This is a genomic window from Serratia sp. AKBS12, assembly GCF_024793895.1.
Taxonomy (GTDB): Bacteria; Pseudomonadota; Gammaproteobacteria; order Enterobacterales; family Enterobacteriaceae; genus Serratia_F.
Window position 1 is genome coordinate 57,672 of record NZ_JANUSB010000009.1, and the last position, 57,671, is coordinate 115,342.

At 56.9% G+C, this 57,671-nt stretch carries 53 protein-coding genes (1 of these 53 only partly in view); 31 read left to right on the top strand and 22 right to left on the bottom strand.

The window, feature by feature from the left end:
* On the top strand, positions 1–58 hold the 3' portion of the coding sequence (gene pspG / locus NYE85_RS06620) for an envelope stress response protein PspG (protein ID WP_004957989.1). Its footprint begins 161 nt before the window's first position; 58 of the gene's 219 nt are visible here — the last part of the coding sequence; its start codon lies beyond the left edge, outside the window; it ends in the stop codon at positions 56–58.
* Between the two features lie 298 nt (positions 59–356).
* Here the strand turns inward: pspG and NYE85_RS06625 are convergent, their stop codons facing one another.
* The gene (locus NYE85_RS06625) at positions 357–1,346 is read right to left on the bottom strand and encodes a quinone oxidoreductase (protein WP_259003884.1); all 990 of its coding nucleotides are present in this window, start codon (positions 1,344–1,346) and stop codon (positions 357–359) included.
* 111 nt (positions 1,347–1,457) lie between these two features.
* Between NYE85_RS06625 and dnaB the strand changes: the two genes are divergently transcribed.
* Both dnaB and alr read left to right on the top strand, forming a co-directional pair.
* Positions 1,458–2,873: a replicative DNA helicase gene (gene dnaB / locus NYE85_RS06630; protein ID WP_004957993.1), complete on the top strand. Its 1,416-nt coding sequence runs from the start codon at positions 1,458–1,460 to the stop codon at positions 2,871–2,873.
* Between the two features lie 140 nt (positions 2,874–3,013).
* On the top strand, positions 3,014–4,093 hold the full coding sequence (gene alr / locus NYE85_RS06635; RefSeq protein WP_259003885.1) for an alanine racemase: 1,080 nt from the start codon (positions 3,014–3,016) through the stop codon (positions 4,091–4,093).
* A gap of 50 nt (positions 4,094–4,143) precedes the next feature.
* Here alr and NYE85_RS06640 read toward each other — a convergent pair whose 3' ends face one another.
* On the bottom strand, positions 4,144–4,911 hold the full coding sequence (locus tag NYE85_RS06640) for a transporter substrate-binding domain-containing protein (RefSeq protein WP_259003886.1): 768 nt from the start codon (positions 4,909–4,911) through the stop codon (positions 4,144–4,146).
* 277 nt (positions 4,912–5,188) lie between these two features.
* A complete protein-coding gene (gene nudI / locus NYE85_RS06645) occupies positions 5,189–5,614 on the bottom strand; it encodes a nucleoside triphosphatase NudI (protein WP_259003887.1) in 426 nt (141 codons plus the stop codon).
* Positions 5,615–5,742: 128 nt separating this feature from the next.
* Between nudI and NYE85_RS06650 the strand changes: the two genes are divergently transcribed.
* The 5 genes from NYE85_RS06650 (at position 5,743) to maa (ending at position 9,142) form a co-directional block, all read left to right on the top strand.
* Positions 5,743–6,210 carry an Lrp/AsnC family transcriptional regulator gene (locus tag NYE85_RS06650; RefSeq protein ID WP_004958001.1) on the top strand — a complete coding sequence of 156 codons (468 nt, stop codon included), beginning with the start codon at positions 5,743–5,745 and terminating at the stop codon, positions 6,208–6,210.
* A gap of 121 nt (positions 6,211–6,331) precedes the next feature.
* Positions 6,332–7,525 (top strand): amino acid aminotransferase, encoded by a 1,194-nt coding sequence (locus NYE85_RS06655; RefSeq protein WP_259003889.1) that lies wholly within the window; start codon positions 6,332–6,334, stop codon positions 7,523–7,525.
* A 128-nt stretch (positions 7,526–7,653) separates the two neighbouring features.
* Entirely contained in the window at positions 7,654–8,070 is a 417-nt protein-coding gene (locus NYE85_RS06660; RefSeq protein WP_259003891.1) for a secondary thiamine-phosphate synthase enzyme YjbQ, read from the top strand.
* A gap of 4 nt (positions 8,071–8,074) precedes the next feature.
* Positions 8,075–8,428 carry an MmcQ/YjbR family DNA-binding protein gene (locus NYE85_RS06665; protein WP_259003892.1) on the top strand — a complete coding sequence of 118 codons (354 nt, stop codon included), beginning with the start codon at positions 8,075–8,077 and terminating at the stop codon, positions 8,426–8,428.
* A 156-nt stretch (positions 8,429–8,584) separates the two neighbouring features.
* The gene (maa, locus tag NYE85_RS06670; protein WP_309600855.1) at positions 8,585–9,142 is read left to right on the top strand and encodes a maltose O-acetyltransferase; all 558 of its coding nucleotides are present in this window, start codon (positions 8,585–8,587) and stop codon (positions 9,140–9,142) included.
* A gap of 38 nt (positions 9,143–9,180) precedes the next feature.
* Here the strand turns inward: maa and uvrA are convergent, their stop codons facing one another.
* Positions 9,181–12,012 (bottom strand): excinuclease ABC subunit UvrA, encoded by a 2,832-nt coding sequence (uvrA, locus tag NYE85_RS06675; protein WP_259003893.1) that lies wholly within the window; start codon positions 12,010–12,012, stop codon positions 9,181–9,183.
* Between the two features lie 276 nt (positions 12,013–12,288).
* Between uvrA and ssb1 the strand changes: the two genes are divergently transcribed.
* Entirely contained in the window at positions 12,289–12,828 is a 540-nt protein-coding gene (ssb1, locus tag NYE85_RS06680) for a single-stranded DNA-binding protein SSB1 (RefSeq protein ID WP_259003894.1), read from the top strand.
* Positions 12,829–13,538: 710 nt separating this feature from the next.
* Positions 13,539–14,519: a porphobilinogen synthase gene (gene hemB / locus NYE85_RS06685; protein ID WP_259003895.1), complete on the top strand. Its 981-nt coding sequence runs from the start codon at positions 13,539–13,541 to the stop codon at positions 14,517–14,519.
* Positions 14,520–14,580: 61 nt separating this feature from the next.
* On the opposite strand, the gene NYE85_RS06690 is transcribed toward hemB, so the two are convergent.
* Both NYE85_RS06690 and NYE85_RS06695 read right to left on the bottom strand, forming a co-directional pair.
* The gene (locus NYE85_RS06690) at positions 14,581–15,636 is read right to left on the bottom strand and encodes a glycoside hydrolase family 26 protein (protein ID WP_259003896.1); all 1,056 of its coding nucleotides are present in this window, start codon (positions 15,634–15,636) and stop codon (positions 14,581–14,583) included.
* A 175-nt stretch (positions 15,637–15,811) separates the two neighbouring features.
* Entirely contained in the window at positions 15,812–16,561 is a 750-nt protein-coding gene (locus tag NYE85_RS06695) for a 3-oxoacyl-ACP reductase family protein (RefSeq protein WP_259003897.1), read from the bottom strand.
* A 129-nt stretch (positions 16,562–16,690) separates the two neighbouring features.
* Here NYE85_RS06695 and NYE85_RS06700 point away from each other — a divergent pair, with 129 nt between their 5' ends.
* The 6 genes from NYE85_RS06700 (at position 16,691) to NYE85_RS06725 (ending at position 22,796) form a co-directional block, all read left to right on the top strand.
* Positions 16,691–17,614, top strand: coding sequence for a LysR family transcriptional regulator (locus tag NYE85_RS06700; RefSeq protein WP_259003898.1), 924 nt, complete (start codon positions 16,691–16,693; stop codon positions 17,612–17,614).
* An 80-nt stretch (positions 17,615–17,694) separates the two neighbouring features.
* Entirely contained in the window at positions 17,695–18,138 is a 444-nt protein-coding gene (locus NYE85_RS06705) for a lipocalin-like domain-containing protein (RefSeq protein ID WP_259003899.1), read from the top strand.
* Positions 18,135–18,803, top strand: coding sequence for a glutathione S-transferase family protein (locus NYE85_RS06710; protein ID WP_259003900.1), 669 nt, complete (start codon positions 18,135–18,137; stop codon positions 18,801–18,803). The genes NYE85_RS06705 and NYE85_RS06710 overlap by 4 nt, the downstream gene beginning before the upstream one ends.
* 45 nt (positions 18,804–18,848) lie before the next feature.
* A complete protein-coding gene (locus tag NYE85_RS06715; protein ID WP_259003901.1) occupies positions 18,849–19,265 on the top strand; it encodes a VOC family protein in 417 nt (138 codons plus the stop codon).
* Positions 19,266–19,595: 330 nt separating this feature from the next.
* Entirely contained in the window at positions 19,596–20,957 is a 1,362-nt protein-coding gene (locus NYE85_RS06720) for an NCS2 family permease (RefSeq protein WP_259003903.1), read from the top strand.
* Positions 20,958–21,146: 189 nt separating this feature from the next.
* On the top strand, positions 21,147–22,796 hold the full coding sequence (locus NYE85_RS06725; RefSeq protein WP_259003904.1) for a Na+/H+ antiporter: 1,650 nt from the start codon (positions 21,147–21,149) through the stop codon (positions 22,794–22,796).
* Positions 22,797–22,824: 28 nt separating this feature from the next.
* Here the strand turns inward: NYE85_RS06725 and NYE85_RS06730 are convergent, their stop codons facing one another.
* Positions 22,825–23,712 carry a LysR family transcriptional regulator gene (locus NYE85_RS06730; protein WP_259003905.1) on the bottom strand — a complete coding sequence of 296 codons (888 nt, stop codon included), beginning with the start codon at positions 23,710–23,712 and terminating at the stop codon, positions 22,825–22,827.
* A gap of 137 nt (positions 23,713–23,849) precedes the next feature.
* Between NYE85_RS06730 and NYE85_RS06735 the strand changes: the two genes are divergently transcribed.
* Entirely contained in the window at positions 23,850–24,266 is a 417-nt protein-coding gene (locus NYE85_RS06735) for a CidA/LrgA family protein (RefSeq protein ID WP_259003906.1), read from the top strand.
* The gene (locus tag NYE85_RS06740) at positions 24,263–24,952 is read left to right on the top strand and encodes an LrgB family protein (protein ID WP_259003908.1); all 690 of its coding nucleotides are present in this window, start codon (positions 24,263–24,265) and stop codon (positions 24,950–24,952) included. Before NYE85_RS06735 ends, NYE85_RS06740 begins: the two co-directional genes overlap by 4 nt.
* 40 nt (positions 24,953–24,992) lie before the next feature.
* Here NYE85_RS06740 and NYE85_RS06745 read toward each other — a convergent pair whose 3' ends face one another.
* The 13 genes from NYE85_RS06745 to NYE85_RS06805 form a co-directional block, all read right to left on the bottom strand.
* Complete coding sequence (locus NYE85_RS06745; RefSeq protein WP_259003909.1) at positions 24,993–25,685, bottom strand: CTP synthase; 693 nt, start codon at positions 25,683–25,685, stop codon at positions 24,993–24,995.
* Positions 25,686–25,826: 141 nt separating this feature from the next.
* Complete coding sequence (lpxP, locus tag NYE85_RS06750; protein ID WP_259003910.1) at positions 25,827–26,747, bottom strand: kdo(2)-lipid IV(A) palmitoleoyltransferase; 921 nt, start codon at positions 26,745–26,747, stop codon at positions 25,827–25,829.
* A gap of 458 nt (positions 26,748–27,205) precedes the next feature.
* The gene (gene fis, locus NYE85_RS06755) at positions 27,206–27,502 is read right to left on the bottom strand and encodes a DNA-binding transcriptional regulator Fis (RefSeq protein WP_000462905.1); all 297 of its coding nucleotides are present in this window, start codon (positions 27,500–27,502) and stop codon (positions 27,206–27,208) included.
* Between the two features lie 21 nt (positions 27,503–27,523).
* Complete coding sequence (gene dusB, locus NYE85_RS06760; RefSeq protein WP_259003911.1) at positions 27,524–28,489, bottom strand: tRNA dihydrouridine synthase DusB; 966 nt, start codon at positions 28,487–28,489, stop codon at positions 27,524–27,526.
* 552 nt (positions 28,490–29,041) lie between these two features.
* The gene (gene prmA / locus NYE85_RS06765) at positions 29,042–29,923 is read right to left on the bottom strand and encodes a 50S ribosomal protein L11 methyltransferase (protein ID WP_259003912.1); all 882 of its coding nucleotides are present in this window, start codon (positions 29,921–29,923) and stop codon (positions 29,042–29,044) included.
* An 11-nt stretch (positions 29,924–29,934) separates the two neighbouring features.
* Positions 29,935–31,380, bottom strand: coding sequence for a sodium/pantothenate symporter (panF, locus tag NYE85_RS06770; protein ID WP_259003913.1), 1,446 nt, complete (start codon positions 31,378–31,380; stop codon positions 29,935–29,937).
* Positions 31,370–31,612 carry a YhdT family protein gene (locus NYE85_RS06775; protein ID WP_259003914.1) on the bottom strand — a complete coding sequence of 81 codons (243 nt, stop codon included), beginning with the start codon at positions 31,610–31,612 and terminating at the stop codon, positions 31,370–31,372. The genes panF and NYE85_RS06775 overlap by 11 nt, the downstream gene beginning before the upstream one ends.
* Positions 31,613–31,804: 192 nt before the next feature.
* Positions 31,805–33,154, bottom strand: a complete 1,350-nt coding sequence (gene accC, locus NYE85_RS06780; RefSeq protein ID WP_004958046.1) for an acetyl-CoA carboxylase biotin carboxylase subunit — start codon at positions 33,152–33,154, stop codon at positions 31,805–31,807.
* Between the two features lie 13 nt (positions 33,155–33,167).
* Positions 33,168–33,635, bottom strand: a complete 468-nt coding sequence (accB, locus tag NYE85_RS06785) for an acetyl-CoA carboxylase biotin carboxyl carrier protein (RefSeq protein WP_004958048.1) — start codon at positions 33,633–33,635, stop codon at positions 33,168–33,170.
* 91 nt (positions 33,636–33,726) lie between these two features.
* Complete coding sequence (gene aroQ, locus NYE85_RS06790; protein WP_259003915.1) at positions 33,727–34,179, bottom strand: type II 3-dehydroquinate dehydratase; 453 nt, start codon at positions 34,177–34,179, stop codon at positions 33,727–33,729.
* A gap of 308 nt (positions 34,180–34,487) precedes the next feature.
* Positions 34,488–35,087, bottom strand: a complete 600-nt coding sequence (gene msrQ, locus NYE85_RS06795; protein ID WP_259003916.1) for a protein-methionine-sulfoxide reductase heme-binding subunit MsrQ — start codon at positions 35,085–35,087, stop codon at positions 34,488–34,490.
* Positions 35,088–36,089 carry a protein-methionine-sulfoxide reductase catalytic subunit MsrP gene (msrP, locus tag NYE85_RS06800; RefSeq protein ID WP_259003918.1) on the bottom strand — a complete coding sequence of 334 codons (1,002 nt, stop codon included), beginning with the start codon at positions 36,087–36,089 and terminating at the stop codon, positions 35,088–35,090.
* Between the two features lie 152 nt (positions 36,090–36,241).
* Positions 36,242–37,219: an MDR family oxidoreductase gene (locus NYE85_RS06805; protein WP_259003919.1), complete on the bottom strand. Its 978-nt coding sequence runs from the start codon at positions 37,217–37,219 to the stop codon at positions 36,242–36,244.
* A gap of 305 nt (positions 37,220–37,524) precedes the next feature.
* Between NYE85_RS06805 and csrD the strand changes: the two genes are divergently transcribed.
* From csrD to tldD, 9 genes are all read left to right on the top strand, one after another.
* Complete coding sequence (gene csrD / locus NYE85_RS06810; RefSeq protein WP_259003920.1) at positions 37,525–39,459, top strand: RNase E specificity factor CsrD; 1,935 nt, start codon at positions 37,525–37,527, stop codon at positions 39,457–39,459.
* A 324-nt stretch (positions 39,460–39,783) separates the two neighbouring features.
* On the top strand, positions 39,784–40,827 hold the full coding sequence (gene mreB / locus NYE85_RS06815) for a rod shape-determining protein MreB (RefSeq protein ID WP_003855260.1): 1,044 nt from the start codon (positions 39,784–39,786) through the stop codon (positions 40,825–40,827).
* A gap of 93 nt (positions 40,828–40,920) precedes the next feature.
* Entirely contained in the window at positions 40,921–41,937 is a 1,017-nt protein-coding gene (gene mreC, locus NYE85_RS06820) for a rod shape-determining protein MreC (RefSeq protein WP_259003926.1), read from the top strand.
* A complete protein-coding gene (gene mreD / locus NYE85_RS06825; RefSeq protein ID WP_004958060.1) occupies positions 41,934–42,422 on the top strand; it encodes a rod shape-determining protein MreD in 489 nt (162 codons plus the stop codon). Before mreC ends, mreD begins: the two co-directional genes overlap by 4 nt.
* 9 nt (positions 42,423–42,431) lie before the next feature.
* Positions 42,432–43,016, top strand: a complete 585-nt coding sequence (locus NYE85_RS06830) for a nucleoside triphosphate pyrophosphatase (protein WP_259003927.1) — start codon at positions 42,432–42,434, stop codon at positions 43,014–43,016.
* A gap of 42 nt (positions 43,017–43,058) precedes the next feature.
* The gene (rng, locus tag NYE85_RS06835) at positions 43,059–44,528 is read left to right on the top strand and encodes a ribonuclease G (protein WP_004958064.1); all 1,470 of its coding nucleotides are present in this window, start codon (positions 43,059–43,061) and stop codon (positions 44,526–44,528) included.
* A 75-nt stretch (positions 44,529–44,603) separates the two neighbouring features.
* A complete protein-coding gene (gene yhdP / locus NYE85_RS06840) occupies positions 44,604–48,413 on the top strand; it encodes an AsmA2 domain-containing protein YhdP (RefSeq protein ID WP_259003928.1) in 3,810 nt (1,269 codons plus the stop codon).
* Positions 48,410–49,270 carry a deaminated glutathione amidase gene (gene nit1, locus NYE85_RS06845; RefSeq protein ID WP_259003929.1) on the top strand — a complete coding sequence of 287 codons (861 nt, stop codon included), beginning with the start codon at positions 48,410–48,412 and terminating at the stop codon, positions 49,268–49,270. Before yhdP ends, nit1 begins: the two co-directional genes overlap by 4 nt.
* A 7-nt stretch (positions 49,271–49,277) precedes the next feature.
* The gene (gene tldD / locus NYE85_RS06850; RefSeq protein ID WP_259003930.1) at positions 49,278–50,723 is read left to right on the top strand and encodes a metalloprotease TldD; all 1,446 of its coding nucleotides are present in this window, start codon (positions 49,278–49,280) and stop codon (positions 50,721–50,723) included.
* Positions 50,724–50,783: 60 nt separating this feature from the next.
* Here tldD and NYE85_RS06855 read toward each other — a convergent pair whose 3' ends face one another.
* Positions 50,784–51,716, bottom strand: coding sequence for a nucleoside hydrolase (locus NYE85_RS06855; RefSeq protein WP_259003932.1), 933 nt, complete (start codon positions 51,714–51,716; stop codon positions 50,784–50,786).
* 38 nt (positions 51,717–51,754) lie between these two features.
* A complete protein-coding gene (gene aaeR / locus NYE85_RS06860) occupies positions 51,755–52,666 on the bottom strand; it encodes an HTH-type transcriptional activator AaeR (protein WP_004958075.1) in 912 nt (303 codons plus the stop codon).
* 294 nt (positions 52,667–52,960) lie between these two features.
* Here aaeR and aaeX point away from each other — a divergent pair, with 294 nt between their 5' ends.
* From aaeX to NYE85_RS06880, 4 genes are all read left to right on the top strand, one after another.
* Positions 52,961–53,164, top strand: coding sequence for a p-hydroxybenzoic acid efflux pump operon protein AaeX (gene aaeX, locus NYE85_RS06865; protein WP_259003934.1), 204 nt, complete (start codon positions 52,961–52,963; stop codon positions 53,162–53,164).
* Between the two features lie 7 nt (positions 53,165–53,171).
* Positions 53,172–54,107 carry a p-hydroxybenzoic acid efflux pump subunit AaeA gene (aaeA, locus tag NYE85_RS06870; protein ID WP_259003937.1) on the top strand — a complete coding sequence of 312 codons (936 nt, stop codon included), beginning with the start codon at positions 53,172–53,174 and terminating at the stop codon, positions 54,105–54,107.
* Positions 54,107–56,074, top strand: a complete 1,968-nt coding sequence (gene aaeB / locus NYE85_RS06875) for a p-hydroxybenzoic acid efflux pump subunit AaeB (RefSeq protein WP_259003939.1) — start codon at positions 54,107–54,109, stop codon at positions 56,072–56,074. The genes aaeA and aaeB overlap by 1 nt, the downstream gene beginning before the upstream one ends.
* Before the next feature lie 109 nt (positions 56,075–56,183).
* Complete coding sequence (locus NYE85_RS06880; protein WP_259003941.1) at positions 56,184–57,638, top strand: NAD-dependent succinate-semialdehyde dehydrogenase; 1,455 nt, start codon at positions 56,184–56,186, stop codon at positions 57,636–57,638.
* The last annotated feature ends 33 nt before the right edge of the window (positions 57,639–57,671 follow it).

Genomic DNA, 57,671 nt, shown 5'->3' on the forward strand with positions numbered 1-57,671 from the left:
GGTGGTGGGGGTGTGGATCTACCGTTCACTACAGAAGCCGCAAATTCGCCGCTATTGATTTTTTGCTGATTAATCAAACTGTCGGCATGAAAATTGAGTAACGACTTGGCGTTTGAATGCGGCAGCGATCACAGCTTGAAGCATTAATCGCAATTAGGGGCTGTTTCGCATTTTTTTTGCTTTTAGGGGCTGTTAGGATGTCCGCCCAAGCAGTGATTACCAGGTTTCATCACCGCACGAGGCCAGTCATAAAATAACAGTGTTGCATCAGCGACCAACTGTCTCGGGCGGACTCTGCTCTACCCCTACAAAACGCAGTACCTGAAAGGGCTCCTTACGGAGCCCTTTTCTGTTGCCTAACGGCCGGGGATCAGCAGGCTTGAGCCGCTGGTCTTGCGGCTCTCGAGGACCTGATGCGCGCGCTGCGCGTCGCCCAGGGCAAAGATCTGTTCATCATGCACCTCAACCTTGATCGCGCCGCTGCCAATCAGCGAAAACAGCTCATTGCTGGCGTACTGCAATTCTTCGCGATTGGTGATGTAGCCGTTGAGCGAAGGGCGCGTGACGTACAGCGAGCCTTTCTGGTTAAGTACCGCCAGATCGATACCGGTTACCGGGCCGGAGGCGTTGCCGAAGCTGACCATCAGGCCTCGTCGTTTCAGGCTGTTAAGCGAATCCAGCCAGGTATTCTTGCCGACCGAATCATACACCACGCCCACTTTTTTACCGTCGGTCAGTTCTGCCACGCGTTCGGCGATGTTTTCCTTGCGGTAGTTAATGGTGGCCCAGGCGCCGGCCTGTTTTGCTCGTTCGGCCTTTTCGTCGGAGCCGACGCTGCCAATCAGCCGGGCTCCCAGCGCCTTGGCCCATTGGCAAGCGATCAGCCCTACGCCGCCGGCCGCGGCGTGGAACAGAAAGATTTCCCCCGGCTGTACGTCATAGGTCTGACGCAGCAGGTAATGTACCGTCAGCCCTTTGAGGAAGGAGGCCGCTCCCTGCTCGAAACTGAGATTGGGCGGCAGCAGCGCCACCTTTGCCAACGGCACGTTATGCACTTCGCTGTAGGCACCGAGCGCTGCTTGCGCATACACCACGCGGTCGCCCGGTTTCACCGCATCGACGCCGGCGCCGACCTTGGTGACCACGCCCGCCGCTTCGGTTCCCAGCCCGCTCGGCAGCGAGGCCGGTGCGTATAACCCGCTGCGTACGTAGGTATCAATATAGTTGATGCCAATGGCCCGGTTTTCGATCTGCACCTCGCCGGCGGCTGGATCGAGCGGTGTGAAATCAACGTATTGCAGCACTTCTGGCCCGCCGGTGGCGGAAAATTGAATGCGTTTGGCCATGACTCCTCCTCGTTTACGGTGTTCCGCGCTTGCCCTAATTTTAGGACATTGGTATTTATCATTATGTATACTGATGCGTCGTCACTTCATAACAGGTATTGCATCCCCACTATGGCAGGAAAGAAACCCACCAACAAATCTAACGAAGCTCAGGCACCGCGCGATCGCCAGATGGAAGGGCTGAAAATGCCGCCGCATTCGCTGGAGGCGGAGCAGTCCGTGTTGGGCGGTTTAATGCTGGATAACGAGCGCTGGGACAACGTGGCGGAACGCGTGGTCGCCAATGATTTCTTCAGTCGTCCGCACCGCCTGATCTTTACCGAGATGCAGCGCCTGCTGGAAATGAGCAAACCGATCGATCTGATCACCCTGTCCGAATCTCTGGAGCAGAAGGGTGAATTGGACTCCGTCGGCGGTTTTGCCTATCTGGCCGAGCTTTCCAAAAATACCCCTAGCGCCGCCAATATCAGCGCCTATGCCGATATCGTGCGTGAGCGCGCGGTGGTGCGTGAAATGATCTCGGTAGCGAACGAGATAGCCGACGCCGGTTACGATCCGCAAGGGCGCAGCAGCGAGGATCTGCTCGATCTGGCGGAATCACGGGTTTTCCAGATCGCCGAAAACCGAGCCAATAAAGACGAAGGGCCAAAAAGCATCGATCAGATCCTTGAAGCTACCGTTTCGCGCATCGAATCGCTGTATCAAACGCCGCATGATGGCGTGACCGGCGTGGACACCGGCTATCAGGATTTGAACAAAAAGACCGCGGGTCTGCAAAAGTCGGATTTGATCATCGTGGCGGCGCGTCCGTCGATGGGTAAAACCACCTTTGCCATGAATCTGTGTGAAAACGCCGCGATGCTGCAAGAAAAACCGGTGTTGATCTTCAGCCTTGAAATGCCCGGCGAACAGATCATGATGCGTATGCTGGCCTCGCTGTCGCGCGTTGACCAGACCCGCATTCGTACCGGTCAGCTCGATGACGAGGATTGGGCACGTATTTCCAGCACCATGGGCATTCTGCTGGAAAAGCGCAACATGTACATCGACGACTCCTCGGGTCTGACGCCAACCGAAGTGCGTTCGCGCGCACGCCGTATTTTCCGCGAGCATAACGGCCTTAGCCTGATCATGATCGACTATCTGCAATTGATGCGCGTGCCTGCGCTATCGGATAACCGTACGCTGGAAATTGCCGAAATTTCACGCTCGCTGAAGGCATTGGCGAAAGAACTGCAGGTGCCGGTAGTGGCACTATCGCAGTTGAACCGCTCGCTGGAACAGCGCGCCGACAAGCGCCCGGTCAACTCCGATCTGCGTGAGTCAGGCTCGATTGAGCAGGATGCCGACTTGATCATGTTTATCTATCGTGACGAGGTCTATCACGAGAACAGCGACTTGAAGGGCGTGGCGGAAATCATTCTCGGCAAGCAGCGTAACGGCCCGATCGGTACGGTACGCTTGACCTTCAACGGCCAATGGTCGCGTTTCGACAATTACGCCGGCCCGCAATATGATGACGAATAACCCGATTTGAGCGACTGGCGGTGTTATTCCCGGTCAGCGTGCCTGCGTCGCTCAGCCTAACTGTAGAACCGGTGGGGACTGCCGAGTTCACACCACGCAACAACCGCGTTTCTTGGCATTGGTCTTATTAAGGAATTGAAATGAAAGCGGCAACCGCTGTAATCGACCGCCGCGCTCTGCGACACAACCTGCAACAGGTACGCCGTCAGGCGCCGCAAAGCCGCCTGATCGCGGTAGTGAAAGCAAACGCTTATGGGCATGGCCTGCTGGAAACGGCTCACACCTTGCAAGATGCCGACTGCTACGGCGTGGCGCGCATCGGCGAGGCGCTGATGCTGCGTTCCGGCGGTATCGTCAAACCGATTTTGCTGCTGGAAGGCTTCTTTGCCGCCGAGGATCTGCCGGTTTTGGTCGCCAATAACATTGAAACCGCAGTACACAGCATTGAACAGCTCGAGGCGCTGGAGCAGGCCGAACTGGCGCGGCCGGTGCCGGTATGGATGAAGATCGACACCGGCATGCACCGTCTGGGGGTGCGGCCTGAACAGGCAGAGGCGTTTTATCAGCGCCTGTGTGCCTGTCGCAACGTGGTACAGCCGGTGAATATCATGAGCCACTTCAGCCGTGCCGACGAGCCGAACAGTGACGTGACGCAGCAGCAAATCGCCTGTTTTAGCGCCTTCGCCCGCGGCAAGCCAGGGCAGCGCTCGATTGCCGCTTCCGGCGGTACGTTGTTGTGGCCGGATGCGCACAACGAGTGGGTGCGGCCGGGCATCATTCTCTATGGCGTTTCACCGATTGAACAGCGCCACGGTGGGCAGTTTGATCTGCAGCCGGCGATGACATTGAAGTCCTGCCTGATCGCGGTGCGCGAACATAAGGCGGGTGAAGCGGTGGGCTATGGCGCCACCTGGATTAGCCCGCGGGATACGCGGCTGGGGGTGGTGGCGATGGGCTACGGCGACGGCTATCCGCGCAGTGCGCCAACCGGTACGCCGATATGGCTTAACGGGCGCGAGGTGCCGATCGTCGGTCGGGTTTCCATGGACATGATTTCGGTCGATCTCGGGCCGGACGCCAGCGACCGGGTGGGGGATGAGGTGGTGCTATGGGGCGCGCCGCTGCCGGTAGAACGCATTGCCGAGGTGACCGGCATCAGCGCCTACGAGCTGATAACCAAACTGACCCAGCGGGTGGCAATGGAATATATTGGCGAATGATGGCTCCGTTCCCCGGCCCGGCAGTTCATGACCGGGCCGGGGAGTGTCGATCACTTCTTCACAGCCAGCCAGCTGTCGATAATCTTCTGGTATTCGCCGGTGGCCTTCGCCAGATGCAGCCATTGGTCGACGTACAGTTTCCAGCTCAGATCGTCACGCGGCAGCATGTAGGCCTTTTCGCCGTACTGCATGGGTTTTTTCGGGTTCACCGCGCACAGCTTTGGATAACGTTTTTGCTGATACAGCGCTTCTGACGCGTCGGTAATCATCACGTCCGCCTTGCGATCGACCAACTGCTGGAAAATCGCCATATTGTCATGCGACAGGGTCAGGTTGACCTTCGGCAGGTGGGCGCGAACAAAGGCTTCATTGGTGCCACCGGCCGGTTCAATCACGCGTACCGACGGTTTGTTTATCTGTGCGATAGTGCGGTATTTCTTTACGTCGGTGCAGCGCACCAGCGGGATCTTGCCGTCGGTATCCAGCCTGTCAGCGAAGAACGCCTGTTTTTGCCGCTCCAGGGTGACGGAAATACCGCCCATGGCGATGTCGCATTTACCGGCGTTGAAATCCTGCATCAGGGTTTTCCAACTGGTTTTCACCCATTTTACTTCTGCTCCCAGGCTTTTCGCCAGCGACTGCGCCATGGCGATATCGATCCCCTGGTAATTGCCTTCCTGCGTCAGGAAGGTGTACGGCTTGTAGTCGCCGGTGGTGCACACTTCGAGTTTTTTCTGTTGGGTAACCTTATCCAGGTGGGACTGGGCGCTGGCGCTGCCGGCAGCGATCAGCAGGGCAAGAGGCAGTAATTTCTTCATCGTTTCCCTTGGTATCAATAGAGGTTTGCATACGCCGGATGGCAATTTTTTGTCGTTGGCCTGGTTAAATTACCCGTTTTTTATGCCGTAAATAAATGCTTATGTATCAATTTGCTGGCGTAGGCACCGGATCGATGCGTCAAGACGGTTACTGTAGCGGCAGTAGCCACATGTAGCCCTCACGAGGGGCTTTGCGCCTGGCGCAGCGGCGACAGATTGGGGGCAGCGAAACCTGAGCGGCAGGCCGGTTGCGTAGCCGATACCCGCAGGAGCAGCGTTAAATCACCCCTTTCTGGCTAAAGGTAACCCGCGTCGCCTCATTTAAGTCGAGATTCTTTATAGCCGCCGGCGGTAGCCAGATGATTTCCTGAAACTCTTCGTTGAAGGTGATGGTACGATTGGCACTGATACAGTCAAAGATAAGATAAATCATGTAAATTTCTTCGCTAGTGCCATCCGGATAGGTTTTCGTGCGAATATCATCACGAAACGCCCACGGCTTAACCTCAGCGATCAGCAGTTCCTCGCCTAGTTCCTCCCTGATCTCGCGCCTTAGCGCGCCCTCCATCGTTTCGCCGGGTTCTATTCCGCCACCAGGTAGCGCCCATTGCCCCGGGAAAACCCCGCGATCGGCAGCCATTTTACACAGCAGAAACTCACCGTCATTCTGTATAACAGGACATACGATTGTTCTCTGGCGCATTTCATCTCCTAGAAATCATTTGCAGTGAATCGCAAATTTCGGTGCTTTCGGTATAGATCACCATAACAACGATTAAAAAGCTGATAGTCTGTAGCGTCAACATTTCTTAACACAGTTTACAGGTGGCTATGTACAACATTGACGATTTTGATATGAAAATCCTGACGCTGTTACAGGCCAACGGCCGCTTGACCAACCAGGAGCTGAGCGACCTGGTAGGGCTTTCCGCCTCCCAGTGTTCACGGCGGCGCATCAGCCTGGAACAGGCTCAGCTGATCCGTGGCTACCACGCGCGGTTGGCGCCGGAGGCGGTGGGCCTCGGGCTGGTGGGGCTGATCGAAGTCAGCCTGGTGACCCATGCCCAGCAGCATATCGACAGTTTCCACCAGATGCTGGAGGAGGTGGACGCGATCATTGACGCTTATAAAACCACCGGTGACGCGGATTACCTGCTGAAAGTCGCGGTGGCGGATCTGCCGGCGCTTAGCGACTTTATCAGTCAGACGCTGTCGAGCCACCAAAGCGTGGCGCATATCAAAACCGCCGTGGTGCTGAACCGCATCAAGGAAAACGGTCTGCTGCCGGTTGCACGTTAAGAAAAGTTGCCAGACTGACACGGTGAGCAGCAGAGCGTATGAGACGGGCATTTCCCCGTTGAATGCGTCTATAGTAGATAGGCTTGCCGTACCCCAAATAACAAAATCAAGGAGAACACCTGTGTTCCAGAATGTTGATGCCTATGCCGGTGACCCGATCCTGTCGCTGATGGAAAAATTCAAAAAAGATCCGCGTGCGCACAAGGTCAACCTGAGCATCGGCCTTTATTACAACGAGCAGGGCATTATTCCACAGCTGCGGGCGGTTAGCGCCGCAGAGGCGCAGTTGAACAGCCTTGAGCAGAGCGCCTCGGTCTACCTGCCGATGGAAGGGCTGCAACCTTATCGTCATGCCATCCAGCAGTTGCTGTTCGGTGCCGAGCACCCAATGCTGCAACAGCAGCGCATCGCTACGGTACAAACCGTTGGTGGCTCTGGCGCCTTGAAGGTTGGCGCCGACTTCCTGCACTACTACTTCCCTGATTCCCAGGTCTGGGTCAGCGATCCGACCTGGGAAAACCACGTCGCCATCTTTAGCGGCGCCGGCTTCAAGGTAAATACCTATCCGTACTTTGACGGCGATAGCCTGGGCGTGAAGTTCGACGCCATGCTGACGACGCTGCAACGGTTGCCGGCCAGGAGTATCGTGCTGCTGCATCCCTGCTGCCATAACCCGACCGGTTCCGATCTGGGCAACGCACAGTGGGACGAGGTGGTGAAGGTGCTGGCCGAACGTGAGTTGATCCCGTTCCTCGATATTGCCTATCAGGGCTTTGGCGACGGTATGGAGCAGGACGCTTACGCCATTCGTGCGATTGCCGCCGCCGGTCTGCCGTGTCTGGTCAGCAATTCATTCTCGAAAATTTTCTCGTTGTACGGTGAACGGGTGGGCGGGCTTTCCGTGGTGTGCGAAAGCAGCGAAGCGGCCGAGCGGGTATTGGGGCAGTTGAAAGCAACGGTACGCCGCAACTACTCCAGCCCGCCGAACTTCGGGGCGCAGGTGGTGGCCAAAGTGCTGAACGATGCGCAACTGAAGCAACAATGGTTGGACGAGGTAGAAACCATGCGCACCCGCATCCTCGAGATGCGCCATACGCTGGTGGCTGCGCTGAAAAGCGCGTTGCCGCAACGTAATTTCGACTACCTGCTCAAGCAGCGCGGCATGTTCAGCTACACCGGCTTCAGCGCGGCGCAGGTTGATCGGCTGCGCGAGGAGTTTGGCGTATACCTGATTCACAGCGGCCGTATGTGCGTAGCCGGTTTGAACCACCGCAATGTACAGCAGGTCGCCGAGGCATTTGCGGCGGTGCAGTAATTGCTGTTAGGGTAAAACCACGTTCAGGTATCAGGGGCGATGCGGTTATCGCCCCTTTTTGTTGCCGGTTTGCCGCTTGAGTTGCTGCCAACCGGATAAAGAATATACTCAATGAGGGGCGCTCACGTATGTGGCATCAGCAAACGCTTATCCTCAGCGCAAAAGCGCGTGGTTTCCACCTGGTCACTGAAGAAATTACCGATCAGCTAACCGATTTGCACCGTCTGCAAACTGGCCTGCTGCACCTGCTGTTGCAGCATACCTCTGCCTCGCTGACGCTTAACGAGAATTGCGATCCCACGGTGCGATCCGATATGGAGCAGCATTTTCTGCGGCAGGTACCGGAAAGTGCGCCTTATCAGCATGACTATGAAGGGCCGGACGATATGCCGGCGCACATCAAATCCTCGTTGCTGGGCGTGTCGTTGTCGCTTCCGGTCAGCCACGGGCGGCTGGTGTTGGGCACATGGCAGGGAATTTGGCTGGGAGAGCACCGCATTCACGGCGGTTCACGCCGTATTGTGGCCACCTTACAGGGGGAGTAACTCAATGAATCAGTCGGCATTATTGCAATATTGCATGGCCAAGCCGGGCGCGGAACAGAGCGATCAGAATCAGTGGCAGGCCAGTCAGGTCAAAGTGGGTGAGGTGATGTTCGCCATGGTGCTGGATCTCGATGGCCGCCCGGCGCTGGCGGTCAAGTCCAGCCCCGAGCAGGCCGAAAGTCTGCGTGAAAAACACCCTGAAATTGTTCCCTGCGAGCATTTGAACAAAGCGCATTGGAATGCGGTGTTCCTTGACGGCGAGCTGCCGGATTCCCAGTTCTACACGCTGATCGACGGTTCTTACCAGTTGGTGCTGGAGGGGCTGCCCGACCAGGTTCGACAGGAACTGCGTGCCTGACTGTTACGGCAGGCGTTCGCGTTCTGCCTCTCACTAGATAACTCACGCTTGAATGTTGTGATCGCCGTCGCAAGATGGGAACGTTCCCTTTTTATGGCGTGGCGGCAATCGCTAGGCTTTCTACCCGATACGTGCTTGCCAAAAAGGATGCAGCCCATGGCCATGAGTGAAGAGAAACGCAAGATGATCGCCGGCGAGTTGTATGACGCCGGGGACGAACTGCTACGCAGTGAGCGTAAACGTGCGCGCCAGTTGATCCACCATTATAACCATTCGTCACCTGACGAAGGTGCGCTGCGCAAGCAGTGGCTGTCGACGCTGCTGGGTCAATACCAGGGCGGTACCATCGAACCCAGTTTTCGCTGTGACTATGGTTACAATATCTATCTGGGCAAGAATTTTTACGCCAATTTCGACTGCGTCATACTCGACGTGTGCGAAGTGCGCATCGGTGATAACTGTCTGCTGGCGCCGGGGGTACACATCTATACCGCAACGCATCCGCTGGACGCGGCAACCCGGGTTGGCGGCGACGAATTCGGCAAGCCGGTGTCCATTGGCCACAACGTGTGGATCGGCGGGCGGGCGGTGATCAATCCCGGCGTAACGCTGGGCGATAACGTGGTGGTGGCATCCGGTGCGGTGGTGACCAAAGACGTGCCGGACAATGCGGTGGTGGGTGGCAACCCGGCGCGTATCCTGAAAATGCTGTAGCGGAAAAATGCGGGCACCGCATAGGGTGCCCGGAGTGACTATTTCTTGGCCAGCAACGGCTGCAAGAAGCGTGCGGTGTGCGATGCCTTGCATTTGGCCACGGTGTCTGGCGTGCCGGATACCAGGATCTCGCCGCCGCCGCTGCCGCCTTCCGGCCCCAGGTCGACAATCCAGTCTGCGGTTTTTATCACGTCGAGGTTGTGCTCAATCACCACGATGGTGTTGCCCTGATCGCGCAATTGGTGCAGTACCGCCAGCAGCTGCTGGATATCGGCGAAGTGCAGCCCGGTGGTTGGTTCATCGAGAATATACAGCGTCTGGCCGGTACCGCGTTTCGACAGTTCACGTGCCAGCTTGACGCGCTGTGCTTCACCGCCGGACAGCGTGGTGGCCGACTGGCCGAGACGAATGTAAGACAGGCCGACGTCCATCAGGGTTTGCAGCTTGCGCGCCAGCGCCGGCACCGCGTCGAAGAAGTCACGCGCTTCTTCGATGGTCATTTCCAGCACTTCGTGGATGCTTCTGCCCTTGTATTTGATCTCCAGCGTTTCGCGGTTATAGCGTTTGCCTTTGCACTGATCGCACGGCACGTAGATATCCGGCAGGAAGTGCATTTCCACCTTGATCACGCCGTCGCCCTGACAGGCCTCACAGCGCCCGCCCTTGACGTTAAAGCTGAAGCGGCCAGGGTTATAACCGCGACTGCGTGATTCCGGTACGCCGGCGAACAGCTCGCGCACCGGGGTAAAAATACCGGTGTAGGTCGCAGGGTTGGAGCGCGGGGTACGGCCGATCGGGCTTTGATCGATGTCGATCACCTTGTCGAAATGCTCCAGACCGCTGACTTCTCGGTAAGGCGCCGGTTCGGCAATGGTCGCGCCGTTCAACTGGCGTTGGGCGATCGGGAACAGCGTGTCGTTGATAAGCGTCGACTTACCCGAACCGGACACGCCGGTAATACAGGTGAACAGCCCCACCGGCAGCGTCAGCGTCACGTCTTTCAGGTTGTTGCCACGCGCGCCGCTCAGCTTCAGCACCTTGGCCGGATCGGCCGGCACGCGCTGTTGCGGGATGGCAATTTCGCGTTTGCCGCTGAGGAACTGGCCGGTGAGCGAGTCCGGCTGCGCCATGATGTCGTCGACGGTACCTTCCGCCACCACCTGACCGCCGTGTACGCCGGCGCCAGGGCCGATGTCGATCACATGATCGGCGGCGCGGATCGCGTCTTCGTCATGCTCGACCACGATCACCGTGTTGCCAAGATTGCGCAGGTGGATCAGCGTTTCCAGCAGCCGTTCGTTATCGCGCTGGTGCAAACCGATCGACGGTTCGTCCAGCACGTACATCACGCCTACCAGCCCGGCGCCAATCTGGCTGGCCAGACGAATGCGCTGGGCTTCGCCACCGGACAGGGTTTCGGCCGAGCGTGACAGGGAGAGGTAATTCAAGCCGACGTTGACCAGGAATTTCAGGCGATCGCCGATTTCCTTCAGCACCTTTTCGGCAATTTTGGCGCGTTGGCCGCTCAGCTTCATGTTCTGGAAGAAATCCATCGCATGACCAATGCTCAGCTCGGAGATCTCCGGCAGCGTGGTGTCTTCGACGAACACGTTACGAGCTTCTTCACGCAGGCGAGTGCCGTTGCACGAGGCGCACGGACGATTGCTAATGAACTTCGCCAGCTCTTCACGCACCGCGCTGGACTCGGTTTCCTTGTAGCGGCGTTCCATATTATGTAGCACCCCTTCGAACGGATGCCGGCGCACGGTAGTGTCGCCTCGGTCGTTGATATACTTGAATTCGATCGATTCTTTACCTGAACCGCCAAGCACCGCTTTTTGCACCTCGGCGCTCAGGGTATTGAACGGTGCTTCCACGTCGAACTGGTAATGCTCCGCCAGCGAACGCAGCATCTGGAAATAGTAGAAGTTGCGGCGATCCCAGCCGCGGATCGCGCCGCCAGCCAGCGACAGTTCCGGGTTCTGCACCACCCGATCGGGGTCGAAGAACTGCTGCACGCCCAGACCGTCGCAGGTCGGACAGGCGCCGGCCGGGTTATTGAAGGAAAACAGCCGGGGTTCCAGTTCACGCATGCTATAGCCGCAGATCGGGCAGGCGAAGTTGGCCGAGAACAGCAGCTCATCGGCTTTCTGATCGTCCATATCGGCCACGACTGCGGTGCCGCCGGACAGCTCCAGCGCGGTTTCGAACGATTCGGCCAGGCGTTGGGCCAGATCTTCTCGTACCTTGAAGCGATCGACCACCACTTCAATGGTGTGTTTCTTTTGCAGTTCGAGTTTCGGTGGATCGGAAAGATCGCACACTTCGCCGTCGATGCGTGCGCGGATATATCCCTGCGACGCCAGGTTTTCCAGCGTTTTGGTGTGCTCGCCTTTGCGATCCTTGATCACCGGCGCCAGCAGCATCAGGCGTTGGCCTTCTGGCTGGCTAAGCACGTTATCCACCATTTGACTGACGGTTTGCGCCGCCAGCGGCACATGGTGATCCGGACAGCGCGGCTCGCCGACGCGGGCGAACAGCAGACGCAGATAGTCATGAATTTCGGTAATGGTACCGACGGTTGATCGCGGGTTGTGCGAGGTCGACTTCTGCTCGATGGAAATCGCCGGCGATAGCCCTTCGATATGGTCGACGTCCGGTTTTTCCATCAGCGACAGGAACTGACGGGCGTAGGCGGAAAGCGATTCGACGTAGCGTCGCTGCCCTTCGGCATACAGCGTATCAAAAGCCAGAGAGGACTTGCCTGAACCGGATAAACCGGTGACAACGATCAGTTTGTCGCGCGGGATAATCAGGTTGATGTTTTTGAGATTATGGGTTCGAGCACCACGAACTTCGATATTGTCCATTTACACTTCCCGTCTAGATGATACACCGTGTCCGTCTGAACTTTTTGCGGCGCTTTTGTGATCAATTGCGCAAAAAAACGGCATGGCCAGGTCGAAACGCATAATTATGACACAAAAAAACCTGAATGAATATCCAGTATATGAATGCAACAGGGTCGATCGCCGTGACAATTTTGGAATACACTATGCAGTTATCAACGCGGGTGTGGTTTCAGCCTTAGCGTGTTAAACTTACTCGTTTATACTGTGTAAAAATCATTCATCAGGAGAGAGCTCATGGCCAGCAGAGGCGTAAACAAAGTAATTCTGGTCGGGAATCTGGGCCAAGACCCGGAAGTCCGTTACATGCCGAATGGTGGCGCCGTTGCCAACATTACCCTGGCTACCTCCGAAAGCTGGCGCGACAAGGCGACCGGCGAGCAGAAAGAAAAAACCGAATGGCACCGTGTGGTGCTGTTTGGCAAGCTGGCGGAAGTGGCGGGCGAATACCTGCGTAAAGGTTCCCAGGTGTATATCGAAGGTGCCTTGCAGACGCGCAAATGGACCGATCAGGCCGGTGTAGAAAAATACACCACTGAAGTAGTGGTGAACGTGGGTGGCACCATGCAGATGCTGGGCGGCCGCCAAGGCGGCGGCGCTCCGGCAGGCGGCGGTCAGGCTTCGGGCGGTCAGGGCAACTGGGGTCAGCCTCAGCAGCCGCAGGGCGGCAACCAGTTCAGCGGTGGTCAGCAGTCTCGCCCGGCGCAGAACAGCAGCGCGCCGGCTGCCAGCAGCAACGAACCGCCAATTGACTTCGACGACGACATCCCGTTCTAAAAACGCCATTGCGTTTTTAGTCAGAACCTACGCGACAAGCCCCGTCATTCGGGGCTTTTTTTCGCGGTAACTGTCAGGCCGACGTACGGCGCTTGCGGGTAGCGATTAGCGTGAACAGTAACGCTCCCGCCTGTCGTAGTCCGGTGAGGGGCGCATTCAACAACCGTCGAAAGTGCAATATGACTGCGCACCAGGCGGCCCCTTCAACCTGCCGAATTTCCATCAGCAGCTTTCCCGGAGATTCGCTGGCAGCCGCTACCTTTATCAGTACCCATCCGTCTCCTGCAACGGTATGCAGCTCTTCAACTTTCCGTAGGCTGGTGAACGGAAGCAGGGTGCGTGTCGCGTTATAGCTGCCGGTATCGATAAGGCTATAGCCTTGAGAACGGAGCTGCGCTTAATTAGCATTAACACCATGAAAAATCATGTGGTTGCATTAACGGCCGTGCGGCGAGTCGGTTGAGATCGAACGGGCGGTAAAACATGGCGTAGCAGAGAGATACGCGTCTTGCTCATCGGCACGATGCGGTTGGCACTGCTGGCCTGCGCGGCCGTGGTATCAAAAACATTACATCATGATAAGCTATGCGCACGTTAGATGTAGCGCCCGTCACTATGGCTCATGCCATAATAGCGCATCGCCGAGCCAACGCTCCGCTGATGTTCTTATCGCCCAGATTCAGCAGACGGGCCAATTTTTAGGAGTTCCCATGTCAAGTCACTTCCCGCAGGTTCGCCCGCGTCGTCTCAGAAAATCCGAGTCGCTGCGCACGTTATTTCAGGAAACCGAATTCAGCGTTAACGATCTGGTACTGCCGATCTTCGTCGAAGAAGAGGTTGATGATTACGCCGTCATCGAAACCATGCCTGGCGTGTTGCGCATCCCGGAATCCAAGCTGGCCTATGAGATCGAGCGCTATGCCAAAGCTGGCATTCGTTCGGTGATGACGTTCGGCATTTCTCACCATATGGATGCCACCGGCAGTGATACCTGGAAGGAAGACGGGCTGGTGGCGCGTATGGCGCGTATCTGTAAAGACACCGTGCCAGAAATGATCGTCATGTCGGATACCTGCTTCTGTGAATATACCTCGCATGGACATTGTGGCGTATTGCACGAACACGGCGTTGATAACGATGCTACGCTGATCAATCTTGGCCGGCAGGCGGTTATTGCTGCCGCTGCGGGTGCAGATTTTATCGCGCCGTCGGCGGCGATGGACGGCCAGGTTCAGGCGATCCGCAGCGCGCTGGATGAGGCCGGTTTTATCGACACCTCGATCATGGCATATTCAACCAAGTTTGCTTCATCGCTGTATGGGCCGTTCCGTGAAGCAGGCGGCAGCGTATTGCAGGGCAACCGCAAAAATTATCAGATGAACCCGATGAACCGTCGCGAAGCGATCCGCGAGTCGCTGATGGACGAACAGGAAGGCGCGGATGCGTTGATGGTGAAACCGGCCGGCGCTTATCTGGACGTGATCAGCGACATTCGTGCCGCATCGCGTCTGCCGCTGGCGGCCTATCAGGTCAGCGGTGAATACGCGATGATCAAGTTCGCCGCACAGGCCGGCGCGATTGACGAACGTAAAGTGGTCCGTGAAACGCTGGGTGCCATCAAGCGCGCCGGTGCAGATATTATCCTTTCGTACTTTGCGATGGATATTGCCGAAAACGGCGTCGATTATTAATCGACGGCAAGACACGATATTTGCACCACAGAAAACCACCGGTTTTTAACCGGTGGTTTTTTTAGCTCAGTTGGCTGCCGTTCCACACCTCGCCCAGGTTAATAACATGTTGGTTATTATAAGCGGCGCTGGCATTGATATTTTTTAATGGACTCCACAGGTTGTTCCAGGGAATAAACAGCGTGGCTTTTGGATAGAGCTGTAAAATGGTTGCGATCAGTTTGCCATAGTCAAACTGGCCGTTGGTAGTGGCCGGGCCCACTTCAGCAAATGAAAACGGCTTATTCAAGCTGAGCATTTCCTGATAACCTGCAATATGTTCCGGGGTGTCGGAGTACATGTCCAAACCGGTAATATCCACGCAGTCATCGCCCGGATAATAATCCGTTTTATAATCGCGGTTGGCGTCTGGCGAAAAGATCCACAGGAGATTGTTCAGGCCTTTATGGTTGGTAAAATAGCTGAACATATCCCGATAAAGCCGCTGATATAATCCAATACGCACCCGGTCATTACTGTTCTGACCCGAGGCGCCCCACCAGAACCATTCACCGTTCATCTCATGCAGCGGGCGGTAAAGTACGGTGATACCCAACGCATTTAACTGCTGCAACCCCTGCGCGACCTTGTCCAGCATCGCCAGCCAGCGTTGGCGCGCAGGGCTGCCCGCGAGCAGGATTTGTGAAAATTGGTCATTGCTGATTGGGTGTTTCAACGCACCTTCACCGGTGCCTGGGTTATTGCCGGCGAACACCGGGTTTGGCAGGTGGTGGCTGATGGCCACCAGACCGCCTTTCTTCCAATGGTCGATGAGCGTGCCATTGCAGCTAAAATCAATCAGACTGGCTTCATCACCTGGGGGGCAAATATCCCAGCCACGAGCATAATCGGCGGCATAGATTGCCGGAAACTTGCCGGTCAGGGTATGAATGTCATTGCCCTGCTGGAGAGAAAACGCATCTTCGCCGCCAATATTGCTGTAGCCGCCGAACGCGCCGGAAATAAGCTTTTTCCCGCTGCGGGTTGGCAGTTCGGTGAGCCATTGATAAATTTGCTGCGCGGTATTATCTGCCGACGAATTTGCTGTGGTGATAGCAATGTTTGTGATATTCGCCATATTGATTTCCTCGTTTAGTCATTGTCGATTTATTGCCGGCATGGAGCATCGCGGCAAGCAGAATTTAACAGTGAATAAAAACGAAGAAAGAAAGGCCGGTTGTGGAAATCATGGCACAAAAAAAGCTGCCTCGTTGAAACAGCAAAAAGCCCCGCAGGGCTTTTTGCTGTGGGAATCAGGCGGAAAAACCGCCGTCAATGCTCAGACTAGCGCCGGTGATGTACCCGGCTTCCGGCCCTGCCAGATAGGCGACAAAACTGGCAATTTCGTTATCTTTGCCGTAACGGCCGATAGCCATCATGGCTTTCAACTGTTCGGCGAATTCGCCGCTGTCGGGATTCATGTCGGTATCCACAGGGCCTGGCTGCACGTTGTTGACGGTAATGCCGCGTGGGCCAAGATCGCGCGCCATGCCCTTGGTCAAACCGACCAGCGCAGACTTGCTCATGGCATACACCGCACCGCCAGCAAACGGCATGCGTTCGGCGTTGGTACTGCCAATGTTGATGATGCGGCCGTGGTCATTCATGTGGCGTGCCGCTTCCTGGCTGGCAATAAAGACGCTGCGGACGTTAACCGCCAGCGTACGATCCAGATCCTCCAGCGGCAGTTCTTCGGTGCTGCCAAGTGCCAGGACGCCGGCGTTGTTCACCAGAATATCCAGTTTGCCAAAGTGATTTACCGCCTGACGAATCGCCTGTTGCAGAGCGGCAGCATCGGCGCTGTCGGCCTGAATGGCCAGAGCCTTGCCGCCTGCGGCGGTAATCTCGCTGACGATGGTATCGGCCTTGTCGGCTGATGCGACATAGGTTAACGCCACGGTAGCGCCTTCGCGCGCCAGGCGTTTGGCCACTGCCGCGCCGATGCCGCGAGAACCACCTTGAACAAAAGCGACTTTACCTGATAGTGAAAGCATTGCTGACATGATGTATCTCCAATTGGCAAGGATGATGATGACCCTGTCAGTATCAGAGAAATCAGCGGGGGGCACTAGCCATAAAGAGCTACAATCAGTTTAAACCATTGGTTTGAAATCACGTTCGAAGGAAAACGCATGTTGGGGCATCTTGAATGTTTTGTCAGCAGCGCCGAACTGGGCAGTTTTTCTGCCGCCGGTCGTAAATTAGGCATCAGCCCGGCCGCGGTGGGGAAAAATATCACCAAACTCGAAGCGCTGGTTGGCGTGCGACTGTTCCAGCGCAATACGCGCAAATTGATCCTCACCGAAGAAGGGGAGCGTTTTCTGCAGGAGGTCAAAGGCGGTTTGCAGTCGATTCAATGCGCGTTGAAGGGATTGAGCAGCAGTGGGGGCGTAGTGGCCGGTACGCTGAAGGTCAGCATGGGAACGGCCTTTGGCCTGCATTTCATACTGCCGATGCTACCGGAGTTCCTCGCCAGGTATCCGGCCATCGTGCCCGACTGGCATTTTGACAACCGTCAGGTGGATATCATCGGCGAGCAGTTTGACGCCGCGCTGGGCGGCGGCTTCGAACTGGCACAGGGAATGATCGCTCGCGAACTGGCCCCGGCTCATGGCGTGCTGGTCGCTTCTGCCGACTATCTGCGGCAGCGGTCAGCGCTGCTTCAACCGGAGCAGTTGGTTGAGCATGCGGGCATCTTTATTCGCTCCCCGCAAACCGGGCGCATCAGAAACCTGCCGTTGCGCAACGCAGACAACGAACAGCGCCCGCCCGCCATGCAGATAGCCATGACGGTGAACGAGCCTGCGGCGGCGGCGCAAGCGGCGGAAATGGGCATGGGGATTGCGCTGATTGCCATGCCGAACGCCTTGCCCTACCTGGAAAGCGGCCGTCTGCTCAGGGTGTTGCCGGAATGGTATATCGATCGTGGCAGCGTAAACCTCTATTTTCCCAGTCTCAAATTTCTGCCGACCAAAACCCGGGTGTTTGTCGATTACATCATCGAGCAGTTTCGTGCACAGAAGCTGGCGACACGATTTGATGCGCGCAGAAAATAATGGCACCTGCCGGTAGCTACGCTGGCAGGGGCAGGGATTCGCCACTACCTTTAAACTAGGTGGAGTGGGGAGTAAAGACGATGACGACAAATGCATTTATTGGCAGTTGGTCACTGGTGTCCTCGGTGTTCAAGAACGAAGACGGCGTGGTGAATCATCCGCTTGGCGAACGGGTTCTGGGGCGGATTAACTACGAAGCCAACGGCACCATGGCGGCACAGTTGTACAGCGCCGTGCGGCCGAAGTTTGCCTCGAACGATCCGGCGCAGGGCACGGACAGTGAACTGCGCACGGCATTTATCAACATGATCTGCTATTACGGCCGTTATCAGATTGACGAGCCGGATCAGCGGGTGATCCATCAGGTTGAAGGTTGCTCGTTCCCCAACTGGATCGGCAGCCGGCAAGTGCGTTTTTATACCTTTAGCGGCGACAAACTGACGCTGCGTACCGTGCCGCTACAAATCGGCAACGGCGTGCAAATCGGTGAGCTGATATGGCAACGGATCGGGGATGCTTCATGATCATTGTTCACCATCTGAATAATTCCCGCTCTCAGCGTATTCTCTGGCTGTTGGAAGAGCTGGAGGTGCCCTACCAGGTACAACGTTATCAACGTGATAGCGCCACCTTGCTGGCGCCTGCTGAACTCAAAAATATCCATCCGCTGGGCAAGTCGCCGGTGATTGTGGATGGTGACCTGACGCTGGCGGAATCCGGCGCGATTATTGAATACCTGCAAGAGGCCTACGACGCTCAGGGGCAGTTCATGCCAACCGATTATCATGCGCGCCAGCAGTATCGTTACTGGCTGCATTATGCAGAAGGTTCGTTGATGCCGCTGCTGGTGATGAAGCTGGTGTTTGGTCGGCTCGATCATCCGCCCATGCCGTGGCTGGTGCGGCCGGTCGCCGCTGCGATTGGCAAGGGGGTTCAGCGTGAGTATCTGGATAAACAGATTGCAACGCATCGTGATTATCTGGAACGGCATTTGGCGGCCAACGCCTGGTTTGTCGGCAATGATTTCAGCGCGGCGGATATTCAGATGAGTTTCCCGCTGGAAGCTTTGGCCGCGCGTTACCGGTTGGATAATTACCCCAAGCTGCGTGACTTTCTGCGGCGCATACAGGCGCGCCCGGCTTATCAACGGGCATTGGAGCAGGGCGGGCCCTATGACCTGCCGAGTTGATAACCTGGGCTATACTCGATGAGTCAAGGTTCATGGAGATAGCCGATGGCTACGCAAATCTTTGTTAATCTGCCGGTCAATGACCTGCCTGCGGCAATGACGTTTTTTGACCGGCTTGGTTTTACCTTCAATCAGCAATTTAGCGATGACACCGCTGCCTGCATGGTGGTGAGTGATACTATCTATGTGATGTTGCTGACACACGACAAATTCAAAATGTTTACCCCCAACCCAATCAGCGATGCCAGAAAGGCCAGCGAAGTGCTGCTCTGCCTGTCACAACCCAGTCGTGCCGCGGTGGACGAACTGGTGCGCAAGGCGGTAGCGGCCGGCGGTAATACCTATCATCAACCTCAGGATCACGGTTTTATGTACGGCCATGGTTTTCAGGATCTGGATGGCCACATCTGGGAGTTGATGTATATGGATCCGCAGGCCATGCAGCAACAGAGTCCTGCATAAGATCTTTCCAGCGACGAGCGGTTTACCGCCCGCTTATCTATGTGACAAAGGTCGCAGTTTCCGTAATGATGGTGTCGCACGCCTTTCGGCCGGTTTTGTTGCGATCTTTAGTTGATCACACGGCCTGGAAGGCGGGATAATCGTTTGCCTACACCAAAACATCATAAATTCACCCGTACCGTGCAATGGGAGTTAATCGTTTGCCTTGAATTGCGGCGCCTATTGGCTGCGATTGGGATGGATAAATAAGCAAACGTGACGGAAACGATTCCGTTGTTGCATTGCACGGACAGGTGAGCCGCTTTTTGCGAAAACACAGGGGACAGCAGCATGTCGGATTCTCAAGCAAACAACGCCGTTAAATCAAAAGGCGGGCTTGACGGGTATTTCAAGATTTCAGCGCGTGGCAGCAATGTGCGTCAGGAAGTGGTGGCCGGTCTGACGACCTTCCTGGCCATGGTCTATTCGGTGATCGTCGTGCCGAGCATGCTGGGCAAGGCCGGTTTCCCACCCACTGCGGTATTTGTCGCGACCTGTCTGGTGGCCGGCCTGGGGTCGTTGCTGATGGGGCTGTGGGCCAACTTGCCGATGGCGATTGGCTGTGCGATTTCACTGACCGCCTTCACCGCATTCAGCCTGGTGCTGGGCCAGCATATCAGCATTCCGGTTGCTTTGGGGGCGGTGTTCCTGATGGGCGTATTGTTTACCGTGATTTCGGTTACCGGTATCCGCTCCTGGATCTTGCGCAATTTGCCGATGGGCGTGGCGCACGGCACCGGTATCGGTATCGGCCTGTTCCTGCTGCTGATTGCCGCCAACGGCGTTGGTCTGGTGGTGAAGAACCCTCTGGACGGGTTGCCGGTAGCGCTGGGCGCCTTTACCTCGTTTCCGGTGGTGATGACGCTGCTCGGTCTGGCGGTGATTTTCGGCCTGGAAAAGCTGCGAGTGCCGGGTGGCATTCTGTTGGTGATCATCGCTATTTCGGTGATTGGCCTGATTTTTGATCCGGCGGTGACGTACCAGGGGCTGTTCGCGATGCCAAGCCTGGCTGACGAAAATGGCAACTCGTTGATTTTCAGCCTGGATATTATGGGGGCGTTGCAGCCTGTGGTACTGCCAAGCGTGCTGGCGTTGGTAATGACCGCGGTGTTTGACGCCACCGGGACCATTCGCGCAGTGGCCGGGCAAGCCAACCTGCTGGACAAGGACGGCCAGATCATCAGCGGAGGCAAAGCATTAACCTCCGATTCGGTGAGCAGCATTTTCTCCGGTCTGGTCGGCGCTGCGCCAGCTGCGGTCTACATCGAGTCGGCTGCGGGCACCGCCGCCGGTGGCAAGACCGGCCTGACGGCTACCGTGGTCGGTTTGCTGTTTCTGCTGATCCTGTTCCTGTCGCCGTTGTCGTACCTGGTTCCGGTATATGCGACCGCGCCAGCGCTGATGTACGTTGGCCTGCTGATGCTAAGCAACGTGACCAAACTGGATTTCAACGACTTTGTCGATGCGATGTCCGGCCTGCTGTGCGCGGTGTTTATCGTACTGACCTGCAACATCGTTACCGGCATCATGTTGGGCTTTAGCGCGCTGGTGATTGGCCGTATCTTCTCCGGTGAATGGCGCAAGCTGAACATCGGCACCGTGCTGATTGCCGTTGCGCTGGTTGCCTTCTATGCGGGCGGCTGGGCTATCTAAGCGTTGTTTCTAGCGGGGACGCCATCGCTGCGTCCCCGTTTCATCGACTCCATTCAGATAAGTCTCCTTCTTTATTTCGCCGTTTTTGAAAGGCACAACAAGCTTTCATCGCCATAAAAAAGTGTTCTACTATCACAGATACTCTGGCAACGAGCCTTTGTGGTCTGAACCGTAGAGTCTAAGGAAAGCATGGAAATCTTTTTTACTATTCTTATTTTGATCCTGGTGGTTTCACTGTCTGGGGTGGTGACACGAATGTTGCCGTTCCAGGTGCCGTTACCGTTAATGCAAATTGCCATCGGGGCGATGTTGGCCTGGCCGCATTTCGGACTGCACGTTGATTTTGATCCTGAACTGTTTTTAGTGCTGTTCATCCCGCCGCTGCTGTTTGCTGACGGTTGGAAAACCCCAACGCGCGAATTTATTCATCACGGTCGCGAAATCCTTGGGCTGGCACTGGTGCTGGTGTTGATCACCGTGGTCGGGGTCGGTTATCTGATCTATCTGATGGTGCCGGGCATTCCGCTGGTGGCGGCATTTGCGCTGGCGGCGGTGCTGTCGCCAACCGATGCGGTTGCACTGGGTGGCATCGTCGGCAAGGGGCGCATTCCCAAATCCATTATGGGGGTGCTGGAAGGCGAAGCGTTGATGAACGACGCGTCCGGTCTGGTATCACTTAAATTCGCCATTGCGGTAGCGATGGGAACCATGGTGTTTACCGTCGGCGGTGCGACGCTGGAATTCCTCAAAGTGGCGATAGGTGGTCTGCTGGCGGGGGTGGCGGTGACCTGGCTGTACAGTAAGTCGCTGCGCATCATGAGTCGCTGGAGCGGTGACGACCCGGCGACGCAAATCGTCTTGCTGCTGCTACTGCCGTTCGCCTCTTACCTGATTGCCGAACACATCGGGGTTTCCGGCATTCTGGCGGCGGTAGCGGCCGGCATGACCATCAGCCAGTCTGGTGTGATCCGTAATGCGCCGCTGGCCATGCGACTGCGCGCCAACAGCGTCTGGGCGATGCTGGAATTTGTCTTCAATGGCATGGTGTTCATCATGTTGGGACTGCAACTGCCGGGGATTTTGGAAACCTCTATCCTGCAGGCCGAGCTGGATCCTACCATTGAAACCTGGTACCTGTTCGCCGACGTGGCGATTATTTATGCCGCGCTGCTGATCCTGCGTTTTACCTGGTTGTGGTTGATGAAAGGCGCCAGCAAACGCTTCCTGAAAAAACGCCCGTTGCTGTTTGGCGATTACACCACGCGTGAGCTGTGGGTGGCCTCGTTTGCTGGGGTTCGAGGGGCGATTACGCTGGCCGGTGTGTTGTCGATCCCGCTGTTGTTGAGCGATGGCAGCGCGTTTCCGGCGCGTTACCAACTGGTGTTTATCGCCGCCGGTGTGATCCTGCTGTCATTGCTGGTTGGGGTGCTGGCTTTGCCGTTGTTGCTACGTGGCGTGCAGGTCGCGGACAAAAGCGCCAGCAAAAGCGAGGAGCGCATGGCAATTGCCATGGCGGCGGAAGTGGCGATCGAAAGCATTAACAAAATGGAAGAGCGCCTGGCGGCAGACACCGAAGAGAATCTCGATCCGCAGGTGCTGAAGGAAATCAGCTCGCGGGTGGTGGGCACGCTGCGGCGGCGTATCGCCAGTGAAGACGATATCGAAAACGCGCTGGAGCTGGAAAACCTGGAACGGCGCTTCCGCCTGACGGCATTGCGCGCCGAACGCGGGGAGTTGTATCACCTGCGCGCCACGCAAAAAATCAGTAACGAGACGCTGCAAAAACTGCTGCATGACCTCGACCTGCTGGAAGCGTTGCTGGTAGAACGCGAAGGATAATGCCACAGGGCCGCGTTTGCGGCCCTGATTATTTCGGCGTAGGCCAGAAGTCACGACAGCAGGCAATCCAGGCTTGCGCGCTATGGGATAGGTAGCTGCCCTGGCGCCAGATCAGGCCGACCTTCCATTCCATCACCGGCTCCAGCGGCAGCCAGATCAGGTTGCTTTTATCCAGCCACTGGCACACCGGTTCCGGCAGCATGGCGATCCCGACCCCAGCCTGCACCATCGAAGCCAGAAAATCCCACTGCCCGCTGCGTACCGCGATTTTGGGGGCGATCTCGGCCTGGCGGAAAGCCGTCATCAGCATTTTGTACAGCGCGAAATCTTCGTTGTAAATCAGAATCGGCCAGTCAGCCAATTCGTCGATAGTCACGCTGGTGCGATTTTGCCAGTGGGCATTACGCGGGGCGACCACGCACATGGGATGGCGCAGCAGCGGCAGGAAGGTGAGCGGTTGTTCGACCTCGGGCGAATATACCGTCATGGCGAGATCCAGTTCTCCGGCCAGCACCGCCTGTTCGCCGGACAGTCCTCCCAGTTCGGAAATTTTCAGTTCGACGCCAGGATAGGTTTGGCGAAAGGTACGGATCAGTTCGGCTATCTGTCGGCCCACCATCGGTGGTATGCCCAACCGCAACACCCCTTTGCGTACCGAGCCGATGTCTTCCAGCTCTGCCTCAAGCTGGCGAAATTCATCCAGGATGGCGAGACCGCGCTGGTACACCGCCTGGCCGCTGTCGGTCAGGTGCAATTTCCGCCCCTCGCGGATCAGCAGCGTGCATTCCAGCTCATCTTCCAGATGGCGCAGCATTTTGCTGATGGTCGGCTGGGTGACAAACAGCTTTTCCGCTGCGCGGGTAAAACTTTGCTGACGCACCACTTCAACGAAGTAGCGCAGAGTGCGAACATCCACAGTTCTTCTCCCGATGAGCCGTACCGGCGGTAAACTATTCCCTTACGGCATGATGTTGATAATTTTAATTCATTTCAGTAGATGTTTCTCGGCTGCGTATACTGAAACTCGGAATTTTTTGCTCGAGGTTAGTTGCCATGTCTATGGCGTTACGCGCGGCTGCGCCATCGCTGCTCAACCGCTTACAGGTACCGATTCAGGTCATTTTGTATGTGGTGCTGTTTCTGATTGCCGATCGGCTGGTGCAGCAGTTTCATCTGCCGCTGCCGGCCAATATCGTCGGCATGCTGATGTTGCTGTCGTTGATTGTGCTACGGGTGTTGCCGCTGCGCTGGGTGAAGGCCGGGTCACGCTGGCTACTAGCCGAAATGCTGCTGTTCTTTGTGCCGGCGGTGGTGGCGGTGGTGAACTATGCCCAGCTACTGATGGTGGAAGGGTGGAAGATCTTTCTGGTGATAGCCATCAGCACCACCTTGACACTGGCGGCGACCGGGGTGGTGGTCGATCGCGCGTACCGTTTTGAACTTTGGCTGCAACGGCGCAAAGCACGATGAATGACTTTTTTGTCAGTGTGATTTGTTTTGCCGCGACGCTGGCGCTGTATTACGTCAATAAGACACTGTATCGCCGGCGACGTACGCTGTTGCTGATGCCGCTGGTGTTAACGCCGATGGTGTTGGTGGTAATGCTGGTAGTAACGCACGTTTCCTATCAGGACTATATTAGTGAAACCCACTGGCTGCTGTGGTTGCTTGGCCCGGCGACCATCGCGTTTGCCGTGCCGGTTTACGAGAACCTGCATATTATTCGCCGCCACTGGCTGTCGCTCGGCGTTGGGGTAGTCACCGCGGTGCTGGTGGCGGTGTATAGCTCGGTGTGGCTGGCGCAATTGCTGACGTTGCCGGAAGAAGTACAACGCAGCCTGGCAGTACGTTCGATTACCACGCCCTTTGCCTTGGAGGCCGCCAGGCAAATGGGCGGTCAGCCGGATTTGGTCGCGCTGTTTGTGGTGATCACCGGCGTGTTTGGCATGGCGATCGGGGAGATACTGTTTCTGCGATTGGCGGTGCGCAGCCGTCTGGCGAAAGGCGCCGGGCTTGGTGCCTCGTCACACGGCGCCGGCACCGCCCGCGCCTATGAAATGGGCGAAGAGGAAGGCGTGGTTTCCAGTCTGGTGATGATGCTGGCTGGCATCATCACCGTCGTGGCTGCGCCGCTGATTGGACAACTGATGTGGTAAATGCCGCCCCCAGCGCCGGTGAAAGCCGGCGCCGAAGCGACTAGCGTCGCGCGGCGTCGAGCAGCGCAACCACCAGCGGTGACAACTGCGCATGCAACGCGGCACGCTCAGACTGGAACAGCGTAGCCATGAAAAAACGGTGCTCGGGCAGTTCGATGGAGCGCACATCGCCTTCGCGATCGTGGCCGCTGATAATCAGCGGGTATTGCCGTAGTTCAGCGACAAAGTCCGGATTTACACCGAAGTTGCAGTGATACCCCTCGTGCGTTTCCAGCCGGCCATAGATTTCGGCAATGCGCGTTTGTGGCTGAAAGACGATAGTGCCGGTTGTTTCCACCAGCGAGCAGGTTAACGGGGTAATGACCTGACGACCCTCGCTGTCGGTTTCCGCGTGGCTGGCATTATGCCAGCCCATGACGTTGCGGGCATATTCCACTACCGCGTACTGGAACCCACCGCAGGAGCCAAGGAAGGGGACATTCTGCTCGCGTGCGTGGCGGATAGCGATAAATGCGCCGTCATCGTTTTGATACGGGCTACCGGGGACGAGCCAGATGGCGTCATAGCCTGCCAGTGCTTCAACATGGTTGACGGTTTCAGTCGGCAGCCAGCAGGGGGCAATATCCACATCCAGGTGGGCGGCAGCAAGGGACAGAGCAATGGGAATGGCCTGGTGGGCAACGGCCTGGGGACGATAGTCTCCGACCAAGGCAAGGCGGACTCGGGTTTTCATTACTATCTCCTGTGCAGGGAAAGCATGAAGGTTACAACAATGTTAACTATGGTTCCGCTGAAATCTGACAAATATGGCACGAAATGCCGGGGAGGATAACAGCGGGCGCAGCAGGTACTACGCCCGGAATGACGTGGGGGATCAATACAGGGACGGCGCACCGGTCGGGCGCGTTTTGAACCGGCGATGCAGCCACATATATTGCTCTGGCGCTCGCATGATCTCTTTTTCTACCACTTTGTTCATATAGGCCGCCGCGGCCATTTCATCGGCGATTGGGTAATCTTCCAACGCCGGCTGGATTAGCAGATCGTAACCGCTGCCGTTTTCACGGCGAATCAGCACTACCGGCACCAACGCCGGTTGAGCCATGCGTGCCAGCATAAAGGTACCGCTGGTGGTGGCGGCCTGGTCAACGGCAAACAACGGTGCGAAAACGCTGCCGCGTGGGCCGTAATCCTGATCCGGTGCGAACCACACCGCTTCGCCGCGTTTCAGTGCATGTACCATGCCGCGCAGATCCTTGCGATCGAGCATCGCCTTGTTGGAACGCATGCGACCTTTGGTCTGCGCCCATTCCATCGCCTTATTGTTGTGCGGGCGATACATGGCCATCATCGGCTGGCACAGGCCCATTGCGCGGCCGCCAAGTTCCAGCGACATGAAGTGCACGCCAATTACCAGCACGCCGCGCTGGTTTTGCTGTGCCATTTTCAGGTGATTGATGCCGGAGACGTTAAACCAGCGTTTTACACGTTTGTCGGACCAGAACCACGCCATGCCGGTTTCCAGCAGACCCATGCCGAGGGATTCGAAATTGCCTATTACCTTGCGCTCACGTTGTGCCTCATCCATATCCGGGAAACACAGTTCCAGGTTGCGGCGGGTGATCGAGACGCGGCGCTTCAAAAAGCGCATCGAGGTACGCCCCATCCATACCCCCAGTCTGTGTAACACGGGGTAGGGCAGTTGGACTAGCAGGAACAGCACCGCGAGGCCAAACCAGGTCAGCCAGTAGCGAGGGTGCAGCAAGGCACGTTTGAATTTTTGCGGACGCTTCATATCAACTCATTTTGCGTTAAGGGGTAGAAACCTGTAACGCATAAAGAAGCCACTCGATAGCGATACAATTACTCAGACACCCAGACCAGATTATCGTTTAGTCATTGACTAAATCTTTACATTCGAAGTGCGGTTCGCATGCTAATCAGGCGGAAGAAGAACGGCTGTTGGCAAGCCGACGTGGCTCTAAGAATGTACAGTATACCACAGCCTACGGCAGTGGATGTAAGAGGGATATGTGATTATTCTCATTCCGCCACCGCGGGGAGTGAGGTCGTCATCCGCCGCAGGCGGGGGCGGCTGGAGGGAGGCCGGTAAGGCCTGGCTGCGGCACAAAGAGATTGAACGACGGCATGAGCGGAGCGCGCGACGTTTTTCATCGTCGCCGTTCGTCTGGCCAAATAAAAAGGCGCCGCCTCTTGCGAGGTTGCGCCTTTTCAACATGCAGCTGACTAGTATCAGTTCATGCCGTATTTTTTCAATTTCTTACGCAGGGTGCCGCGGTTGATGCCCATCATCAGGGCTGCACGGGTCTGGTTGCCACGGGTGTATTGCATCACCATGTCCAACAGTGGCTGTTCAACTTCAGCCAGTACCAGCTCATACAGGTCATTAACATCCTGACCATTCAGTTGAGCAAAATAGTTCTTCAGTGCTTGTTTAACCGAGTCGCGCAGAGGCTTTTGGGTCACTTGATCCTGTGAGTTCACGGTTGAAACGGTCAGTACGTCAGAATTTACGCGTTGTTCGAACATAGTTCTGTCAGCTCTTTTTTGTTACGCAAGATTTTCGAAATATGCCTCCAACGCCTCCAGCTGTTCGCTGGCATCCTCTATGGCGTTGAATGTGCGCCGAAACTGGTCATTCGGGGCGTGTTCCTGTAAGTACCAGGATACGTGCTTACGAGCAATCCGGAATCCCTTGCCTTGGCCGTAAAAGCCGTGCAATTCCCGAATGTGCCCTATCAACAAGCGCTTTACCTCGCCAAGCGGCAGCGGAGGCAGCAACTCCCCAGTGTCCAGATAATGCTGGATTTCCCGGAAGATCCAGGGTCTCCCCTGAGCAGCACGGCCTATCATCAGAGCGTCAGCCCCGGTGTAGTCGAGCACTGCTCTGGCTTTATGCGGGTCAGTAATGTCGCCATTCGCGATAATCGGAATGGAAACGTTCTGCTTAACTGCCCGAATGCTGTCGTATTCCGCGTTGCCATTAAACAGGCAGGCACGGGTTCGGCCATGAATCGTCAAGGCCTGAATACCACAGTCTTCGGCCAATTGGGCAATCTCTACACAGTTACGGTGTTCTGGCGCCCAGCCGGTACGGATTTTCAGCGTTACCGGTACATCCACCGCGTTAACCACCGCGAGGAGGATCTGTTTGACCAGATCCGGGTACTGCAACAAGGCAGACCCTGCAAGTTTCCGGTTCACCTTTTTAGCCGGGCAACCCATATTGATGTCGATGATCTGTGCGCCGCTGGCCACGTTAATCCGGGCGGCGGCGGCCATATCATCCGGATCGCAACCGGCAATTTGCACGGAGCGAATCCCAGGTTCATCGCTATGAACCATGCGCAGACGTGACTTATCCGTTCGCCACACCTCCGGATTGGAGGAGAGCATTTCAGATACAGCCATCCCAGCACCCATTGCATGACACAAGGTTCTGAACGGGCGATCGGTGATCCCGGCCATCGGGGCCGCAATCAGGCAATTTGTTAACTGGTGGTGTCCAATGCGCATAGACAAAGAGTGACCATACTGTGTCCGCAAGGGCGCGTATATTACGCATTTTTTCGTCGAGATGAAAGGCCAAACTTTGACCGATTTACTGCAATCGATCAATGAAAATGCGGTTCACAGTGCCGCTATAAAATATTATATATATTTAACAATAACTTGATTAATTGTGCTCGTTTTATGTTCAGTAAAATAATCGCCGAACAACAGGATATTATCTGTCATTGACGGCTTTTTAGCAGGTAAACAGCGGGAGTCGGCGCGGGATATCAGGGTAAAACATTGATGTTGGCGAAATATCGTGGTGGTGGCTACTGTTTCTTGGCGAGGCAGAGGCAGAGACAGAGGCAGAGGCAGAGGCCAGAGTGGCCCAGTCAATGATGAGTAGACCATTCAGCGGCTGTACAGGGCGTTTGCTGGCATGTCGGAACACCAACGTGACTGGATGAGGAGGGCGGACGGCGTCTGCGGTTCACCCGGGGGAGGACGAATGCTGAACAACTCGCCCCCAGCGTATTCTTGTCGCTACGGTGGGGGCGCACAAATGCGGATTGCCTAGCGGCGTTGCCCGGTAATACGGCACCAGTCTTCTCTTTCAGCGACCGGATCGAGTACAAAACTGTCCTGGTAGGCTTCCGCCACGCTGTTCGCCTGGGTTGCCAGCACGCCGGACAGGCCAAGGTAACCGCCGGATTTTGGCAGACAGCTAATCAATGGCGCCAACTCGCGTAGCGGCCCAGCCAGGATGTTGGCTACGACCACGTCAGCCTGCAAGTCGGCCGGCTGGTCTTTAGGCAGGTACAGCTCCAGCCGCTCTGAAACGCCGTTACGCTGCGCGTTGTCGCGGCTGGCCTGAATGGCCTGCGGGTCGATATCAATGCCGATGGCGCGCGCGGCACCGAGTTTCAGCGCTGCAATTGCCAGAATGCCGGAGCCGCAACCGAAGTCAATCACGGTTTTCCCTGCCAGATCGAGGCCGTCGAGCCATTGCAGACACAGCGCAGTGGTTGGGTGCGTGCCGGTACCGAAGGCCAGGCCTGGATCCAGCATCACGTTGACGGCATCCGGATCCGGCACGTCGCGCCAGCTCGGGCAGATCCACAGGCGTTCGCCAAAGCGCATCGGGTGGAAGTTATCCATCCATTCACGCTCCCAGTCCTTGTCTTCCAACTGTTCGATTTTATGGCGGAAGCCGGCACCCAGTAGCGGATGCTGCTCCAGGATGGCCACGACTTCGGCCATATCGGTTTCGGCATCGTAAAGACCGATCACATCGGTATCGCCCCACAGCAGGGTTTCACCGGGCAACGGCTCAAATACCGGATTATCATGGGTGTCCTGGAAGGTCACCGAGACCGCGCCGCTCTCGACCAGCGCATCACTCAGGTCTTCCGCCTGGTTGCCGGTGGTGTTCAGTTTAAGTTGGATCCAAGGCATAACAATTCTCTTCAAGAAGATAGGGATGATGCCGTCCGGCGCTTGTCGCCGAAGGCATTACCGATATAAAACGCCAGCAGGCTCAACAGCAGCGCAGGCACGATAGGGTGCAGTCCGGCGGGTTGCAGTTTCAAACTGGCCAATAGCGTATAGCATACCGCACCTGTCACCATTGAGCTAAGCGCGCCCTGGGCATTGGCACGCTCCCAGTACAATCCGAGCACCAGCGGCCACAGAAACACCGCCTCCAGGCCCCCAAACGCCAGCAGGTTCAGCCAGATGATCATCTCGGGCGGACGCCATGCGGCCAGCAGCACCAGCAACCCGAGGATTAGCGTAGTCAGGCTGGAGAAGCGTTTGATCATTTTCTCGTTACCCACCTGCTGTGGCCGAACGCCAAGATACAAGTCTTTTACGATGGTAGCGGAAGATTGCAGCAGTTGGGCATTGATGGTCGACATGATCGCCGCCATCGGAGCGGCAAGGAAAATACCGGCGGCATAGGGCGGTAGTACGGTGATCATCAGCGTCGGGATCACCTGATCGGGGATCTTCAAGTCCGGCAGCACCGCGCGGCCCAGCGCGCCGGCCAGGTGCATGCCAAACATCAACAGTGCCACCACCACGGTGCCGAGAATAATGCCACGGTGCACCGCTTTACTGTCTTTATACGAAATGCAGCGTACCGCGGTATGCGGCAGGCCAATTACGCCGAAGCACACCAGGATCCAGAACGACGCCATAAACGGCAGGCTGAGGATCTGCTCCCCGCCTTGCGGCGATACCAGCGCCGGATCGATCTGTTGCAATTTGTCCACCGCACTGTGCAGGCCGCCGGCGGCATGGATCACCGCCGTCAGCAGCAATACGGTGCCCAACAGCATCACCAGTCCCTGCATGGCGTCATTGAGCACGCTGGCGCGGAACCCGCCGAACGCGGTATACAGCGCGATGCTGATGCCGAAAATCAGCAAGCCGGTGTCATAGGGGATACCCGCTGCGGTTTCCAGCAGACGAGCGCCGCCGATAAACTGCACCGTCATGGCGCCGAGAAACGCCACCAGCAGGCTCAGGCTGGCCAGCCACACCAGCAACCGGCTGTGATAACGGGCGAACAGCATATCGTTGAGAGTGATGGCGTTATAACGCCGCGCCAAAATAGCGAATTTTTTGCCCAGTACGCCAAGAGAAAGCCACACTGCCGGCAGCTGGATCATCGCCAGCAATACCCAGCCAAGACCATATTTATACGCCGCGCCCGGCCCACCAATAAACGAACTGGCGCTGATGTAGGTGGCGGTCAGGGTCATTGCCAGCACGAAGCCACCCATCGAGCGGCTGCCGAGGAAGTATTCGTTGAGAAAATTACCGCTCTGCCGACGGCTGTAGGCATAGGCGGAGAGCCCGAATACCAGTACCAGATAGGCGATCAGCGGTACGATGATTTCAGTTTGCATCGTTGTCCTCCAGCGGGATATCGCGGAACACGGTGCGTACCATCAGCCAGCACAGCACGATAAATACCAGCGGAACCAGCAGGCAGGCCATTTCGAACCAGTGTGGCAGGCCGGTGATGCCGATCTCGCTGTCCGGCAGATAGGCTGCCAGCGCCCATGCGAGCACGTACAATAGCGTTAAGCCGAGCGCCCAGCGCGCTTCACGATGAGCCTGTATAAAACGTTTTTCCATCCGTAGCTCCAAGCGGTTTACGGTCTCCCCGTTGTTTTGCGCCGCAGCGGCAATGTCAGGGGGAAGATGGATTTACCAGAGGAAAGGGATTTTACGTCAAGGTCGGCATTTGCCAAGTGATTAAGCTACCGGAAGCCGCAAAGAAAAGGGCCGGTGATATACCGGCCCTGACATATGAGATCGGTCGACAACTCAGGTTTCTTGCAGACCCAGTTTTTTCTCCAGATAGTGGATGTTGGTACCACCGTGCTGGAAGTTTTCGTCGTTCATGATCTTGAGCTGTAGCTCGACGTTGGTTTTGATGCCGTCGATGATCAGTTCAGCCAGCGCATTTTTCATGCGCGCGATCGCCACGTCACGGTTTTCACCGTAGGTAATCAGCTTGCCGATCATGGAGTCATAATATGGCGGCACGGTATAGCCGGAATAAATATGCGACTCCCAACGTACGCCAAAGCCGCCTGGCGCATGGAAACGGGTGATCTTGCCCGGGCTTGGCAGGAAGGTGTTTGGATCTTCGGCGTTGATACGGCATTCCACCGCATGGCCCTGTACCTTCACTTCTTCCTGTTTGATCGACAGCGGTTGACCGGCAGCGATGCGCAGCTGCTCTTTGATCAGATCCACGCCGGTGATCATTTCGGTAACCGGGTGTTCTACCTGGATACGGGTGTTCATTTCGATGAAATAGAACTCGCCGTTTTCATACAGGAACTCGAAGGTGCCTGCACCACGGTAGCCGATTTCCACGCAGGCCTTCGAGCAGCGCTCGCCAATGTAGCGACGCATTTCGTTGGTAATGCCCGGTGCCGGAGCTTCTTCGACCACTTTCTGGTGGCGACGCTGCATCGAGCAGTCACGCTCGGCCAGATAGATGGCGTTACCCTGACCGTCTGCCAACACCTGAATTTCGATGTGGCGTGGGTTTTCCAGGTATTTTTCCATATAAACCATGTCGTTGTTGAAAGCCGCTTTGGCTTCCGCCTTGGTCATGGAAATGGATTGCTCAAGATCTTTGTCGCTGCGCACGACGCGCATACCGCGACCGCCGCCGCCGCCGGACGCCTTGATAATTACCGGATAACCGATGCGTTTGGCAAAGGCGCGGTTCTTATCCATGTCGTCGGTCAACGGGCCGTCAGAACCGGGTACGCAGGGTACGCCGGCTTTTTTCATCGCGTTGATGGCGGAAACCTTGTCGCCCATCAGGCGAATGGTTTCGGCTTTCGGGCCGATAAAGATGAAGCCGGAGCGCTCAACCTGCTCGGCAAAGTCGGCATTTTCGGACAGGAAACCGTAGCCCGGGTGGATCGCCACTGCGCCGGTGATTTCGGCGGCAGAGATGATGGCCGGGATATTCAGGTAACTTTTTACCGACGGCGCCGGACCGATGCACACGGTCTCGTCAGCCAGCAGTACGTGTTTCAGATCGCGATCGGCTGCGGAATGCACCGCAACGGTCTTGATGCCCAGCTCTTTGCAGGCACGCAGGATACGAAGCGCGATCTCGCCGCGGTTGGCGATAACAATTTTATCAAGCATGTGGTGCGCCTCGTTATTCGATGACGACCAGTGGCTCGTCATATTCTACCGGTTGGCCGTTCTCAACCAGGATGGCTTTAACCGTACCGGATTTGTCGGCTTCAATCTGGTTCATCATTTTCATCGCTTCAACGATGCACAAGGTATCGCCGGCGTTGACTTTCTGGCCCACTTCCACGAAGGCTTTCGCGTCCGGGCTTGGGGTACGGTAGAAGGTACCTACCATTGGGGAACGAACGATGTGGCCACTCATGGCCGCTGGTGCTGCAGGGGTTTCTGCGGCAGGCGCAGTGGCAACGGCGGTAGCCAGCGCAGGTTGCTGCTGGGCCGGCATTGCATAGGCCTGTTGCATCATCGGGTAAGCCTGCGCCGGTGCGGCACGGCTGATACGAACCGACTCTTCGCCTTCAGAGATTTCCAGTTCAGAAATACCTGATTCTTCAACCAGTTCGATCAGTTTCTTGATTTTACGAATATCCATGAGTGTGATTCCGTACTCTTTTTGCGTAAACCCTTGCTACTTGGCGTTGCAGGCGCGATGGCGTGGCTGCAACACTCGGTATTGGGGGTATTTAGTTGGATTTTGACAAGCGGTTAGCCGCTGCCTGTAAAGCAAAGCTGTAGCCATCCGCGCCGAGACCGCAAATCACGCCTACCGCAATATCGGACAGGTAAGAGTGATGGCGGAAAGGCTCACGGGCGTGCACGTTGGACAGGTGGATCTCGATAAACGGGATTTGCACCGCCAGCAGCGCATCGCGCAGCGCCACGCTGGTATGCGTGAATGCCGCAGGGTTGATCAGAATGAAATCCGTATTGCCGCGTGCCTGATGGATACGATCGATCAGCGCATGCTCGGCGTTGGATTGCAGATGGCTCAGAGTGATGTCCAGCGCGAGCGCCTGGTTTTCCAATCCGTTAACAATCTCGGTCAACGTCGTGCTGCCGTACTTGTCCGGCTCACGCGTCCCCAGCAGATTAAGATTGGGGCCGTTCAGAAGCAAAATGTGAGACTTGTCTTGCATTGTGCTGGCATCTCCGGCAATAAAACCATCATCGTTGAAAATAACCCGATGTTAGCGATTTGTCACCTTTTTCGGGGGAAAAACGCGCGGCCCTTACGGGTAAGGTCGGGCATTATAACGATATCGTAGCAATTCGCAGCTAAATACTGGTCTTATCAGCGAAGATATTCAAGCCCCATCTGGGAGGTATGTGGTTCCCCAGTTGGCAAAAGTCGCGCCGTTGGCATGTGCCAGCGCCGCGTGCAGCGCGAAAAACGCCGATGTTGCAGGGTATCTGAGAGTGGCAAACGGAAAAAGTTCCGCCAGCGTCAGCGCCACCAGGCGCGGAATTTCTTGTAACGCAGAGCCAGCAGTACCGCCGCCAGCAGCGCATAGATCACCGGCTGTGGTGAGAGGGTCTTCACCGACCAGAGGTAGTGGATCGGTGCCAGAATGGCAGCCAGATAGACGAAGTTATGCAATTTCTGCCATTTGCTGCCCAACTTGCGCATGGCCCATTGGGTCGAGGTTGCTGCCAGCGCCAGCAGCACCAGCCAGCTGATAATGCCGAGCGTCAGGTAAGGGCGCGACAGCAGTTCGCTGCCCAACAGACCCAGGTTGCTCAGCCCCAGTTCAAGGGTCGAGTAGCTGATCAGGTGCAAACTTCCCCAGGTAAAGCACCATAGACCAACCAGGCGACGGCAGCGCATCAGCAACGCCTGGTGGCTGTAGCGCGCCAGTGGGGCGATCAACAGCGTGGCCAGCAGCAGTTTGAGCGTCATGCGGCCGGTAAAATGCTGAATGTCTTTGGCCGGATCGGCGCTGAGCCAACCTTGATTCACCGCCAGTATCAGCCACAGCAGCGGCAGCAATGCGGCCAGATGGATCAGCACCTTCAGCGCCGTAATATGCACCGGTTTCAACCGCACTTAGAAGTTCTCCCGCAAATCCATACCGCGGTACAGCGAAGCCACCTGATCGCCATAACCGTTGAACAGCAGCGTTGGCTGCCGCTTGACGTCCAGGATGCCGCCAGAGCCGATCACCCGCTCGCTGGCCTGTGACCAGCGTGGGTGATTGACCTGCGGATTGACGTTGGCATAAAACCCGTACTCGTTCGGCGCAGAAAGGTTCCAGGTGGTTGGTGGCTGGTCTTTGGTCAGGCGAATATGCACGATGGACTTGATACCCTTGAAGCCGTATTTCCACGGGGTAATCAAGCGTAGCGGTGCGCCGTTTTGCGGCGGCAGCGTTTTGCCGTATACGCCGACCGTCATCAACGCCAGCGGATGCATCGCTTCATCCAGCCGCAGCCCTTCTACGTAGGGGTATTTCAGGCCTCCGCCGATAAAACGATCTTTCTGCCCCGGCATCTGCTCGGGATCGTACAGAGTCTGGAACGCAACGAAGCGCGCATTGCTGTTTGGCTCGGCCAGCTTCAACAGCTTGCCCAGTTCGAAGCCGATCCACGGCACCACCATCGACCAGGCTTCCACGCAGCGCATGCGGTAAATACGCTGTTCCAGCGGGAATCGCTTCATCAGATCATCGATATCGAGGGTGATCGGTTTGGCGACTTCGCCGTCGATGCGCACTTTCCAGTCTGCAGTTTTCAAGCCACCGGCATTGGCAGCGGGATCGGCCTTGTCCAGACCAAATTCATAGAAGTTGTTATAGCCGGTCACTTTGTCTTCCGGCGTGAGATCCAGCTTGGCCTGCCACTGCGACGGCTGGCTGAATTCCAGCGCTTTGCCCGGCGGTGCCTTGGGACGATCGTTGCCCTTGAACCATGACAGCAGATCGGCCTGCGCATTGAGCGGCAGAGCCAGTGACGCAGCGCTGAGACCCAACGCCTGCAATACCTTGCGCCGCTGATGGAACACGCTTTCCGGCGTGACATCGGCTTCGGTCAGTTTACGCGGTTTGCTCATGGTCATGTCCTCCGTGGTGATGAATCAAGCATGGCGCGAAACGGCGTCAGAAGCGAGCCACCGCCAGAAAATATGAAATTTCGCAGAAGGGATGTGCGGCGGGCGATCGGGGCAGGATAGTCGGGCGCGGCAGGCCGCGCCTGGCGTTAATGTTAACGAATTTTCACCAGCGTACGGCCGGTCACCTGGTTGCTCAGCAATGCCGCGGCGGTGGCGGGCGCCTGTTCCAGCGTGATTTCATGCGTCGCCTGCTGATAGAAGCTGTCCGGCAGAATACCGGCCAGACGCTCCCAGGCGGTTTGCCGGCGATGCAGCGGCGTATGCACCGAATCGACCCCTTGCAGGCGTACGTTGCGCAGGATAAAGGGCATCACGGTGGTGGGCAGTTGATAGCCGCCAGCCAGCCCGCAGGCGGCGACGGTGCCGTTGTAATTCATCTGTGCCAGCACGCGCGACAACAGCTTGTCGCCAACGGTGTCCACCGCCCCAGCCCACAGCTGCTTTTCCAGCGGCCTTGGCGTTTCGATGTAACCGCTGCGTGACAGGATTTCTTTGGCGCCGAGCGATTTTAAATAGGCGGTATTGCTGTCGCGGCCACTTAGCGCAGTGACCTGATAACCCAGTGCAGACAAAATGGCGATGGCGGTGCTGCCGACGCCACCGCTGGCTCCGGTGACCAGCACGTTGCCATCATCCGGACGCACGCCACCCTCTTCCAGTGCCATGACGCACAGCATGGCGGTGAAGCCGGCTGTGCCAAGGATCATCGCCTTGCGTTCATCAAGCCCTTGCGGCAACGGCACCAGCCATTCACCGGAAACGCGCGCGCGCTCCGCCAGCCCGCCCCAGTGATTTTCGCCGACGCCCCAGCCGGTCAGCACCACGCTCTGGCCTTCCTTGAAGCGCTGATCCTTGCTGCTGACTACCGTGCCGGCGAAATCGATGCCGGGCACCATTGGGAAATTGCGGACGATCTTGCCTTTACCGGTGATAGCCAGTGCGTCTTTATAGTTCAGACTGGACCAGTTGACGTCGACCGTGACATCACCGTCGGGTAAACGATCGCTGTCGATATTCTGCACCTGGGCTATGGTGTGTTCGCCTTGCTGTTCCAATAATAGTGCGCGCATATCACTCTCCCTCTCATATAATTCGTGATGCGAATGGCTGAGTTTGCTTTCTTTGACTATATGCATAATAGGCAAGTTATGTCCTGATAAAGCACAAATTAAAGTGGTTAAAAGGTTTCTTTCATTGGTTATGCTTGGTAGGTTGATGCGCAGCCCTGACGGCGAAACGCCACGCCCTGCGCCGCTAAAAAAGGGCGATTATCGATTAAAAATCAGGCTGAAACGTTGGTGTCAGATAGACAGGATCGGCTCCTTTTCTCTCGAAAGGCGCAGAGTTACTTAACCATAGCGAACAAGGCACAGGGATGCGATTTACCACCAAACTCTCTGCATTGATTACCCTGCTCGTCGCACTGGCTATGTTTTTGATGCTGATGGGCTGTTCCTACAGCTTCTTCTATGTCACCCAGGAGCGTATGGAGCGCCGTTTTGACGCGCTGGTAACCTCGATCGATCAGGCGCTGCTGCTGGACACGCCCCAGGATCAGGAAAAGTGGCTGCCGCTGCTGACACGGCCATTGGGCATCGTCGCGATCAGTGTGGATACTGCGAGTAGCAATTTATTACGTTATCAGGCACCTACGATAAAACAGCCATGGGACGCCCTGGCCGGCTACCGGCAGGTTGCTTTGCCATTGCTGCATCACCCCGAAAGTACGCTGCACATTACCTATCAGGATCCCTTTGCCGGGGACGTGCGATCGCTACAGTCGACCATGGCGGTTACGCTGGCGATTGTCGTTATGGTGATCGTGCTGTTGTTCAGCCTGCGTTGGCTACGCGAACAGGCGGAGGGGGAGGATATCCTCGAACGCCGTGCGCGGCGTATTCTCAACGGCGAGCGTGAAGAGGTGATGAAAGGCGAGGTGCGCGAATGGCCCGCCAGCGTCAGCGGAGCGCTCGATCGGTTGTTGGCGGACTTGGCCGACGCGCGCGAAGAGCGCAGTCGGGTTGATACTCTCATCCGAGCATTTGCCGCGCAGGATGCGAAAACCGGCCTTAACAACCGACTGTTTTTTGATAACCAGCTGACGACTCAGCTGGAAGAGGAGGGGTCGCACGGTATTGTGATGATGGTGCGTTTCCCTGACTTCGACACCCTGCGTGAAACCTACGGCAACGCCGCTGTGCAGGAGCTGATGTATTCGCTGGTCAATCTGTTGTCCACCTTCGTCATGCGCTATCCGGCGGCGTTGTTGGCGCGCTATTTCCACAGCGATTTTACCGTGTTGCTGCCGCATCGTAGCTTGAAGGAGGCGGATGGTATCGCCTCACAATTGGTCAACGCCATCGACTCGTTACCTTCGAAGGCGCTCATCGAGCGCGAAGCGTTTTTACATATTGGCATCGTAGCCTATCGCAGCGGGCAAACCACCGAACAGATTATCGATTATGCCGAGCAGGCGACGCGCCACGCCGCATTGCAGGGCGAAAACGGCTGGTACGTCTATGACAGCCAGGTGCCGGAGAAAGGGCGTGGCAGCGTGAAGTGGCGTACCCTGCTGGAACAGGTGCTGGCGCGCGGTGGCCCACGGCTGTATCAGAAGCCGGCGATTGACGTCGACGGCGAGGTTCATCACCGGGAAATCATGAGCCGAATTTACGACGGGACGCAGGAATTGCTGCCGGCAGAATATATGCCGCTGGTGCAGCAGTTCGGGTTGGCGGAAAGTTACGATCGCCAACTGATGGGGCGCATTATTCCGTTATTGCGGTTATGGCCCGAAGAAACGCTGGCATTTCCGCTGTGTGTCGACTCATTATTGCAGCGGCCGTTCCAGCGTTGGTTGCGCGATACGTTGTTACAATGTGAAAAAACGCATCGGCGGCGGATTCTGATTGAACTTGCAGAGGCGGATGTGTGTCAACATATCGACCGCTTACGCCCGGTATTGCGTTTGCTTGCAGGATTGGGCTGTCGTCTGGCGGTTTCCCAAGCGGGATTGACCGTGGTCAGCACCTCCTATATCAAGAAGTCGTTGCAGGTGGAAATCGTCAAGCTCCACCCCGGTTTGGTGCGGAGTATTGATAAGCGCGATGAAAATCAACTGTTCGTTCAGAGTCTGTCCAGTGCCTGCGAAGGTACCTGCGCGCGGCTGTTTGCCGCCAGTGTGCGTACGCGCAGTGAGTGGCAGACGTTGAAGGAGCGTGGTATTCACGGTGGCCAGGGCGACTTTTTCGCATCGCCGGAACCGATTGATGTCGGGCGCAAAAAATATTCGCGTCGTTATCGTGTTTAAGCTGAATATTTGAGTGATTTTTAACGTAGAATGGCCCGTCCTTTCCTGTCGAACGTTGGTAGGTGCTTACCACCAGTGGCAATCAGGGAAAATGTTAGATTTTATGAGCTGTGTTACGCCGTTTTTGTGCGTTGACAGGGTGGTAAGCTGAGCCTTTGTTCAGGGAATTCAGGCCTCATCCAATTTCCGCGCATTCGAGCAGAAACAATACAGACTATTTTTCACCGAAGTAGAACGTTTTTGCGCCTTGTCGCTGCTTCGTGTGGTTGGTAAAGTAGGCGGATTTTATTTTCCGCCCCCAGCTTGCAGGATTATCCTTTAGTTATGTTTAAGAAATTTCGTGGCATGTTTTCCAATGACTTGTCCATCGACTTGGGTACCGCCAATACCCTGATTTATGTTAAAGGGCAAGGCATTGTACTGAATGAACCGTCGGTGGTTGCCATTCGCCAGGATCGTGCCGGTTCACCGAAGAGCGTTGCGGCCGTGGGTCATGACGCCAAACAGATGCTGGGGCGCACACCTGGCAATATCGCTGCTATTCGTCCAATGAAAGACGGCGTCATTGCTGATTTCTTTGTGACCGAAAAGATGCTGCAGCACTTTATCAAGCAGGTTCACAGCAACAGCTTTATGCGTCCAAGCCCACGTGTGCTGGTGTGTGTGCCGGTGGGGGCCACTCAGGTTGAGCGTCGCGCCATTCGTGAATCAGCTCAGGGCGCCGGCGCCCGCGAAGTGTTTCTGATTGAAGAACCGATGGCTGCCGCAATCGGCGCCGGCCTGCCGGTGTCTGAAGCGACCGGCTCAATGGTGGTTGATATCGGTGGCGGTACCACCGAAGTGGCGGTGATTTCGCTTAACGGCGTGGTTTATTCCTCTTCCGTGCGCATCGGCGGCGATCGTTTCGATGAAGCAATCATTAATTATGTGCGCCGTAACTATGGCTCACTGATCGGTGAAGCCACCGCAGAACGCATCAAGCACGAGATCGGTTCGGCATACCCGGGCGACGAAGTGCGCGAGATCGAAGTTCGCGGTCGTAACCTGGCCGAGGGCGTGCCGCGTGGCTTTACCCTGAACTCCAATGAAATCCTCGAAGCCCTGCAAGAGCCGTTGACCGGTATTGTGAGTGCGGTGATGGTGGCGCTGGAACAGTGTCCGCCGGAGCTGGCTTCCGACATTTCCGAACGCGGCATGGTGCTGACCGGCGGTGGCGCGTTGCTGCGCAACCTGGATCGCCTGCTGATGGAAGAAACCGGCATTCCGGTGGTGGTAGCGGAAGATCCGCTCACCTGCGTTGCACGCGGCGGCGGTAAGGCGTTGGAAATGATCGACATGCACGGCGGCGATTTGTTCAGCGAAGAATAATCAGCCCCAGGAGGGAGGTAGCATATTGGATGAATGCTATGGCGAACGTCTTGTATGGTGCCTCCTTCTGTTGTCGAGGAACTCGCATAATTTATGAAGCCGATTTTTAGCAGGGGGCCTTCCCTGCAACTACGACTTTTTTTGGCGGTGATCGCGGCTATAGCCCTGATTGTCGCTGATAGCCGGCTCGGTACGTTCGTTCAAATACGCAACTACATGGATACCGCAGTCAGTCCCTTCTATTTTCTGGCCAATGGGCCACGTAAAGTTCTGGACAGCGTTTCGGATACGCTGGCTACCCGCCAACAGCTGGAGCTGGAAAACCGCGCTCTGCGGCAGGAATTGCTGCTGAAAAACAGCGATGTTCTTCTGCTTGGCCAGTTCAAGCAGGAAAACGCCCGTTTGCGCGAGCTGCTGGGTTCGCCGTTGCGTCAGGACGAACACAAAATGGTGACTCAGGTGATCTCAACCGGTTCAGATCCGTATAGCGATCAGGTAGTGATCGACAAAGGGTCTGACAATGGCGTGTACGAAGGCCAGCCGGTGATCAGCGACAAGGGCGTGGTCGGCCAGGTGGTGGCGGTGGCGAAGGTTACCAGCCGCGTACTGTTGATTTGCGATGCGTCGCACGCGCTGCCGATCCAGGTACTGCGTAACGACATCCGCGTCATCGCTGCCGGCAGCGGCTGCGCCGACGATCTGCAACTGGAGCATTTGCCGGGTAACACCGATATTCGCGTTGGCGATGTGCTGGTCACCTCCGGCCTGGGCGGGCGTTTCCCGGAAGGCTATCCGGTGGCGGTGGTTTCGTCGGTGAAAGTGGATAACCAACGCGCGTATACGGTGATCCAGGCCCGGCCAACCGCCGGCCTGCAGCGCCTGCGCTACCTGCTGCTGCTTTGGGGTGCCGATCGTAACGGTGATATGCCGTTGCCGCCCGACGAAGTTCATCGCGTGGCCAACGAACGCCTGATGCAGATGATGCCACAGGTGCTGCCGCCGGCCGATGCCATGGGGCCACCGGCTCCGTTGCCGGCCCCGGCAACCGGCGCTGTTGCTCCGCCCCAGGCGGCCTCGACCGTTAAACCTGCCGCAGGAACGATACAATGAATCGCTATCGCAGCCACGGGCGTTGGATAATCTGGCTCTCGTTCCTGATAGCGCTGGTGCTGCAAATCATGCCGTGGCCGGAACAGCTGTATATGTTTCGACCTTCGTGGCTGGCGTTGATCCTGATTTACTGGGTGATGGCGCTGCCGCACCGGGTCAACGTTGGCACCGGTTTTGTATTGGGGCTGATCCTGGATCTGATCCTCGGCTCGACGCTGGGCGTACGTGCGCTGGGGTTGGGCATCATCGCCTATCTGGTGGCATTCAAATTCCAGCTGTTTCGCAATATGGCGCTGTGGCAACAGGCGTTGATCGTCGTGCTGTTGTCGCTGGCGATGGACGTGGTGGTTTTCTGGGCTGAGTTTTTAGTGATCAACGTCTCTTTCCGCCCAGAGGTGTTCTGGAGTAGTGTGGTTAACGGCATCTTGTGGCCGTGGCTATTCCTGCTGATGCGTAAAATCCGCCGTCAGTTTGCCGTACAATAAGGGTAAATCATGATTTCGCTTTATCTGGCCTCCGGCTCGCCCCGGCGCCGCGAACTGCTGACCCTGCTGGGCGTGCCGTTTGAGATCATCCTGACCAATACCGAAGAACAGCGGCAAAGCGGCGAGGCGGCACAGGACTATGTGCGCCGTCTGGCGCAGGACAAGGCCCGAGCGGGCGTGGCGCAGGCCGAGGAAGATCGCCCGGTGCTGGGAGCCGACACCATCGTGGTGCTCAACGGTCGGGTATTGGAAAAGCCACGCGATGCGGCGCATGCGGCAGAGATGCTGGCGCTGCTGTCCGGCCGGCAACATCAGGTGATGACCGCGGTGGCAATTGCCGATCGGCAAAACGTGCTGTGCCAACTGGTGATCACCGATGTCACGTTCCGTAATCTGTCACGGCAGGATATTCACGACTATATTGCTACTGGCGAGCCGATGGATAAAGCGGGGGCCTATGGTATTCAAGGAAAGGGTGGTTGTTTCGTCAGAACGATAACCGGCAGTTATCACGCAGTAGTGGGATTGCCGTTGGTCGAGACACATGAGCTGCTCAGTAATTTTGTCGCATTACGTGATGTAAGAACGGGTTGATGGGCGTTGCGATGATCTGTCAACCGGCTCTGAGGAGAAGACATGACAGCTGAGCTATTGGTAAATATCACACCGTCTGAAACGCGGGTCGCCTATATTGATGGCGGAATTCTGCAAGAGATCCATATCGAACGCGAATCCAAGCGTGGCATCGTCGGCAATATCTATAAGGGGCGCGTCAGCCGGGTGCTGCCGGGGATGCAGGCCGCCTTTGTGGATATCGGTCTGGATAAAGCAGCCTTTTTGCACGCCTCGGATATTATGCCGCACACCGAATGTGTCGCCGGCGACGAACAAAAAAACTTCCACGTGCGTGACATTGCGGAGCTGGTGCGACAGGGACAGGATCTGATGGTGCAGGTGGTGAAAGATCCGCTCGGTACTAAAGGAGCGCGCCTGACCACCGACATCACGCTGCCTTCGCGTTATCTGGTGTTCATGCCCGGCGCGGCGCACGTTGGGGTTTCACAACGTATTGAAAGCGAAGCGGAACGCGACCGGCTGAAGAAAATCGTCGGCGCCTATTGTGACGATCTGGGCGGTTTTATCATCCGTACCGCAGCGGAAGGCATCGGCGATGAGGAGCTGGCGCAGGATGCCGCGTTCCTCAAGCGGCTGTGGACCAAGGTGATGGAGCGTAAAAAACGCAACCAGACCAAATACATGCTGTACGGAGAACTGGCATTGGCGCAACGCATTCTACGCGACTTCGCCGGTGCGGCGCTGGATCGCATCCGCGTGGACTCGCGACTGACGCACGATCTGCTGGTGGAGTTTACCGCCGAATACATTCCGGACATGAGCAGCAAACTGGAGCTGTACACCGGCAGTCAGCCAATCTTTGATCTGTACGATGTGGAAAACGAAGTCCAGCGCGCGCTGGAACGTAAAGTGGAGCTCAAATCGGGCGGTTACCTGATTATCGATCAGACCGAAGCCATGACCACCATCGACATCAATACCGGTGCCTTTGTCGGCCACCGCAACCTTGATGAAACCATCTTCAATACCAATATCGAGGCCACCCAGGCGATTGCCCGGCAGTTGCGGCTGCGCAATCTGGGCGGCATTATCATTATTGACTTCATCGACATGAACAATGAAGAACACCGCCGTCGAGTGCTGCATTCATTGGAACAGGCGCTGAGCAAGGATCGGGTTAAAACCACCATCAACGGCTTCTCGCAGTTGGGACTGGTGGAAATGACGCGCAAGCGAACGCGCGAAAGCATTGAACATGTGTTGTGTCATGATTGTCCTACCTGCAATGGTCGCGGTACGGTCAAGACGGTCGAAACCGTGTGCTATGAAATTCTGCGTGAAATCGTGCGCGTGCATCACGCCTATGACTCCGATCGCTTCCTGGTTTATGCTTCCGCAGCGGTAGGTGAAGCGCTGAAGAGCGAAGAGTCGCATGCTTTGGCAGAGGTGGAAATCTTTGTCGGCAAGCAGGTAAAGGTGCAAATCGAACCGCTGTACAGTCAGGAACAGTTCGACGTAGTGATGATGTAAGCTGTCGATCGATAAGGGTTCAGCCGGCTGAACCCGTTAATTCCCGTTGCCGGGCAGCGGAAGCAAGGAGATATTGTGAGGCGACTGCCTGGGATTTTGTTAGCAACAGGCGCCACGCTCATCGTAGTTGTGGCGTTGCTGATCAGTGGGCTGCGCCTGGCGTTGCCGGAACTGAACAGCTACCGCCCACAATTGCTGGAAAAGATCGCAGCCATGTCCGGCGTACCGGTGCAGGCCGATTTTGTGCAGGGCAGTTGGGAAAACTTTGGCCCGACGCTTGAAGTGCGCAACATCCGCGCCCAACTGCCAAAAAGCAACCTGCATATCGAACGCGTCACGCTGGCGCTGGATGTATGGCAGTCCTTGCTGCACTGGCGCTGGCAGTTTCGCGATCTAACCTTCTACCAATTCCAACTCGATATGAACACCACGCTGGGCGGGGATGAACACCAGGGCAGTATTATCGAGCCGGGTACCGTCAGCGATCTGTTGCTCTATCAGTTCGACCATTTCGATTTGCGCGACAGCCGCATTTCCTTCCTCACGCCGTCCGGCCCACGGGCAGAGTTCGATATTCCGCAGCTCACCTGGCTTAACAGCCACCAACGCCACCGGGCGGAAGGGCAAATCAGCCTATCGACCATCAACGGCCAGCATGGGCTGGTGCGGGTGCGCATGGATCTGCGCGACAACAAAGGCTTATTGAACACCGGCACGGTATATATGCAAGCCGATGATATTGATCTGAAGCCGTGGTTCAGTCGTTGGCTGAAGTCCAACACCGGGCTGGAAAGTGCGGACTTCAGTCTGGCGGCCTGGCTGCAAATACAGAACGGTGAAATATACGGCGGTAACGCCATGCTCAAGCGAGGAGCGGCTAACTGGACGGTGGGAAAAGAACAGCACCGGCTGGATGTCGATAACCTGTCGCTGGCGTTGAATCGCAAGGGTAACGGCTGGCAGGTGGAGGTACCGCAGCTGAACCTGAAAACCGACGGGCAGGCTTGGCCGCAAGGTTCTCTTTCCGGCCTGTGGCTACCGGAAAACAACCGCTTCCTGGGGCCTGAGCAGAGCGAAGAGCTGCGCATTCGCGCCAGCGATATTCAACTGGAACGGCTGGCGGCGTTGTTGCCGACCTTCTCATTCCTCAGCCCCGACGTGCTCGAGCGTTGGAATGATTTACAACCACAGGGCCGGGTCAACGCGCTGGCGCTGGACATCCCGCTCAAGCAGCCGGAAAAAACCCGCTTCCAGGCACGCTGGCACGGCGTCAGTTGGCAGCCCTGGAAACTGCTGCCGGGGGTTAACCATTTTTCCGGCGCACTGAGCGGTGGAGTAGAAAACGGCCGCTTGACGCTGGATATGCAGGACAGCGTGCTGCCTTACGGCGATATGTTCCGCGCACCGCTGGAGATCGCGCGTGCGACGGGGGCGCTGACCTGGCGCAACGATGCTCAGGGCTGGGAACTGGCGAGCCGTAAACTGGACGTCAAAGCCAAATCGTTATGGGTAAACGGCGATTTCCGTTATCGGCAACCGACCAATGGTGAGCCGTGGCTGAGTATTCTGGCGGGCATTCGACTGTATGACGGCGCGGACGCCTGGCGCTATTTCCCTGAACCGTTGATGGGTACGCATCTGGTAAATTACCTGAGCGGGGCGATTCAGGGCGGTCAGGTGGACAATGCGTCGCTGATTTTTTCCGGCAACCCACATTTTTTCCCGTTTGAGAAGCATGAGGGGCAGTTTGAAGTCTACGTCCCGCTGCGCCAGGCGACTTTCCAGTTCCAACCGGGCTGGCCGGCGTTGACCGATTTGGCGATCGATCTCGACTTCCTGAATAACGGACTGTGGATGAATGCTCCGGCCACCAAACTGGGCAAGGTCAGCGGCAAGAATATCAGTGCCGTCATTCCGGACTATCTGCAAGAGCGGCTGTTGATCGACGCAGAGGTGGCTGGCGCCGGCCCGGACGTGCATGACTATTTCATGCAGACGCCGCTGCATGACTCGGTCGGTGCGGCGTTGGATGAGCTGCAGATTGCTGGCGATGTCAGTGGGCGCTTACATCTAGATATCCCTTTGAATGGCCAGCAGGTTGCCGCCAAGGGTGAAGTGACGTTGAACAACAATTCGCTGCTGGTGAAACCGCTGGGCAGCACGCTTGACAAGCTCAACGGTAAATTCCGCTTCGACAACGGCAATCTGTCCGGCGATACCCTGACGGCGAATTGGTTCGGTCAGCCGGTGGCGGTGAACTTCACCACCGAGGAAGGCGCGCAGGCGTATAAAGTCAACGTCGGCCTGAAGGGCGACTGGCAGCCGGGCAAGTTCCCCGGCATGCCGCAAGAGGTTGCCGAGGCGCTCAGCGGTAGCGCGCCGTGGAACGGCAAGGTGGCGATTAACTTACCGCACGGCGGGGCGGCGAGTTACGATATCGGCGTCAATGCCGACCTGAAGAATGTGAGCAGTCACTTACCTTCTCCACTCGATAAACCGACGGGTGAGCCGCTGCCGCTTAGCGTAAAAGTCAACGGCGGGCTGAACGGGTTCAATCTGACGGGCAGCGCCGGCAAGCAGAATAATTTCAACAGCGAATGGTCGTTTGCCAAACAGCAGGTCACGCTGGCGCGCGCCGCATGGCGCAACGGGCCGGGAACGCCAGCGCTGCCACAAAGTAAATCGCTGACGCTGAATCTGCCGCCGCTAGACGGCGAAAAATGGCTGGGTCTGCTGGCTCCGGCGATGAAACAGGGCGGCAGCAGCGGCAAAGTGGGCAGTTTCAATTTTCCGACTACCGTGGCGTTAACCACCCCGCAACTGCTGTTGGGTGGGCAGGCATGGCATAAACTGCAATTGGCGGTGCAGCAACAGCTTGGCGGCGTCACCGTTGACGTCAAGGGCGAAGAGATTGACGGCGCGCTGCGGGTGGCCGACAGCGGCCCGTGGCGGGCGAATATCAAATACCTTTATTACAACCCGCAGTTTGGCGATGACCACAGTACGCCGACGGCCACCAACCCACTGGCGGCGGCGGATCGGGTGTCGTTCCGTGGTTGGCCTTCGTTGATGCTGCGGTGCCAGTCCTGCTGGATTATGGGGCAAAATCTCGGCAAGGTGGAGGCGGATGTGACCTCGGCAGGCGACACGCTCACTCTGCAACATGGCCTGATCGATACCGGCAAGGGGCGGATGACCGCCACCGGCCTGTGGAAGCAGAATGATACGGAAGAACGTACGGCGTTGAAGGGCAAATTGCTGGGCAGCAAGATTGATGAAACCGCCAACTTCTTTGGCCTCACCACGCCGTTGAGAAACGCCCCTTATGACGTGGATTTCGATCTGCACTGGCGTGGCCAGCCGTGGAAACCGGACGTCAATACCTTCAACGGCACCATGAAAATTGATATCGGCAAGGGCGAGATCGACAGCCTGGGCGGTGGGCGCGCCGGGCAGTTACTGCGTTTGGTCAGCTTTGATGCCTTGCTGCGCAAGTTGCAGTTCGACTTTAGCGATACCTTTGGCGAAGGTTTTTACTTCGATTCCATTCGCAGCACGATATGGTCGAAAGATGGCATAATGCATACGGATAATCTATTGGTTGACGGCCTGGCGGCGGATATCGCCATGAGCGGACAGGTCGATCTGGTCAGACGCCAGCTCGACATGGAAGCGGTGGTCGCGCCAGAGATTTCCGCCACGGTGGGCGTTGCCACCGCTTTCGTGATTAACCCGATAGTGGGTGCCGCGGTGTTTGCCGCATCGAAGGTGCTGGCACCGTTATGGAACAAGATTTCGCTGATTCGCTATCACATCAGCGGCAGTATGGATCAGCCGAAAATCAACGAGGTTTTGCGCAAGCCAAAAGAGGATAAGGCGTCATGAGAAATGCAAACGTTGCGTTGTTACAACTGTGCAGTGGCGATCAGGTGCGGGATAACCTGGCGCAGATTGAGCAGCAAATCAAGCAGCTCAATGCGGGAGTAAAACTGGTCATGACGCCGGAGAATGCACTGCTTTTCGCCAACGCCGAGGCGTATCGCCAACATGCGGAAACCGAAGGTGACGGCCCGCTGCAACAGGCGGTGCGCGAGATGGCTCGCCGCTATGGCGTGTGGCTGCTGGTTGGCTCGATGCCATTAGTCAGCCGCGAAAACCCGCAGCGTATTACCACCAGCAGCCTGCTGTTTGACGATCGGGGCGAAATTCGCGCCCGTTACGACAAATTGCATATGTTTGACGTTGATATCAACGATATGCACGCGCATTACCGTGAATCGGATACCTACCAGCACGGCCAGCAGTTGACGGTGGTGGATACGCCGGTGGGGCGCTTGGGGATGACGGTATGCTACGATTTGCGTTTCCCCGGTTTGTATCAGGCGTTGCGCGCTCAAGGGGCGGAACTGATTTCCGTGCCGGCGGCGTTTACCCGCGTTACCGGAGAAGCCCACTGGGAAATCCTGCTGCGCGCACGGGCGATTGAAAACCAGTGCATCCTGCTGGCACCGGCGCAGGTGGGCCGTCACGGTCTGACGCGTCGTACCTGGGGCCACACGATGGCGGTTGACGGCTGGGGCAAGATCCTGGCCGAGAACCCGGACGCGGTTTCTGCGCTGAAAGTGCGAGTCGACACCGGCGTGCTGAAAACCATTCGCACCCAGATGCCGGTGCAGCAGCACAATCGATTCCAGACGTCGCTAACGGCGCCGTTTGAAAACACATCCTCCAATAAAGAGTGAAAAAATTATGAGTTTGACGCTTGTCAGTGAACACTTACTTGCTGCGAATAAGCTGAGTCATCAGGATCTGTTCGCCGTATTAGGGCAACTGGCCGAGCGCCGCATCGATTATGCCGATCTGTATTTTCAGTCCAGCTACCACGAAGCGTGGGTGATTGAAGACGGTATCATCAAAGATGGCTCTTACAATATCGATCAGGGCGTCGGCGTGCGTGCCATCAGCGGTGAAAAGACCGGTTTTGCCTATGCCGACCAGATCACCCTCAATGCGTTGCAGCAAAGCGCGCAAGCGGCGCGCAGCATTGTCCGCGAGCAGGGCGACGGCAAAGCCCGTACCCTGGGTGAAATCAGCCACCCGGCAATGTACTCGCTGCTCGATCCGCTGCAAAGCCTGCCGCGCGAAGAGAAAATAGCGCTGTTGCATCGGGTGGATAAAGTGGCTCGCGCCGCCGACAAGCGAGTGCAGGAAGTGAGTGCCAGCATTACCGGCGTGTATGAGCAGGTGCTGGTTGCCGCTACCGACGGCACGTTGGCGGCCGACGTTCGCCCCTTGGTACGTCTTTCGGTCAGCGTGCTGGTAGAGGAAGACGGCAAGCGCGAGCGCGGCTCCAGCGGTGGCGGCGGTCGTTTTGGTTATGATTACTTCCTGGAAGTGGTCGGCGGCGAAACGCGGGCCGATGCCTTTGCCAAAGAGGCTGTGCGCATGGCGTTGGTGAATCTTTCCGCGATTGCCGCGCCGGCGGGTGGGATGCCGGTGGTGCTGGGTGCCGGTTGGCCTGGCGTGTTGCTGCACGAAGCGGTAGGTCACGGGCTGGAAGGTGATTTTAACCGTCGCGGTACGTCGGTATTCAGCGGACAAATGGGTCAACTGGTGGCGTCCGAGCTTTGCACCGTGGTGGATGACGGCACGCTGCAAGGCCGTCGCGGTTCACTGGCTATCGACGATGAAGGTGTACCAGGCCAATATAATGTATTGATCGAAAACGGCATTCTGAAGGGCTACATGCAGGACAAGCTCAACGCGCGCCTGATGGGCGTAGCGCCGACCGGCAACGGTCGCCGCGAATCTTATGCCCATCTGCCGATGCCGCGCATGACCAATACCTATATGCTGGCCGGCAAGTCGACGCCGGAAGAGATCGTCGCCAGCGTAGAATACGGCCTGTATGCACCGAACTTCGGCGGCGGTCAGGTGGATATCACTTCGGGCAAGTTCGTGTTCTCTACCTCGGAAGCCTATCTGATCGAAAACGGCCGCATTACCAAACCGGTGAAGGGCGCGACGCTGATCGGTTCGGGTATCGAAGCGATGCAGCAGATATCGATGGTCGGTAACGATCTGGCGCTGGACAAGGGCGTTGGTGTCTGTGGCAAAGAGGGGCAAAGCCTGCCGGTCGGCGTTGGCCAGCCAACGCTGAAGCTGGATAATCTGACCGTGGGCGGTACCGCGTAGCCCTCTGTCAGTCCAGCAATAAAGGGCGCATGTGCGCCCTTTATTGCCGATGTTGCGGTGTCAGCCAATCCTTTCCAGCGCGTCTACCACCAAACCCCAGAACTTGTCCCGATCCAGCGTCACCGCGACCTGGGTATGGCAATCCGGCGGTGCAGGATAACGGAAGTCCGCTACCGTCATGCCCAGCGTCAGGGTGCCGGTCAGTTCAATATCTATCGGTACCTTGCGTACCGTCATTACGCTCGGATCGATAACATAGGCGACCGCGCACGGGTCGTGAACCGGCGGTGCGTCAAATCCCTGCGCCTGTCGATACCTCTGACCGAAAAATTGCAGCAGTTCGCCGACGAAGGTCGCCGGCAGGCTACCAATGGCGGCAATGCGCTGGCAGACCTGCGGCGTAGCGAGCGCCTGGTGGGTCAGATCCAGCCCCACCATGGTCAGCGGCCAACGCTCATTGAACACGATATGTGCGGCTTGCGGATCGATCTTGATATTGAACTCCGCCACCGCACTCCAGTTGCCGACGTGATAGCCGCCGCCCATCAGCACCACCTCCTTCACCCGCTCGGCGATGCGTGGCTCTTTGCGTACCGCCATGGCGATATTGGTCAGGCCACCGGTGGGCACCAGGGTCACGCTGCCTGGCGGATGGGCCATCACCGTGTCGATGATCACATCGATCGCATGTCGCGTATCCAGCGTCAGCGTGGGGTCGGGCAATTGTGGGCCGTCAAGCCCCGTCTCGCCATGGATATCCGCCGCGACGTCGATATTACGCACCAGCGGCCGCGAACAGCCGGCGGCAAATGGCACGCCGGTAATGTTGGCGATGCGCGCCACTGCCAGCGCGTTGCGCGTGACCTTTTCCAGCGTCTGGTTGCCAACTACCGTGGTTACTGCCAATAGTTCAATCTCCGGGTTGCCCCAGGCAAGCAGCAGGGCGATGGCGTCGTCATGTCCGGGATCGCAATCCAATATGATTTTTTTCATTTTTATTCCCATTGCGCAGAGCGGTAGCGCAGTTGGCGTTAACGGTACTCTTGATAGACCTCGCTCACTTTTTTGAAGTATTCAGTCAAGTAATTAATACACACTTCTACCTTGAGCGGCAGCTTGTCCTTTTCGGTATACAGTGCGTATACCGGCCGTGGATCCGAATGATAGCGTTTGAACAGGATCTCGATCTCGCCGCGCTTGATCTCCTCGATCACCCACATCAGCGGCGCATAGGCGATGCCGGCGCCGGCTTTCAGCCAGCGGATCATGGTCTGCGAGTCGTTGGTAACGAAGCGCCCCTGCGGCGAGATGCGCGTACTGATGCCCTCAGGAGCGATCAGTTCGAACTCGCTGTCCGGCCGTACGCTGTATTCCAGCCAGGAAAAATTCACCATGTCGTTAGGTTTTTGTGGCGTGCCGTGCTGCGCCAGATAGCTTTTGGCGGCGCATATCACCATCGGCATTGAACCGAGGCGTTTTGAAAACAGGCTGGAGTCCTGTAGCGCGCCAACGCGGATAACCACGTCCAATCCATCGGCGATCAGATCCGGCGCCGGAATGCCGGTAACCAGATTGACCGTCAGGCCTGGATACTCCTTCAGCATGTCGGCGGTCATGGTGGCCAGCACGTTTTGCGCCATGGTGGACGAACTGCCGATACGTAACGTTCCGGTTGGCGTATTGTTAAAAGCATACAGCTGCTCGTGCACCTCGCTCACTTCCTGCAACATGCGCCGACACCCCTGATAGTAAATCTTGCCGGCTTCGGTCAGGCCAATGCTGCGCGTGCTGCGGTTGAGCAGCTTCACTTGTAACTCATTTTCCAGTTTGGACACTGTCTGGCTGATGGATGAAACGCTCATGTCGAGTTGACGCGCGGCGGCGGTAAATGACCCGCACTCAACGACTTTGGCGTACACCGACATCCGTTTAAGTCTTTCCATTGTTCACTCTGGCTTAAAAGTGATTTAGATCACAGATTGTTGATGCCTTGATAGTAAGCAGGCTAATATAACGCGGTCAAAGATGCTTTAGCGGCGTCACCGCTGCTGGTGATCCCCCGGTTACCCTCGCATTCCCATTCGCGGACGTAGTTCTGAGTTTAACCCTTTTTCAGGTTCGTGACCTGGACAACCTGTCTGGTCACCACCGTGTGGCGTGCTTCCGCTAGAATGTAAAGAGAATGTGAATGAGTAGGGTGTTTGTTCTCCGGTGTAGTGAACAATAAGGAAAAAGTAATGAGTTTGCTTCCGGTTATGGTCATCTTCGGATTGTCGTTTCCACCGGTGTTTTTTGAGTTGATCGTCTCGCTGGCGCTGTTCTTTGTGCTGCGTCGGTTGTTGCAACCGACCGGTATCTACGACTTTGTCTGGCATCCGGCGCTGTTCAATACCGCGCTGTATTGCTGCCTGTTTTATCTGATTTCGTGTTTTTTCGTTTGAGGTCGCTGTGAAAACTTTTTCAATAAAAATAGCCAGAATCGCGATCACTTTGATTCTTGTCCTGCTGGGGATTGTCGCGGTGTTCAAGGCCTGGGTGTTTTACACCGAATCCCCCTGGACGCGGGATGCCAAATTCACCGCCGATGTGGTCGCAATCGCGCCTGACGTCAGCGGTCTGTTGACCAGCGTACCGGTAGTGGATAACCAACTGGTGAAACAGGGGCAGGTGCTGTTTGTCATCGATCAGCCGCGCTATCAACAGGCCCTGGCGCAAGCCAATGCCGATGTCGCCTATTACCAGACGCTGGCCGCAGAGAAAAAACGCGAAGCCGGTCGCCGGGTAAAACTGGGTATCCAGGCGATGTCGCAGGAAGAAATCGATCAGGCCAACAACGTGCTGCAAACCGTGCAGCATCAGTTGGCGAAGTCGATTGCGGTACGCGATCTGGCCAAGCTGGATCTGGAACGTACCACGGTACGTGCGCCGGCCGACGGCTGGATCACCAACCTTAACGTGCACGCCGGTGAGTTCATCACCCGTGGCTCTACCGCCGTTGCGCTGGTCAAAAAGAATACCTTCTACGTACTGGCCTATCTGGAAGAAACCAAACTGCATGGTCTGAGCAAAGGCGATCGGGTGGAAATCACCCCATTGGGCAGCAACCGTATCATGCACGGTACGGTAGACAGCGTGGCCGCCGGGGTGAACAACAGCAGCAGTACCAATGACACCAAAGGGCTGGCGGCCATCGACAGCAACCTGGAGTGGGTGCGTCTGGCGCAACGTGTGCCGGTAAAAATCGTTCTTGATGCCGAGGATCAGCAACATCCGTATCCGGCTGGCACCACCGCGACGGTAGTGGTTACCGGCAAGGGCGATCGCGACCGGGACGGCAGTTCACCTTTTGTACGCCTGATGCATCGGCTGCGTGAGTTCGGTTAATGAATAGTCCGACGTTCCTACGCCTGCGGTTTGCCTTCAAACTGAGCTTTGCCATCGTCTTTGCGCTGTTTGTCGGCTTTCACCTCAATCTGGAAACGCCGCGCTGGTCTGCCATGACCGCCGCCATCGTCGCTGCCGGGCCGGCATTTGCCGCCGGCGGCGAGCCGTTTTCCGGTGCCATTCGCCACCGCGGCTGGCTGCGCATCATCGGCACTTTCATCGGCTGTTTCGTCGGCCTGATTATTATCGTCACTACCGCGCGTGCGCCGGTGGTGATGCTGATGCTGTGCTGCGTCTGGGCCGGCTTTTGTACCTGGGTTTCCTCGCTGATTAAAGTGGAAAACTCCTACGCCTGGGGGTTGGCCGGTTATACCGCGCTGATTATCATCGTCACCGTCGCCACCAGCGAGTCGCACCTGCTGGAAGCACCGCAGTTTGCGGTCGAGCGCTGCAGCGAGATCGTGCTGGGCATCGTCAGCGCGGTGCTGGCGGATCTGATTTTTTCGCCGCGCTCGATCAAACAGGACATTGACCGTGCGGTGGATAAACTGCTGGTGGAGCAGTACCAACTGATGCAGCTGTGCGTCAGCAATGCTGACAAAGAGGATATCGACCGTGCCTGGAGCAATCTGGTGAAGGGCACCACGGCGCTGAACGGGATGCGCAGCAGCCTGATGATGGAGTCCTCACGCTGGCAGAAGGTTGACCGGCGGGTGCGCGTGCTGCATACCCTCTCGCTGACGTTGATAACCCAGGCTTGCGAAACCTACCTGATCCTGCTCAATCACCCGGATGCGCTGAAAGAGAACATCCGCGAGCTATTGCTGGTGCCGGCGGAAACGCCGCAGGAGATCCATAAACGGATGAAGCTGCTGCGCCAGGTGCTGACCACCAACCGTACCGATGAAACATTGCTCACCGTCTCCAGTTGGGTGGGGGCGGCGACCCGCTATCTGCTGCTGGCCAAGGGCATTCACACCAACAGCAGCGTCAGCGCGGTGGAAGAAGACGTGCTGCGCAGCGAAGTGGTGGTCAAGCCGACGTCGGCGGAAGGCCACCATGCGATGATTAACGGCTTGCGTACCTTTACCGCCACGGCGCTGGGCTGTCTGCTGTGGCTGTGGACCGGTTGGACCTCCGGCAGCGGGTTTATGGTGATTATCGCGGTGATCACCTCATTGGCGATGCGGACGCCAAACCCGCGCATGGTGGCGTTGGATTTCGTGCTCGGCATGCTGGTGGCCATCCCGCTTGGCGCGCTGTATTTCATGGTGATTATTCCGGCGACGCAGCAAAGTATCCTGCTGTTGTGCCTCAGTCTGGGACTGTTGGCGTTCTTTATCGGTATCGAAGTGCAAAAACGACGGCTGGGGTCGCTGGGGACGCTGGCCGGCACCATCAACATTCTGGTGCTGAGCAACCCGATGGAGTTTAACGTCACGCAGTTTCTGGATGCTTCGATCGGCCAGTTCCTCGGTAGCTGCGTCGGGCTGATGGTGCTGTTACTGATCCGTGACAACTCGCGCGAACGCACCGGTCGCACCCTGTTGAACCAGTTTGTCGGCAGCGCGGTATCGGCGCTGACCACCAAGGCCGCCAAACGGCGGGAAAACCACCTGCCGGCGCTGTATCAACAGCTGAACCAGCTGCTGATGATGTTCCCCAACGATATTGCCAAATATCGTCTGGCGCTGAATCTGATCATTGCGCATCAGCGCATGCAGCGCGCCGAAATCCCCGCCAGCGAAGAGCTGTCGGCGTTCCACCGGCAAATTCGCAAAACGGCCGATCGGGTGGTGAGTGCCAAGAATGACGTCAAGCGTGCCTACTATTACGATCGCTTGCTGAGCGAGATGAACGACTACCAGCAGAAACTGGTGGATAATCAGGCCCCCCTCAGCGTCACCGGGCCGGTGAAGCGGCTGGCGGATATGCTGCACCGCTATCGTCATGCCTTGATCGATTGATGCCCTCCGCTCGGACGCTGCCGCAGTAGGCCGTGTCCGCAGCTATACTGAGAGAATGTTGTTATCTCGCGGATGCGGGAATATTCATACCCTCAGGAGGGCTGCAAGCATGTCTGTAGAACAACTGACCGAGAGTGAATACTTCAATACCGGCTATTTTGTCGCCGGACAATGGCATACCGCCAGCGAGACGTTCGATGTGCTGAACCCCGCCAATGGCGAACGGGTGGCGAAGGTCGCGAAGGCCGGCCAGCGCGAAACGCAGGCGGCGATCCGCGCCGCCAGCCAGGCATTCCCGGCCTGGCGTGATACCCCTGCAAAAACCCGTAGTGAAATTCTGCACCGCTGGTATCTGCTGATACTGGAACAGAAGGATTTTCTGGCGACACTGATGACCACCGAGCAGGGTAAACCGTTCAAAGAAGCGCAGGGCGAAGTGGACTACGCCGCCAGCTTTATCCAGTGGTTCAGCGAACAGGCCAAACGAGCCAATGGGGAAATCATTCCCCCCGCCAAGTCGGGCGCACGCATTCTGGCGACCCGTGAGCCGGTTGGTGTAGTGGCGGCGATTACGCCGTGGAACTTTCCGTTGGCGATGCTGACGCGCAAACTGGGGCCGGCGCTGGCCGCCGGCTGTACTGCCCTGATCAAGCCTGCCAGCAACACGCCGCTGTGCGCCTTTGCCTTGCTGGCGCTGGCGCATAAGGCCGGCGTACCTGCCGGGGTGCTGAACGGCGTGGCGGGGGATACCCGCGCCATCAGCGACGCCATTATGGCCAGTTCGGCGGTGCGTAAAATCACCTTTACCGGCTCCACCCACGTTGGCAAGACGCTGATGCGTAACGCGGCCGAAACCATGAAGAAAGTGTCAATGGAACTGGGCGGCAACGCGCCGTTTATCGTGTTTGATGACGCCGATCTGGAGCTGGCGGTGCAAGGGGCGATTGCCAATAAGTTCCGTAACGCCGGACAGGTGTGCGTATGCGCCAACCGTTTCTTTGTTCAGGACGGCATTTACGATAAATTTGTCAGCCGGCTGGCGGCAGAGGTGCAAAAACTCAAGGTCGGTAATGGCATGGAGCACGACGTCGTGGTCGGGCCGTTGATCGATCGGGACGGCGTAAAGAAGGTGGAAGAGCACGTCAAGGATGCGTTGCAGCACGGCGCGCGTATCGTGGTTGGCGGTGAACGGCATCGGCTGGGTGGCAATTTCTTCCAGCCGACGGTACTGGCAGAGGCCAATGCACAGATGAAACTGGCGCAGGAGGAAACCTTTGGTCCGGTGGCGGCCTGTTTCCGCTTTGGCAGTGAAAGCGAGGCGATCGAACGCGCCAACGATACGCCGTTTGGGCTGGCGGCCTATTTCTATACCGAGAATCTGCAGCGGGTGTTCCGCGTGTCGGCGGCGTTGGAAAGTGGCATGATTGGCATTAATGAATGTTCGGTATCGACCGAACTGGGGCCGTTTGGCGGCGTCAAAGAGTCCGGTTTGGGGCGTGAAGGGTCGGTATTGGGTCTGGAGGAGTTCCTGGAAGTGAAAACGTTACACATCGGTAATCTTTAATTCATCCAATTCAGTTATATAACTAACGTGGGG

Excerpts from the sequence above, each read along its gene's own strand:
- aaeX (WP_259003934.1), top strand. The coding sequence starts at position 52,961 with ATGAGTTTGCTTCCGGTTATGGTCATCTTCGGATTGTCGTTTCCACCG.
- NYE85_RS06700 (WP_259003898.1), top strand. The coding sequence starts at position 16,691 with ATGTTGGGGCATCTTGAATGTTTTGTCAGCAGCGCCGAACTGGGCAGT.
- lpxP (WP_259003910.1), bottom strand. The coding sequence starts at position 26,747 with ATGAAGCGTCCGCAAAAATTCAAACGTGCCTTGCTGCACCCTCGCTAC.
- NYE85_RS06830 (WP_259003927.1), top strand. The coding sequence starts at position 42,432 with ATGATTTCGCTTTATCTGGCCTCCGGCTCGCCCCGGCGCCGCGAACTG.
- fis (WP_000462905.1), bottom strand. The coding sequence starts at position 27,502 with ATGTTCGAACAACGCGTAAATTCTGACGTACTGACCGTTTCAACCGTG.
- NYE85_RS06705 (WP_259003899.1), top strand. The coding sequence starts at position 17,695 with ATGACGACAAATGCATTTATTGGCAGTTGGTCACTGGTGTCCTCGGTG.
- NYE85_RS06735 (WP_259003906.1), top strand. The coding sequence starts at position 23,850 with ATGTCTATGGCGTTACGCGCGGCTGCGCCATCGCTGCTCAACCGCTTA.
- msrP (WP_259003918.1), bottom strand. The coding sequence starts at position 36,089 with ATGAGCAAACCGCGTAAACTGACCGAAGCCGATGTCACGCCGGAAAGC.
- NYE85_RS06745 (WP_259003909.1), bottom strand. The coding sequence starts at position 25,685 with ATGAAAACCCGAGTCCGCCTTGCCTTGGTCGGAGACTATCGTCCCCAG.
- tldD (WP_259003930.1), top strand. The coding sequence starts at position 49,278 with ATGAGTTTGACGCTTGTCAGTGAACACTTACTTGCTGCGAATAAGCTG.
- mreC (WP_259003926.1), top strand. The coding sequence starts at position 40,921 with ATGAAGCCGATTTTTAGCAGGGGGCCTTCCCTGCAACTACGACTTTTT.
- uvrA (WP_259003893.1), bottom strand. The coding sequence starts at position 12,012 with ATGGACAATATCGAAGTTCGTGGTGCTCGAACCCATAATCTCAAAAAC.
- aaeB (WP_259003939.1), top strand. The coding sequence starts at position 54,107 with ATGAATAGTCCGACGTTCCTACGCCTGCGGTTTGCCTTCAAACTGAGC.
- NYE85_RS06805 (WP_259003919.1), bottom strand. The coding sequence starts at position 37,219 with ATGCGCGCACTATTATTGGAACAGCAAGGCGAACACACCATAGCCCAG.
- accB (WP_004958048.1), bottom strand. The coding sequence starts at position 33,635 with ATGGATATTCGTAAAATCAAGAAACTGATCGAACTGGTTGAAGAATCA.
- NYE85_RS06650 (WP_004958001.1), top strand. The coding sequence starts at position 5,743 with ATGTACAACATTGACGATTTTGATATGAAAATCCTGACGCTGTTACAG.
- NYE85_RS06715 (WP_259003901.1), top strand. The coding sequence starts at position 18,849 with ATGGCTACGCAAATCTTTGTTAATCTGCCGGTCAATGACCTGCCTGCG.
- NYE85_RS06665 (WP_259003892.1), top strand. The coding sequence starts at position 8,075 with ATGAATCAGTCGGCATTATTGCAATATTGCATGGCCAAGCCGGGCGCG.
- hemB (WP_259003895.1), top strand. The coding sequence starts at position 13,539 with ATGTCAAGTCACTTCCCGCAGGTTCGCCCGCGTCGTCTCAGAAAATCC.
- NYE85_RS06720 (WP_259003903.1), top strand. The coding sequence starts at position 19,596 with ATGTCGGATTCTCAAGCAAACAACGCCGTTAAATCAAAAGGCGGGCTT.
- panF (WP_259003913.1), bottom strand. The coding sequence starts at position 31,380 with ATGCAAACTGAAATCATCGTACCGCTGATCGCCTATCTGGTACTGGTA.
- alr (WP_259003885.1), top strand. The coding sequence starts at position 3,014 with ATGAAAGCGGCAACCGCTGTAATCGACCGCCGCGCTCTGCGACACAAC.
- NYE85_RS06855 (WP_259003932.1), bottom strand. The coding sequence starts at position 51,716 with ATGAAAAAAATCATATTGGATTGCGATCCCGGACATGACGACGCCATC.
- maa (WP_309600855.1), top strand. The coding sequence starts at position 8,585 with ATGGCCATGAGTGAAGAGAAACGCAAGATGATCGCCGGCGAGTTGTAT.
- NYE85_RS06695 (WP_259003897.1), bottom strand. The coding sequence starts at position 16,561 with ATGTCAGCAATGCTTTCACTATCAGGTAAAGTCGCTTTTGTTCAAGGT.
- accC (WP_004958046.1), bottom strand. The coding sequence starts at position 33,154 with ATGCTTGATAAAATTGTTATCGCCAACCGCGGCGAGATCGCGCTTCGT.
- mreD (WP_004958060.1), top strand. The coding sequence starts at position 41,934 with ATGAATCGCTATCGCAGCCACGGGCGTTGGATAATCTGGCTCTCGTTC.
- csrD (WP_259003920.1), top strand. The coding sequence starts at position 37,525 with ATGCGATTTACCACCAAACTCTCTGCATTGATTACCCTGCTCGTCGCA.
- aroQ (WP_259003915.1), bottom strand. The coding sequence starts at position 34,179 with ATGCAAGACAAGTCTCACATTTTGCTTCTGAACGGCCCCAATCTTAAT.
- ssb1 (WP_259003894.1), top strand. The coding sequence starts at position 12,289 with ATGGCCAGCAGAGGCGTAAACAAAGTAATTCTGGTCGGGAATCTGGGC.
- prmA (WP_259003912.1), bottom strand. The coding sequence starts at position 29,923 with ATGCCTTGGATCCAACTTAAACTGAACACCACCGGCAACCAGGCGGAA.
- NYE85_RS06690 (WP_259003896.1), bottom strand. The coding sequence starts at position 15,636 with ATGGCGAATATCACAAACATTGCTATCACCACAGCAAATTCGTCGGCA.
- NYE85_RS06740 (WP_259003908.1), top strand. The coding sequence starts at position 24,263 with ATGAATGACTTTTTTGTCAGTGTGATTTGTTTTGCCGCGACGCTGGCG.
- NYE85_RS06660 (WP_259003891.1), top strand. The coding sequence starts at position 7,654 with ATGTGGCATCAGCAAACGCTTATCCTCAGCGCAAAAGCGCGTGGTTTC.
- aaeR (WP_004958075.1), bottom strand. The coding sequence starts at position 52,666 with ATGGAAAGACTTAAACGGATGTCGGTGTACGCCAAAGTCGTTGAGTGC.
- nudI (WP_259003887.1), bottom strand. The coding sequence starts at position 5,614 with ATGCGCCAGAGAACAATCGTATGTCCTGTTATACAGAATGACGGTGAG.
- NYE85_RS06640 (WP_259003886.1), bottom strand. The coding sequence starts at position 4,911 with ATGAAGAAATTACTGCCTCTTGCCCTGCTGATCGCTGCCGGCAGCGCC.
- NYE85_RS06725 (WP_259003904.1), top strand. The coding sequence starts at position 21,147 with ATGGAAATCTTTTTTACTATTCTTATTTTGATCCTGGTGGTTTCACTG.
- nit1 (WP_259003929.1), top strand. The coding sequence starts at position 48,410 with ATGAGAAATGCAAACGTTGCGTTGTTACAACTGTGCAGTGGCGATCAG.
- rng (WP_004958064.1), top strand. The coding sequence starts at position 43,059 with ATGACAGCTGAGCTATTGGTAAATATCACACCGTCTGAAACGCGGGTC.
- NYE85_RS06880 (WP_259003941.1), top strand. The coding sequence starts at position 56,184 with ATGTCTGTAGAACAACTGACCGAGAGTGAATACTTCAATACCGGCTAT.
- NYE85_RS06710 (WP_259003900.1), top strand. The coding sequence starts at position 18,135 with ATGATCATTGTTCACCATCTGAATAATTCCCGCTCTCAGCGTATTCTC.
- dusB (WP_259003911.1), bottom strand. The coding sequence starts at position 28,489 with ATGCGCATTGGACACCACCAGTTAACAAATTGCCTGATTGCGGCCCCG.
- mreB (WP_003855260.1), top strand. The coding sequence starts at position 39,784 with ATGTTTAAGAAATTTCGTGGCATGTTTTCCAATGACTTGTCCATCGAC.
- NYE85_RS06625 (WP_259003884.1), bottom strand. The coding sequence starts at position 1,346 with ATGGCCAAACGCATTCAATTTTCCGCCACCGGCGGGCCAGAAGTGCTG.
- dnaB (WP_004957993.1), top strand. The coding sequence starts at position 1,458 with ATGGCAGGAAAGAAACCCACCAACAAATCTAACGAAGCTCAGGCACCG.
- NYE85_RS06775 (WP_259003914.1), bottom strand. The coding sequence starts at position 31,612 with ATGGAAAAACGTTTTATACAGGCTCATCGTGAAGCGCGCTGGGCGCTC.